Genomic DNA, 55,524 nt, shown 5'->3' on the forward strand with positions numbered 1-55,524 from the left:
CGGCGCCGCCGCCCTCGTTGTGGCGCTATATACGACCACACCTGCAAAACTGTCAACTGCCGAATTGAAGTTTTTGAGATTTTTTTCCGACCGCCGGAAGGGCGGCTTTTCGAGAGCCGGATAATGAAAAACGGACGGATGATTATACCCGTCCGTTCTCCACCGCCCTCCCCCCGAATGAGCCACTTCGAATACTGGTCAGGCCATTACCTTGCCTGCCGCATCGAAGTGATAGGTCTTGGCCGGATCCGGCGTTGCATAAAGCACAGCCCCCGGCTCCACCTTATATTCGCCGAAAAGCCGGATGGTGACGAGCCCGGCTTCCTTGCTGTCGAGATAGAGATTGGTATCTGCCCCCAGATGCTCGGCATGCATGACGGTGCCGGACCAGGTACCGGATTTCGGATCGACCGTGATGTGTTCCGGCCTGACACCGATCGTCTTTACCCCGTCATGTCCGAGACGCTCGGCATCGACGAAATTCATTTTCGGTGAGCCTATGAAACCGGCAACGAACAGGTTGGCCGGAGAATTATAGAGCTCCATCGGCGCGCCGATCTGCTCGATCCGGCCATTGTTGAGCACCACGATCTTGTCGGCGAGCGTCATCGCCTCCACCTGATCGTGGGTCACATAGATCATCGTCGCATTCAGGTCCCGGTGAAGCTTCGCAATTTCAAGCCGCGTATTGACGCGCAGCGCCGCATCGAGATTCGAGAGCGGCTCGTCGAACAGGAACAGCTTCGGCTCGCGTACCAGCGCACGGCCGATGGCGACGCGCTGGCGCTGCCCGCCCGACAGTTCCGCCGGCCTGCGCGCCAGATAATCGTCAAGCGACAGCATGGCCGAGGCTTTGGCGACACGGCTGACGATTTCAGCCGCCGGCGTTCCCGCCTGCTTCAGTCCCAGCCCCATATTGTCGCGCACCGTCAGATGCGGATAGAGGGCATAGGTTTGGAATACCATGGCGATGCCCCGCTTGGCGGGCGGGATATGACCGGCGGCTTCATCATCGATCAGCACCTCACCCGAGGTTGCATCTTCGAGGCCTGCAATGACCCGCAGCAGGGTGGATTTTCCGCAGCCGGACGGCCCGACGAAAACCACCAGCTCCCCGTCTTTCACATCGAGATCAATGCCCTTCAGCACATCGACCGATCCGAAGGACTTGCGGATATTTTCCAGTTTCAGCGTACCCAAATCGTGGTTCCTGTCCTTGAAGATCAAACATGATCCCGAAAGTTGCAGACTTTCGGATAAGATCATGCGGCTAAAACAAAAATCTAAAGCGCGATGGCTTTTCCCGTGCGCACGCTCTCATCCGCCGCAAGGCAAATGCGCAGCGACTGCACCGCATCCTCCATATGGCGGGTGAGATCGACATTCTCGCGAATCGCCCTGAGCACGAAAGCTTGCTCCAGATCGCAGAGCGCCTGATGGTCCGGCTCGCCCTCCATCGAAAGATGCCGGTCAGCCTCGGCGAGTTTTCCCTCTGCATCCAGTTTCGCCGAATGGACGCGGATGACGGAAGTCTTCGTATGCGTGTCGATATCGGCCGATTTGGCACTCTCGTCCATCACAATGGAAACGCAGCCATTGGGTGAGATGACGTCTTTCACGAAGAACGCCGTCTCCGACATCATCGGCCCCCAGCCGGCCTCGTACCAACCGACGGAGCCATCGTCGAACAGCACCTGCAGATGACCGTAATTATACATCGCCTCGTCGATTTCAGGCGAAAGCCGCAAACCCATGCCGCGCACCTGAACAGGTTTGGCGTCGGTGATCTGGCACATCACATCGACATAGTGCACGCCGCAATCAACGATCGGCGACGTCGTCTTCATCAGTTGCTTGTGCGTTTCCCAATGGGCGCCGCTCGACTGCTGATTGAGATTCATGCGGAAAACATAGGGACCACCGAGCGCCCTTGCCTCGGCGATCAGCCTCATCCATGAGGGATGGTGGCGCAATATGTAGCCGACCACCAGCTTACGGCCTTTCGCCTTCGCCGTGGCGACCACACGCTCGGCATCGGCGACATTGGTGGCCAGCGGCTTTTCGACGAAAACATCCGCGCCTGTTTCCATCGCCTTCACCGCGTAATCGGCATGACTGTCGGAATAAGTGGCAATGCAGACGAGATCGGGCGCGAGCGTCTCCAGCGCCTGATCAAAGGAATGGAGGAAGGGATAGCCACGCAGCGATTCGGGTAACTCGATCGTGGAGCGGTTGACGAGGCCGACGATCTCAAAACCCGGATTGGCGTGATAGGCGAGCGCATGACTCAAACCCATATTACCAAGTCCGGCAACCATGACCCGTACGGGCCTGAAATTCTCGGCGCTCATTTGACCGCTCCTGCCGTGATCCCGCGAATGAGCTGGCGGGAGAAGAAGAAATAGAGGATCAGCACAGGCAATATCGCCAGCGACAAAGCGGAAAGCACCGCATTCCAGTTGGTGACATATTGGCCGATGAACATCTGCGCCCCGAGCGTCACGGTCTTCGTCGCCTCAGCCGGAGCGAGAATCAACGGGAACCACAGATCGTTCCAGATCGGGATCATGGTAAACACGGCCACCGTCGCCATGGCCGGCCTGACCAGCGGCAGCACGAGTCGGAAGAAGATGCGGTATTCGCTGAGGCCATCAATGCGCCCGGCGTTCTTCAGATCGTCCGAAACCTGCTTCATGAATTCCGACAGGATGAAAACGGCGAGCGGCAGCCCCTGCGCGGTATAGACGAGAATCAGCGATGTCAGCGTGTTGACGAGCCCGCTTGCTACCATCAGCTCGAGAATGGAAACCGTGCCGAGCCGGATGGGGATCATGATGCCCAGCGCCAGATAGAGCCCCATCAGCGTGTTGCCACGGAAGCGGTACTCGGAAAGCGCAAAGGCGGCCATTGCACCGAAGACCAGCACCAGCGCGATCGAAACCACCGTCACAATCAGGCTGTTCTGGAAATAAAGGAAGAAATTGCCCTGGTTTATCACGGTTTGATAGCCGATCAGACTGAATGTCTCCTGGGTCGGCGGCTGCAAGGGCATGCGGAAGATTGCGTTTCGCGCCTTGAACGAATTGATGACAATGATGATGACCGGAAACAGTGCGATGATCGTGTAGGTGATCAGGATCGCATGCGCTGCAATAGTACGGGGGAGTGAAGATGTGGCGCGGCTCACTGTGGCACCCCTCAGAATTGATAGCGGCGCAGACGCCGCTGAATGCCGAAAAGATAGAGGCAGACGCCGGCGAGGATGATGAAGAACATCACCGAGGCGATCGCTGCGCCCATGTTCCGGTCGCCGACCTGAAGCTGGAAACCGAAGAAGGTTCGGAACATGAAGGTGCCCAGGATATCGGTCGAGTAGTTTGGCCCGGCGAGAGCGCCCTGTGTCGTGTAGATCAGGTCAAATGCGTTGAAATTGCCGACGAATGTCAGGATCGAAATGATGCCGATGGAGGGCAGGATCAGCGGCAGCTTGATCTTCCAGAATTGCGCGGCGCCGGTGATGCCGTCGCATTCCGCGGCTTCAATGATCTCGTCGGGTATCGACAGGAGCGCCGCATAGATCAGCATCATCGGGATGCCGATGAACTGCCAGACGGAAATCAGGCTCAATGCGGTAAGCGCATAGCGTTCCTGGCCGAGCCAGGGCGCAAACAGGCTCTTCAACCCGATCATGTTGAGCATATCAGGAGCGATCCCCCAGAGCGGGGAAAGGATCAGCTTCCAGGCGAAGCCGACGATCACGAAGGACAGGATCGTGGGGATGAAGATCGCCGTCCGGTAAAAGGTGCTGAACCGCAATTTCGGATGGCTCAGAAGCGCCGCCAGCAGAATACCGATCGGGTTCTGCACCAGCATGTGGATAATGAAGAACCAGACATTGTTCTTGAGCGCGTTCCAAAAGCTCGCCGCCCAGCGCGGATCGCCGAACAGCGTGTGGAAATTGTCGAGGCCGACGAAAGCGGACGCATTATTCTCAACCCGAAAGAGGGATAATTGCAGCGTTCCGAAGAGCGGCAGGATCATCACCGCAGTATAGATCAGGACCGCTGGCGCAAGGAAAACGGCGATATGCCATCGCACGGGCCTGGTCTTTGCGGTCTTTGTGGTCATTATTTCCGTCAGCCTTCCGATTACCTTCCCTTCTCCCAGAAGGAAAGAAGGGTAAAAACGGCGAGGCGTCGCAAAGACGCCCCGCCGCCTGTTCATCAATTCGCCGGCTTGTACCAGCTGTCGAGACCCTTCTGCAGTTTCTCGGCGGCGGCTTCGGGCGTGTCGGTGCCGTTGATCACATTGGCCGATTCGATCCAGGTCTCATTTTCAAGATTGGGCGTTCCGCGCGACAGAATCTGATAGGTCGAGCGAATGGTCGACTTGCACTTGTCGCGCCAGGAGACGAATTCCTGCGCCAGCGGATCTTCCATCTTCACCGGCGTAGACGACAGGCTGAAGAAGCCAGGCAGCGCGTTGGCGTAGATTTCCGCGAATTCCGGCGATGCCACCCATTCCAGGAACTTCTTCGCTTCCTCGGGATGCGCGGTCTTGGCGTTCATGCCGATGCCGAGATCGGTATGATCGGAGATATAGCAGGTGTCGCCTGCATTCTTCACCGGCGGCGGGAATGCACCCATCTTGAACTGCGCCTGGGTGTTGAAGCCTGAGATTTCCCAGGAACCGGCCGGATAGATGGCCGCGCGGCCGAGCGTGAAGAGGTTCTGGCTGTCCGGATAGGTCTGTGCCTCGAAGCCGTCGCCCAGATAGTCCTTCCAGCGAGCGAGCGTCTTGTACGGGTCCACCCACTGAGGGTCGGTCAGCTTCTCCTTGCCCGCGATCAGCGCGAGGCGGCCTTCCTCGCCCTTCCAGTAGTTCGGGCCGATATTCTGGTAGCCCATCGTCGCGGCTTCCCAGAGATCCTTGGTGCCCATCGCCATCGGGATATAGGTGCCGTTCTCCTTGATCTTGTCGAGTACGGCGAAGAATTCGTCTTCCGTCTGTGGTACCGAAAGGCCGAGTTCGTCGAAGGCATCCTTATTGTAGATGAAGCCGTGGATGACCGAAGCCACCGGCACGCAGAAGATATCCTTGCCGTCATCGGTGATCCAGGCGGACTTTGCGACCGAGCTGAACTTGTCGATGCCAGGCAGATCGTTGAGCGAGGCAAGCTGCCCCTTCTGGAACAGCGCCAGCGACTTGTCGAACGGGCGGCAGGTGATAATGTCGCCCGCGGTGTTGGCGTCGAGCTTGGCGCCAAGTGCGGCATCATACTCCGTTGGCGCGGAAGGATTGAACGTAAGCTTGATGCCCGGATGCTTCGCCTCGAAGGCGGGGATCAGCTTTTCCTGCCAGATTGGCAGGTCGTCATTGCGCCAGCTCTCGATGTTCAGCGTCACGTCTTGCGCATAAGCCGCTCCGGCCGAGCCGAAAACGCTTGACGCAAGCAACACCGCAATCATTGTCCTGCTCATCATGATACTCTCCCCTTTTTGGCGCCCTTCAGGCGCACTGTTCCTGCATAATCCCAAAAAGTTGCAGACTTTTTGGATAAGATTATGCAGCCTACGTTAATGGGAACCGCGGTTCCCTTCCAATTTCGAAAGCGCCGGACGCAATTTCTGTCCGTTGCTGTCGAGAAGCCGTAACGCAGCGGCAAGATCCGCCGCGCCTGCCGCCAGAAGAACCGCCGGCTTGACCGAACCGCCCGCCTGCTCAAGACAGGCCTGCGCCTCCGCCTCGCTGCAATTCGCTATAGCGGCCACGATACGCACCGCTCGCCGCCTGAGCTTTTGGTTATCCGCATGGAGATTGACCATGTAGCCGTCATGGACATGACCAAGTCGGATCGCCGCCAGCGTCGACAACAGGTTCAATGCGATTTTTTGGGCGGTCCCTGCGCCCATGCGGGTTGACCCCGCTATTATTTCCGGCGGCGTTGCCAAAAGGATGCCGATATCGGCTTCTTCCAGAATGGGTGCCCCCGGATTATTGGCCATGGCGATCGTCTTCAGACCGCGGCTCTTGGCAGCCTGCAAGGCGCCAACCGCATAAGGCGTCGAGCCGCTCGCCGAAATCGCAATGAGACAATCGCTTGAATCGAGATTGGCGGATGAAACGTCGCGCGCACCCCGCTCCGCGCTGTCTTCGGGCGCTCCGGTCAGATTGGTCAGGCTTTCGACGCCGCCGGCAAGAAGCACAACGATACGATCGCGCGGAATGCCGAACGTGCCGGGCAGCTCCAAGGCATCGGCAAGCGCCATCAGCCCTGAACTGCCCGCGGCCGCGTAGGCGAGACGCCCGCCCCGTTCCAGGGCGTCAGCAACGAGATTCGCGGCAGCGGCAATGTCGTTAGAGGAAGAAGCAACAACAGCGGCGGCCGCCTCCTGCGCCTTGGCAAGAAGAGCAGCGATATGATGCGGCGGCTGGCAGTCGAGGCCCCGCGCCCCCTCATTCAGCTGTTCGGTCCGATTTAGGGCCATTATGTCCGTTCTCCCACTCAGTTGATAATGCCAAAAAAATACCACTTGTCCAGAGACCTTAATGAATTCTTGCGATCAAATTTCCAGCCCGAAAAAATATGATGATTTTTCATATAGTTATAAAATTGACACACCCGACGAGATTTAGCACTTGGCTATTGGTACTTTATTGGTATTATAATCTGCAGGAGGCACAGCGCGTGGAACTTCTTCTCGGAATCGATGGCGGCGGCACCGGATGTCGCGCGGCGCTTGCCGACAAGGCAGGGCGTATACTTAGCCGCGGCCAGAGCGGTGCGGCCAATATCATGACGGATATAGAAGGCGCGCGGACCAGCATCCTGGCCGCCACACGGCAGGCCTTGCAGGAAGCTGGCCTTCGTGTGGAAGCCGAAACCTCGATTTCGGCAGTTCTCGGTCTCGCCGGCGCCAATGTCGGCGATAACGCAACCCGCCTCGAAAAGCTTCTGCCCTTTGCCCATGCCAAGGTGAAATCCGACGCTACTATCGCGCTTCATGGCGCGATCGGCGACACCGACGGAACCGTCGTCATCCTCGGCACCGGCTCAGTCTTCGTTACGCGCCAGGCTGGCCGCATACGCACAATCGGGGGGTGGGGCTTCAAGGTGAGCGATCTCGCCGGCGGCGCCCGTCTTGGTCGTGATCTGCTCGAGGAGACACTGCTTGCTTACGACGGCGTTCACCTTTCCTCGCCGCTGGCGGAAAAGACCATGGCGATGTTCGGCAACGATCCACACCGGATCGTCTCGTTCGCGCATGACGCCAGGCCGAGCGATTTCGGCACCTATGCGCCGCTGGTCTTCGAATATGCTGACAAGGGCGACAGGCTAGCCCTTCTGCTCGTCGAGCAGTCGCTTAGGACAATCGAGGAAGCGCTTGATGCGATCATGCCGCCCAAGCAGGACACGCTCTGCCTGATCGGCGGGCTCGGCCCACTTTATGCACCAAGGCTTTCGCCCAGATATCGCAGCCGTTTACGGCCGCCGATTGGCGACGCGCTGAGCGGCGCGGTCAGGCTCGCGGTTGGGCTCTTTGCGCATGCGGAGGCGAACCATGGCTGATTCGATGCGGGTCATCTTCGCCGATATCGCGGCGCAATCGCCGGGTGGCGGCCCTCTCTACGTCAAACTCAAGCGGATTATCGAACGTGCCGTTGACCGCGGCCTCATCAAATCAGGCGATGCCCTGCCGCCGGAACGCGAGATCGCCAGCATGGCCGATGTATCGCGCGTCACCGTCCGCAAGGCCGTTCAGGAACTGGTGAAAGAAGGGCTGCTGATCCAGCGTCATGGCTCGGGCACTTTTGTTGCCTCGCGGGTGAAGCCCGTGGAACAATATCTGACCCAACTCACTTCGTTTACCGAGGATATGGCGCGGCGCGGCATGATCGTCCGCTCGGAGTGGCTCGATCGCGGCATCTATGCTCCCTCGCCCGAAGAGATGGTAGCGCTGGGCCTCACATCTGGCGAAAAGGTCGCCCGCATCAGTCGTCTGCGCGTTGCCAACGAAACGCCGATGGCGATCGAGCGAGCGGCGCTGGCAGCAAGTGTCCTGCCCCGTCCGGAAGATGTAACGACATCGCTCTATGCGGTTCTGGCGGCAAGCGGAAATCGTCCCGTGCGAGCGATCCAGCGCATTTCCGCCGCCATTTTAAAGGAAAATGACGCGCGTATCCTTGAGGTTCAGCCTGGATCGGCAAGCCTCAATATCGAGCGCATTTCCTATCTTGAATCCGGCAAGGTGATCGAGTTTACCCGCTCGATCTACCGGGCCGATGCCTATGAATTCATCGCCGAATTGCGTCTCAGCGGGCCATCGGAACAATCGGCGGAAGCAGCGGGAGCGGTTCTTTGACCACACAGTCCAGTCTCATGTACACCGAGATTGCCTCCATTCCCGATGTGGTGGCGCGATTTCTCGACGAATCGAACGATATTTTGCGCAAAGCCGGTACTTTTCTGCGCGAAAAGGATCCGGCTTTTCTCGCCTCGATCGCGCGCGGGTCCTCGGACCATGTCGCAACCTATCTCAAATATGCGACCGAGCTGACCGCCGGCATCCCCGTCGCCTCGCTCGGCCCCTCCATCGCGTCGATCTATGGCGTCCAGCTAAAGCTCGCCAAAGCCGCGGCAATCGCGATCTCGCAATCCGGAAAGAGTCCTGATATCTTGACGATGGCCGAAATGGCGCGTGAAAGCGGCGCCCTGACATTCGCCATCAGCAATTCACCGGATTCGCCCTTGGCGCAGACCAGTGATTTCCCGATCGATATCCTTGCGGGCCCTGAAAGAAGCGTTGCGGCGACAAAGACATTCGTCGCGTCCGCAGTCGCAGGCCTCGGCCTCCTCGCGCACTGGACGAACGATACGGAACTGCTCTCCGCCCTTGATCAATTGCCCAAATGTCTCGCCGATGCGCTGACCTGCGACTGGTCACCCCTGGCGGAGGCGCTGGAAGGCCACGATTCGCTCTTCGTTTTGGGACGTGGCCCCTCCTCCGCCATTGCCAGCGAAGTGGCGCTGAAATTCAAGGAAACGAGCTCCATGCATGCCGAAGCCTATAGCGCGGCGGAAGTTCTGCATGGTCCGGTCGCTATCGTCGGCGAGAACTTCCCCGTGCTTGCGCTGACTGCCCATGACCAGGCGGAAAAATCGATCATCGAAACCTCCGACCGGATTGCCGCACAAGGCGCATCCGTTTTCGTGACCTCCACCGCCAGGACCACGGCGACCGCCCTGCCCTTTATCGCCACACCGCACCGCCTGACCGATCCCCTGACGCTTCTGGTCTCCTTCTATGGCTTTGTCGAAGCCCTGTCGCGCCATCGCGGCTTCAACCCGGACCAGCCGCCTCATCTTCGTAAAGTGACCGAAACCATATGATAAGTGAACCGTTTGCCCTGACCGCGCCACGTATCTTCGACGGCGAGCGATGGCTACACGATAAAGCATTGATTTTGCGCGACGGGCTGATTGAAGCCGTTGTCGCCCGAAATGCCGTCCCCACCGGGATACGGACGATCTCCGTACATGACGGGATGATCGTCCCCGGCTTCATCGACCTGCAAGTCAATGGCGGCGGCGGCGTGCTGCTCAATGAACAACCCGATCTGGACGCCATCCGCACCATCTGCGCCGCCCATGCCAAGTTCGGTACGGTCGGGTTGCTGCCCACCCTGATCACCGATACCCGTGAGATAACGGCAGCGACCATTGCCGCTGGCGAAGAGGCCGCACGCGAAAAGGTGCCGGGCTTTCTAGGCCTTCATCTCGAAGGACCGCATCTGTCGGTCAAGCGTAAGGGCACGCACCATCCCGCCCTTATCCGCCCGATGGAGGACGCCGACCTCGCGCGGCTGATCGAGGCGCGCAAGCACCTACCCGTCCTGCTCACAACGGTCGCGCCGGAAAACACCACCAACGAGCAGATCGAAGCGCTTGCAGCAGCCGGCATCATCGTCAGCCTCGGACACTCCGATTGCGCTTATTCGAGCATTGCGGATGCCACCCGCGCCGGCGCCTCAGTGGTAACACATCTCTTCAACGCCATGAGCCCTCTCGGCCATCGCGAACCGGGCATGGTCGGCGCGGCCCTCGATCTCGGCAGCCTCAATGTCGGTCTGATTGCCGATGGCTTCCATGTCGATCCTGCAGCCATCCGTATCGCGCTGCGGGCGAAGACCGGTCCCGGACACATCTTCCTCGTCACCGACGCCATGTCGACGATCGGCACGGATATGACGAGCTTCACCCTCAATGGGCGGATGATCTATCGTGCCGATGGCCGGCTCACGCTCGAGGACGGAACGCTCGCTGGCGCCGACCTCGATATGATTTCGGCGGTCCGCTTCATGCACCGGGTGATCGGCCTGCCGCTTGAGGAGGCATTGCGCATGGCGTCGCTTTATCCTGCCCAAAGCATCGGCGTAGGCGACGAGCTTGGCACGCTACGCAAGGGAATGCGCGCCAGTTTCCTGCATCTTGATGATGAACTCGATGTCAAAAGAACCGTCATCGACGGACAGATCATCTTTGGCGGCCCATTCGAATAGGAATCCTGCCAGAGCTTTCGGATTACTGCCGAAAATGCTTGCGGGCCGATAAGCGAATTCTTAATTCTGGTAGAGATAATAGCGGCAGGCATGAAAACTGCCGCTCCAGAACGGTCATAGGAAAGATCGCATCTTGTCCCAGGAACAGCCATGCTGACCAGGAAAGGAAAATACGGCCTCAAGGCGATGGTTCACCTGGCCGAGATCGAAAAAGGCGAACTTGCATCCGTCAATGAGATCGCGACTATACGCCAGATTCCAAGGAAATTTCTGGACAATATCCTGACTGAGTTGCGCAACGCCGGCTTTGTGCAGAGCCGCAAAGGAAAAGGCGGAGGCTTCTGCCTCGCCAGACCTGCCGATGAAATCCGCATCGGCAATATCATCCGCATCCTCGACGGACCGTTGGCACCGATTTCCTGCGCCAGCAAGACGCGATACCGTCCATGTGACGATTGCAATGAAGAGAATTGCGAAGTCCGGCTAATGATGTTGGAAGTACGCGAGGCGATCGCGACGGTTCTTGACAACAGAACCCTTGCGGAGACCGGCGCGCCCGTTGTGGACGCGCTCTTGAAGGCGTAGAACGCCGATCTCCTGACCAACCCCCGGCGTGCTATGGCGGACAGTCGGCCCGCCATATCAGCAAGAATCCTCAGCTCGCTTCCGAAAGGCAGGCCCTCAAGGAGTTCGCCAGATTGCGGATAAGCTCCGGATAGAGATCGGGGCCGTCCTTCAGCGATGCGCCGAGCGGATCGAGCACGCCGGATTTCGCCGTCGTGCCTTCAGTGACCGTCTTGACCAGCCGCGGCTCGAATTGCGGCTCCGCAAAAACGCATGTCGCGCCGAGCTGCTTCACCTTTTCGCGAATCTCCGAAACGCGTTGCGCGCCGGGGACGTTTTCGGGACTGACGGTAATCGAACCCACCGTATTCACACCGAAGCGCTTTTCGAAATACTGATAGGCATCGTGGAAGACGATGAATGGCTTGTCCTTGACCGGCTTGAGCTCGGCCGTGATATCCTTGGTCAGCGCGTCGAGCTTCGCCGAATAGGCATCCGCATTCGCCTTGTAGCGTTCGGCATGTTCGGGATCGGACTCCGAAAGCGTTTTGGCGATATCCTGCACGAGGATCTTCGCATTTTCCGGATCGAGCCAGAAATGCAGATCGTATTCGCCATGCGCATGATCGTGGTGCGCGTGGCCTTCCGCCTCTGCTGCCGTCTCCGTGTGATCGTGTGCGTGTTCTGCAGTGTCATGGGCATGCCCCTCCTCCCCCTCGGCATATTCATGCCCGTCATGCGCCTTTTCATGAGCATGGTCATGGCCTTCTTCCGCCTCGTCACCATGCTCATGTGCTTCGAACGGACCGCCTTCGCGGAATTTGAGCTTAGTCAGGCCCGGGGCATCTTCGAGAGCCACGATCTTCGCGCCCATGGCTAAGGTCTCGAAAGGCTTCTGGAGAAAGGTTTCCATTCCAGGGCCGGCCCAGAAGATCACCTTGGCGTGCTCGATCGCCTCTGCATCTGAAGGCCTGAGGCTATAGACATGCTCCGAACCGGTGCCCCGCACGATGAGTGTGGGTTCGCCGACACCTTCCATCACCGCAGCGACCAGCGAGTGAACAGGCTTGATCGAGGCGACAACACCCTCCCTGTCGTCAGCAAAAGCAGACCCGGCACAGACAAACGCAGCCGAAGCAAGCAGAAGCGATCGGAGAATTTTCATGATACCTCACATTGAATTCGGGCATGCGGCAACTGGTATGTTATCTTATTACATAAGTTGCGTAACTCTATAACGTCTGCCATAAGGCATGACAAGTGCTCACTGGAAAATATCGACATGCCCACCGGCCAAACGGCCTCACCGCCTCTCATCGATATCAGAAATGCCGGCGTTTTCCGAGACGGCAAATGGCTCGTCCGCGATATCGATCTCGAATTGAAGCGCGGAGAGATCGTCACCCTGATTGGGCCGAACGGATCGGGCAAGAGCACGACCGCCAAGCTGGCAATCAAGGTGCTGAAGCCGGATGAAGGACAGGTGATCCATGCGCCTGACCTGCGCATCGGCTATGTGCCCCAGAAACTGGCGATCGACTGGACGCTGCCGCTTTCCGTCGAGCGGCTCATCACCCTGACATCTCCCCAGAAGAAGCGGGATATCGAACAGGCGCTTGAAGCTGTCGGCATCCCCCATCTCGCTAAGGCCGAGTTGCGCTTTCTCTCGGGCGGAGAATTCCAGCGTGCGCTGCTCGCCAGGGCAATGGTGCGCAAGCCGGATATTCTCGTCCTTGATGAACCTGTGCAAGGAGTGGATTTTGTCGGGGAAGCCGCACTCTATGAATTGATCGAGAAACTGCGCGACACCTCTCATTGTGGCGTGCTCCTGATCTCGCACGACCTGCATCTGGTCATGGCCGCGACCGATCGCGTCATTTGCCTCAATGGGCATATATGCTGCAGCGGCACCCCGAAGGACGTCGCAGCAAGCCCCGAATACGCAAAGCTTTTCGGCCCCCGTGCCAGAGGATCACTCGCCGTTTATGAGCATCATCACGATCACACCCATCTTCCCGACGGGCGCGTCCGCCACGCGGATGGATCAGTCACCGATCACTGCCATGAGCATGACGGCCATCACCATGGTCATGATCACACGCAGACCGTGAAGGCGAAAGGAGAAAGCACCGATGCTCGATGATTTCTTCACCCGTGCGCTCATTGCCGGTGTCGGCCTCGCGCTCACCACTGGGCCACTCGGTTGCTTCATCGTCTGGCGGCGCATGGCCTATTTTGGTGACACCATGGCACATTCCGCTCTTCTCGGCGTTGCGCTGGCCTTCTTCTTCGAGATCAATGCCATGATCGGCGTGTTCGCTGTCGCCGTGCTGATTTCCGGCCTTCTGCTGCTTCTACAGCGCCGCGATTCGCTCTCAACCGATTCGCTGCTTGGCATTCTCTCCCATTCGACCCTCGCGTTGGGGCTGGTCATGGTCGCCTTCATGACATGGATACGCGTCGATCTCCTGGCGTTCCTGTTCGGCGATATCCTCGCCGTTTCGAAAGCCGACATCGCATTCATTTATGGCGGCGGCTTTGCCGTCTTGCTGGTCATGTTTTGGCTATGGCGTCCACTGCTCGCCGCCACCGTCAATGAAGACGTGGCCAAGGCGGAAGGCCTCCGCCCGGACCTTTCACGCATTGTCTTCATGCTGCTCATGGCCATGGTCATCGCCATAGCGATGAAGATCGTCGGCATTCTTCTGATTACCGCACTGCTGATTATTCCGGCGGCGACGGCCAGACGCCTTTCGAGCACGCCGGAACAGATGGCCGTTTTCGCATCCCTTCTCGGGGCGATCGCGGTCGTGACAGGCCTTTTCGGATCGCTGCGTTTCGACACTCCGTCCGGTCCATCCATTGTCGTTGCAGCTTTGGGGGTTTTCATTTTAAGCCTGTTGCCACTACATATATTCCTGCCATCAACCGCGCGCGGACGCTAAGCCCATGACAGCCAGACACGAGCTCACCCGCAATCAGGCTCTGGTCTTCGATGCTCTTGCGAAGGCCGAGAGCCCTTTGAGCGCTTATACCATTCTCGACCGATTGCGGGATGATGGCTTCCGCGCGCCGCTGCAGGTCTATCGAGCGCTTGAAAAGCTCTTGGACTACGGCATGGTCCATCGGCTCGAAAGTCTCAACGCCTTCGTCGCCTGCGCACACCCCCATTGCGGTGAACACGGGCTGATTGCATTCGCCATTTGCGAAAAATGCGGACAGGTATCGGAATTCTCGGACACGGTAATCGAACAGCAGGTTAGCGACTGGACTGGCCGCAACGGCTTCAAGCCATCCAAAACCACGGTTGAAATCCGCGGCACCTGCGCTAATTGCCTTAACGGATAACCCTCAATAAGTGCATTTATTAAAGTATTGCAACCTGTAAGATAGATATGCTATAAAGCGTTTCTCATTAAAAGATACAACCCAAACTATAAACTTAAATCTCTTTTCACTTTTGCCCTGCAAATATCCGCACATGGCGGAGGGACCGGTGCTTTGCCGGAGTTGCGTTAGGCGGGGCTCGTCAATTTCGCCTCATCCATCTCGTTATGGCGAAAGAGGAGCGATCATGCTGCACTATATTCATCCCCACCAAAGGTCACAATACCGCTCATTACTCGACGACTATTTCTGTCTGCGCAAAACGATTTTTCATGACAAGCTCGGCTGGAGCGTGAATGTCACTGGAGATATGGAAAAAGATATCTACGACACGATGGATTGCATGTACATTCTATCCACGTCGGCAGATGGTCAGTTGCTCGGCGGCCTTCGCCAGATGGTCACAACAGGCCCGACCCTGACATGGGAAGTTTTCTCCGACCTTGTCCCCGATCGCACCAGCATCATGTCGCCGCGCGTTTGGGAAACCACCCGTTTCTGCGTTTCCCCATCTGCCTCGCACCTGAAGTTCAACAGCGGCATCAACCGCGTGGCCATCGAGCTCTCTCTTGGCGCTCTTGAATACGGCATCCAGCAAGGCGTCACCCGCCACATCGCCGTCTGCGAACGCACCGTATTCGAATTGTCCCGCTCCCTGCGTGTTCCCTCTGAAATTCTCGGCTCCCGGATCGAACCTAACGGTTCCGAAATCCTTTGCGTGGCATGGGAGGTCAACGAGGAATCCGCGGCGAGGCTGAAATGGGCAGGATCGATGGCGCAAGTGGCGTAACGCACCATTCTGTTAAAGACGGAAGATCCCGCCGGCATTGGCTTTGCGGGATTTTCCAATGAGTGATCCTCGTTCAATGGCCGAGAAACGCCGCTCGGAGCGCCGCCGCACCAGGCTGCGCTCAGGAAAGCTGGTGAACATCGACGGCAGCTTTCTGATCGAATGTCAGTTGCATGATATCGCGGGTGGCGGGGCCAAGATCCGCGTCGCCGACCCGCGTGCCGTGCCCGATCGCTTTTGGCTTTTCGACGATCATTATGCCCAAGCGCTCTTCGCGGAAGTGGTTTGGCGTGACGGTCTCGAACTGGGCGTCAGATTTTGCGACGATCCCGCCATTCAACCGCTGGGCGAAGCACGGCTTTCGAAACTGGCCAGCAAATATTATTCGCTGTAGCCAATGCCCTGATCCGCAGGGTCACGTCCGTCCAGCCGCTTTCAAATTCATCTCGCGGATTTCGCGGGCCGAAATATAGCTGAACTGCTCCACCAGGAGATCGTGGACCACCGGTTCGGGGAAATGCCGGTTAATGCCGTCGATCACGGATTTCCGGACCGTTTCGAAATTCACCTTTTCGACTTGTCGCGTATCGGAATAGCTCCCATAGAACTGCCGGAATATCTCGTCATTGATGAAATATTCCAGCGGAACCGTGAGCCGCGCCTTCGTTTTCGAATCGATCGTGTAGACCAGTTGCGCGACGATATAGCCGGCCACCGAGCCGTCGGTCATGATCGGCACGCTGAACACGTCGGTTTTGACGTAATCCATCCCGCCGAGATAGCTCGCTTGCTGGCCCCTGTCTCCAGAAGACGGCACATGGCCGCGCACCGCGAAAAACAGCGAGCCAAGAGCTACGGCGCAAATCCACAATCCGATCAGGACAGTACGGATCATAGGGCGTGACCGGCCCGTGCATGCTGCATGCTGTAAGTGCCGTCCGCTTCCTGCGTCTCGATGGCCGAGCGGATGATTTCCGAAAGTTCGCCGACGGCCCGCAGATGCAATTGCAGCGCTTCACAATTGCGCTCAAGCTTCTGCTTCAGCTGGTCAAGCAGCGGCTGAAGCGTCTTGAGCGTCGGCGCATCGGCAAGTGTCGATGCCTTGTTCATGGCACGCGTGAAATCATAGAGCCCCCGGCTCTTGCGGGCGTTGATCTCGCTGAGGTCGGGATTTGCCCCCCCGAGAAGAAGCTCCGTCTCGGTCTCGACCACATTCTCCAAACGATGTATCGCAAGCACGACCGGCTTTAACACGGCATCCGTTCCGCCTTTGGTCTTGGCGGGAGCAGCGGAATCCAGCGTGGAAGGCATTTTTTCAGAAGAATTGGATGTCATAAATGGGTCCTCAGGATGTCCGCGGGTCCGAATCCGCATTCGCATCGGTATTGTTCAATTGTCGCTGTATGAGCTGTCGTTCCGCCTGATGAAGAATATCCGTGGAAACTGAACGCGTTTCGCCCGATTCGACCTCCAGCGATTTCACATTCATCAGGCTGGCCGTAACCGGCATACCGGCCTCGGCCAGCCGCGCGCCCTGCACCTCCAGCATACGGGCGATGCCGATCCCGCCCACATCCGCCATTTTCTGGGCGATCGCCTCCGCCATCATCGATTTCCAGTACTCGCCGGAGATACCCTGTCCAAAGACCGCGCTCGCATCCTGCGGGAACATCGACTGGACGAAGGACTGCAGCATGAACGCTTCGAACTTCGTATAGACGGGATTATGCCCGGTGTTTTTTGATACCGTTGCGTCCGAAGCAGTGGCCTCAACTGAAAATGCCTCCTGTGCGGATGACGGATCGGTGGTTATCCGAGACGACGCGAGCGCGCGCAGCCGTTCGACTGACGCCTTGAATTTTTCGGGATCAGCCGCATTTGCAACGTCGAGCACCAGATCTGACGGCGGATTTATCGCCATGTCGATAAATATCCTCTCTCCATATTTCCAGCTACTTTACCCGCCCAAACTTACGGCAAGCTTGAGCCGAAGCGCAGTTTCCCGGCTATCAATTCATCAATGAGACTGGTTTCGGCGATCTTCTCCTGCTCACGCCTGCAATCCGATATCCGACCCTCAAGCACATCCAGCCGGCGTGATGCCTGAAGCAGCGCCTGCCGCTCGGCGGCGAGTTCACTTTCCAATTGAGCCTTGCGACGCGCATTGGCGTTGAGCCGGGTGAGGATCGCCACAGGGTCGACGAAAGACGCACCTCCCTCGTAACGGCGATCCTGCATCGCCAGCAGTTCGCCGTTGTCCGCCGCGATTTCCGCCAAGCCGGCGACGAGGCCGGAGATCACCATCTCCAGCCTCGCCTTCATCAGCGACTGAACCGCGACCATTCTCTTCAGGCTTTTGAGATCGGGGGCTATCTTCTGAACTCCTAAAAGCTGCGTAGGTGAATATCCAATTCCGAAACGAAGAAGCTCAGGAGCTCCGGCAGGAGGAAGTAAATCAGCACCAGACCACCGGCGAGCACGAATGGCAGCGAGATGAAGTAGACCGGGATCGTCGGCGTCAGCTTGTTGACGAGGCCGATGGCGATGTTGACGAGAATTGCGAAGGCGAGAAACGGCGCCGCGATCCGCAATGTACCGATGAAGGCGCGGGAGAAGGCGTCCGTGATGTCCACAAGCGCTGCATCAGGCCGCAAACCGCTGTCGATCGGAATGACGGAATAAGAGGACAGGAGTGCCCGGAACACTTCTTGATGAAGGTCAGTGACAAAAAACAGAAAGAGTGCTGAAAGCGTGATGATGCTGGCGATGATCGCCTGCGGTTCCGATTCTTCGATTGAACCGCCCGGCGGGCCGGAATAGCCGATCGCCATGGCCACGGTGCTTGCCATGAACTGCAGCGCCCAGAAATAGACGCGCGCCAATATGCCGATCAGCCCGCCGACCATGCTTTCCGTTACGATAAGCCGCAAGATCGTCCAGGGCTGCACGTTTTCGAGCGTGATTCCCAACCGTGACTGAAGCAGCGGAACGACCATCAGCGAGCAGGCAAGCGCAAGGAAAAGCCGAACCGGCATCGGAATGCGCGGGCTTGATATTCCCGGCATGACCATCAGACAGGCCCCCACCCTGGCGAAAACCAGAAATGCGGTTAGCACCATTTCGTTGAGCGGCAGCGAAAATATCACGGGCAACAGCACGCGGCCCCGCTCTCAGGAAATCGTCCCGAGCGATTTCACTTCGACGCCGCGCGCGATCTCCACATGGGAGAGTACGGAAAGCGTGGCGAAAAGCCGCTCGATGATCATGCGGATATAAGGACGTGCCTCGGGCGAAGCGACCAGCACGAAGCGCTCACCGTTATCCAGATGTTTGCGAATCGCCGTACTGGCTTCGGTGCCGAACTGCTCGAGCAGGCGCGGTTCGATGTCGAATTCAATGATCTCACCCTTTGCATCCCGCTTGAGGCTCTGGTGGAAAACGAGATCCCAGCGATTGCCGAGCCTCAGCACGTTAAGCACCCCGTTTTCCGAAAGATCGCCGCATATCTGCTGCGCCATGCGCATCCGCACATGCTCGACGATCAGCTCGGAGCGACGCACATGCGGCGCGATCTCGGCGATCGCCTCCAGGATGAGATGCAAATTGCGGATCGAAACCCGCTCGGCAAGCAGGAGCTTAAGCACGGCCTGCAGCCCGGAATAGGAAAGATGGCCGGGACAGATATCGTCGAGCAACTTGCGGTATTCAGGCCCGAGCCGGTCGAGCAGAATGCGCATGTCCTTATAGGAGAGAAGCTGCGCCAGATTGTTGCGGATGATCTCGCTCAAATGGGTCAGCAGCACGGAGAGATTATCCACCGTCATATAGCCATCGCGCTTGAGTTCAGCTGCGAAGGTCTCGGGCACCGAATAGGCCTTCATGCCGAAGGCCGGCTCACGCATCTCCTCACCCGGCACATCGGGCGGGTTGCGCTCACCGAGCACAACCAGTGTTTCGCCCACGCGCAATTCGTGTGAGGCGACGGCGGTGCCGTGAATCTTGATCCGGTAGACTTTGGGCGCCAGCGAGAGATCGTCCGTGACCTTGATCTCCGGAATGACGAAACCGTATTCCAGCGCGAATTTCTTGCGCATCTTGTTGACGCGGTGGGCGAGTTCTTCCTGCGAGGCTAGAAGCTTCGTCGAGAGCTGCTTGCCCAGGCAGAGTTCTATCTGTGCCGTCTCCAGCGAAGCCTTGACCGAATTGCGCTCTTCTTCCTCCGCCTGCCGCTGCTTTTTGGCGACTTCCGCCAGATCCGCCTCGCGTCTGCGCGCCAGGCGGCGCGGAATCGCGAACCCGATAGTCGCCATCCCGGCCGCCAGCATGAAAAACGGAAAGGCCGGAAGGCCGGGCAGGACACCAAGCACGAAAAGCAGAAGTGCCGCGATGAAGAGGGCCTTGGGATAGGCGCCGAGCTGACCGAACACCGCCTGATCGGTGGAGCCGCGCGTGCCGCCCTTGGAGACGAGCAGGCCAGCGGCGAGCGAGACGATGAGGGCGGGAATCTGCGTCACCAGGCCGTCACCGACCGAAAGCTTGGTGAAGACGTCAGCCGCCTGCCCGATATCCATCCCGTGACGGGTGACGCCGATGACGATGCCGCCGAAAATATTGACGGTCGTTATGATGAGACCGGCGATGGCGTCGCCGCGGACGAATTTCGATGCACCGTCCATCGAGCCGAAGAACGAGCTCTCCTCCTCCAGTTCCCGCCGGCGGTGCTGCGCCTGCTTCTCGTCGATCAGTCCCGAGGAAAGGTCCGCGTCGATTGCCATCTGCTTGCCGGGGATGGCATCGAGCGTGAAACGCGCGCCTACCTCGGCAATACGGGTAGCGCCCTTGGTGATGACCAGAAAATTGACGATGATGAGAATGCAGAAGACGACCAGCCCAATGACGAAATCGCCGCCCATGACGAATTGCGAGAAACCATGGATGACGTTGCCCGCCGCCGTATAGCCCTCATTACCGTGGGTGAGGATCACGCGGGTCGTGGCGATATTGAGCGACAGCCGCATCATGGTCGCGATCAGGAGCACTGTCGGGAAAGCCGAAAAATCCAGCGGCCGCTGGATCCAAAGGGAAACCATCAGGATCAGCACCGAAAAAGCGATCGAGAAGGCAAGGCCGATATCGAGAAGCAGCGCCGGGACGGGAAGGAACAGAACCGTGAGGATGATGACAATGCCGGCCGCGAAACCGATGTCGCTGCCCGTCAGAAATCCCTTGTCACCGAACGATTTGATTGCACTCTGCTGCACATTGTTCTCCCATGCTGTTCGGGGAGAATAGTCTGCGAAGCTTGCGCGAGGATTTGCTCAGAAACCTTTTTCGATGCGCGAATAAGTGAGAAGCGTAAGCGCATTGATCTGCGCCCCGACGAAGGGCGCGGTAAAGGCCAGGACCACGAATATCACGATGATCTTGGGAATGAAGGTGAGCGTGATTTCCTGCACCTGCGTCAGTGCCTGGAAAAGTGCGATGCCGATGCCGGCGACCATGGCGGCAAGAACGGCGGGACCGCTGGCAGCGAGGACCGTCCAGATCGCCGAATTGATGATGTCGAGCGCATCCGCCTCGTTCATCGCCCGCCTCCACCACGCCGTCTCAGCTGATGGTGACGCCCGCCGTGATCGGCAGCTCGGTGCCGTCGGCGAGTTTCGCAACCATTCCGTCCTGCAGGATGCGCACGGATTTCACTTCACCGCTGATCGTCCCGTCGGCGTTGGTAACCGTACGCCCGATCAGGCCATCGGCTTGAGAGAGCGCGGAATTGCCGAGAAGCTTCTCAAGCTTGCTGTTCATCTGCACGGCCTGTTCGACATTGGAGAATGTCGCCAGCTGCGAGACATATTGCGTAGAATCCATCGGCTGCGTCGGATCCTGGTTCTTCATCTGCGCGACGAGGAGTTTCAGGAAGGAATTATAATCCGCCGTGGCCGCGCTCGCCGCCGAACTGGTGGCTGTCGTCGACGTGTTGTTGTTCGTCGTCTGGTTGGAAACGCTGGGTGTGGTCGTCATGCCACGGCCTCCGAAACCTGGGTCAGAATTCTGGGTTCGCGCTTTGCTTCATCGCTGCCCATGATCGCTGCCTCGATGGGATAAAGGCCGCGAAGGGTCTTCAGCGCCTCGAACACGCGGCCCTGGTGGACGAGTTCGTCGGTGAGCTTCAGTCCTTTCAGGATCTCCGCATCCTCGAACGTCTTCAGCATCGCCTTCAGCATGGCCTTGAAGGTTTCGCCTGCCTGCTCTGCGACGGCCGGATTGATGAGCATGATTTGCGCCGCGAAATAGAGCTGACGCAGAGGTGTCGTCGTCTGTTCGGGCTGGAGAACATGGTTCTCCAGAAGAAAGGTCGCATCGTTCAGGAGTTCGAGCGAAACCTTGCGGTCGGCACGGAGCACCGCCCCGTTTATATAGATTTTCTCGCCCGCCCGCAGCGAAAGGCGCATGGTATTTTTGGACGCCGATGCCTTCTCTTGTGCCATCTAGAGACTATCCCTGATCGTTCGGGTGATATCGATGATGGAATCGTAATCGTCGGACTCGCCCTGCCTGATCCGTTCCAGTTCCTTGAGGATAAAAATGCCGATGGAAATGATGGCCGCCTTGAGCTCCTTCGGCAGCGCATTTTCTTCACTGCCGAGATCCTCGATCAGCGTCGTCCACAGCCGCAGGGTGAAATAGCCGGCGTCAATGCCTTCCCGCGAGGATGCGCCATGCTCGCGGGCAGCTTCAAGCTTTTCGATGGAACGATCGAAGAGCATGCGCTCGCGTTCCTTTGCGCTCGCCGTATCTTCGCTCATTACATCTTCATAGCGCAGTTGATACATATCGTCTCCGGGCGTATTTCAGGAAAGTAATACTTAAAGAATCAAATTAACCCCCTTAAGCATTACTTCAAAAAATTACTTCAAGTAGTTGAGCAGACTCATACCCATGAGCCTGACCGTCATCGCATAGGACGTCTCGATCTGCGAAGTCAGCGCGCTAACGCGCGTCGCCGCCTCATAGGGATCGACGGCTTCGAGATCACGGACAGAGTTGTTCAGAATGTTGAGCTGGGCCGCAATGCGCGTATTGGCATTGGTCGTTCGGGCCTGCGCAATGCCAAGCGTGGACTGCGACTGGGACACCGACGTGATCGCCCCGGTCGTCGTCGAGAGAGCCTTGTCGATCAACGCGGAGAAGGCGTCGTCGTTGAGGCCGATATTGCCGAGTTCGGCAACCATGGTGAAGCTCATCGCGGCCTTCCGGAAGCCCTCCCCATTGGCGCTGACCGATGTCTCCAAGAGCTCGGTCGGTGCGATGCGGCTCTTGATCACCGTGCTTGAGGCCGAGGACCAGTTGCTGCTCCAGTTCGCTTCGCTGAATTCGTCGGCGAATGCCGTATCGAGGAATGCTTCCATATCGGCCGCAGAAATGTCGGCGACCTGCGGGGCATCCATCGCAAATCCGAAGTGGCTTTCGAAAGCGGTTTGAACCGCTGTCCGAGCCGCGCTGTCGTCGGCATAATAGTCGCCGACCGGCCTCACATCGGTATTGACGCCGGCAAAGATATATTCGCCGGCATAGGTGCTGTTGAGGAGACCGATCGTCGTCTGAAGCGCCGACTTGGCGCTCTGGACGATGGTGTTCTTTCCTCCCGCGGTCGAGGTCGCCCCCGTCAGATTGGCCAGGAAATCCTGCGCCTCGTCGATCACACTCTCGATCGCTGTCTGCGACGTCTTCATCCGCTCGGAGACCAGCTTGTTCATGTCGGTCAGCGACGTCAGCCTGTCATATTCCTTGCGCAGCGAAATCGTCTGGCCGGAACGTGCCCCTAGCGCCAGGCCGACATCGAAAACGGTGCCGGTGGTCGCTTCCTGCTGCGCTTTCAACAACTCCGTCTGCGCTTTGGAAACGACCGAACGCAAGGCATTTGAAAGAGCGTAGGATGAAACTGACTGGGCTTTCATGATTACCTCACCGCATTGAGGAGATCGTCGAGCATCGAGCCGATGGTCGTCAGGACCCGGCTTGATGCCTGAAACGATTGTTCGAGTTCGAGAAGGAGAGCCATCTCTTCATTGATGTCGACACCGGTGGCATTGGAAAGCGCCTGCTCCGCGCGCGACGAGACAGTTGAATTATAGGCACGGCTGTCAGCTGCCGCTTGCCGCTTGCCTTCGAGCCAACCTGCCGAAGCGGTGCTGTAGTCGATGATGCTAAGGTTCGCTCCAGCACCCGCAGCGGGATCGAAGCTGTGCGGCGCGCTAATCAATCCGATCAGCTGCTGCAAGCGATCGGAGAAACCGGCGGCATTTTCTGTATTGTAATCATAAGCGCCGCCGCTACCATCGCGCAGCAGCTCCGAGCTGCCGCCTTCGGAGCGGATATAGGCGGATGGCACACGGATCGTTCCGGCAATGCCGGGCACGAGCGCCCCATCCGCCGGCACATCGGGTGAACCGGAATAGCTGAACAAGCCGGTGATGGGCGGCAGGCCGGAGGCCGTCTGGTCCGTTTCCGAGAACAGGGTGACGAGGCTTCTGGCGATTTCGTCGAGCTGGCTCTGATAGTCCGGCGCGACCTGGTCGCGCAGTTGCAAAAGACCGCTCAGGCGTCCGGTCCCATAGGGTTGCTCGAAAGTGCTGTGGGAGAGCGGTACACCGTCGATATAGACATTGTTACCGCTGCTGCCGGGAGCGAAAGCCGTCGTCGGTTCGAAGTTCACCTTGCGTGCGGTCTTCTCGAACAGTGTCACGCCGGTTTCGGCGAAGATCACCATGTCATTGTCGGCCCGCGTCATGGTGGTGATGCCGATCTCGCCCGACAGCTGTTTCAGGATCGAATCACGCTGGTCAAGAAAGTCCGAGATGTCGGCACCCGACCGGGTGCCGTTGACGATGCTGCTATTGACCTCTTCGAATTTCGCCAGCAACCCATTGATGCTGTCGACCGAGGCGGCGATGTCGGCGTCCGCGTCGGCCCGCAGCTTTTGGATCTGGGACGTGCCCTCGTTGAGTGCGCTGGCAAGCGACACGGCCTTGTTGACGACAGTATCACCGGCCGTCGTGCTCTGGCTGGACTGGGTGGCATAGGCCTGCAGCGCATCGCGCAAATCGCCGATGAGAGCCGCGGGCGAGCCGGAATAGTCATCCGCCGAATAGAGCGAGGACAGACGATCGAGCCCCGTAGCGAGCGTGCTCGATGCCGCGTTCTGGCTGTTGGCTTGGATATAGCGGCTCAGCAGCGCCTCGTCCGCCGAACGGCTGACGTTCACATAGACCGAGCCATAGGCGCCCGAGACCAGGGATCCAGTGCGCTTGACATAGTTCGGATCGCTTGAGCCGGCGATGTTCCGCGATACCAGCGCCGTTTGCTTTGACGTGGCAGTGAGAGCACTCTGCGCCGTAAGCAATGCAGAACTTAGTGACATCCTTTATCCAATCCCGCCCGCATCAAAAGGGCTATCTCTTCAGGTTGACCAGCACATCCATCAAATCCGCGCCGGTCTGGAAGGCTTTGGAATTGGCGGTGTAGCTGCGTTGTGCTTCGATCATTTCGGTGAGTTCTTCGGCGATATCGGCATTGGATTCCTCGAGCGCACCGGAGGAAATGCTGCCCAAACCGCCATCCTGCGGGAATCCGAGCTGGATACCGCCCGAATCCTCGCTGGGCGCGTATACGTTCCCGCTCAGCACCTTCATGTTATCCGGGCTCGCCACGTTGCCGAGCGGAATGCGATAGATTTCGCGCTGGCTTCCGTTCTCATAAAGGGCAACAACGGAACCATCCGCACCGATATCCACGCTCTTGATTGCGCTCGGGCCTTGGCCGTCGATATTAGCCTCGTAGACGGTATATTTACCGGCAAGCTGCTTCGTGTCGGAAAGATCGAGATTAAGCGTTTGCCCGCCTGGAATATCGATCGCGAGCTTGCCGCCCGTCAGATTGCTGCCCCCGGTGAGTTTTCCAGTGGCTGCGTCGAACGTCATGGTCGAGGTTTCGAGCGGACCGGACGCGTAGGGAAAGCCGCCATTGGCCTGTGCATCCTTGGCGTTATAAACCGCGACTTCCCACTGATTATCAGCGGTTTTGCTGAAATAGACGTCGAGAACCACTGCCTTACCAAGATTGTCATAGGCAACGAGCGAGGTTTTGTTAGTGAAGCTTGAATCCGGATCATTAGCCCCGGCCTCTGGAGCGGTAACGGCGTCGGCATCCGCCGGCAGATTGACCGTGAATTTACCGGTTCGGCTCGGATCCGCGACTAGGTCCATCTGCGCGACGTTGATCTTTTCCAGCCCCTGGAAGCCGTTGGCGACGCTGTTCACTTGCCCGTTCACCACCGGATAGCCCATCAGGTAATAGCCGGCGGTGTTATAGAGATTGCCCTCCGGGTCCGCCACGAACGAGCCCGAGCGGGTCAGGTAGGGCGTGCCGTTCGCATTGCTGACGACGAAGAAGCCATTTCCGTCAATGGCAAGATCGGTCGACGATGCCGTGGAGCGGATGCCGCCCTGATCGGAAATCCCGTAACGCACCTCGGTCTTGACGCTTCCGGAGTTGTACTGGCCATCCGTGCTCGGCAGCACGAGCGAGGCGAATTGCGTGCTGGCGCGCTTGTAACCGGCAGTGCTGGCGTTAGCGATGTTTTCCGCAACGGCCGACAAACGGTTGACTTGGGCATTCATGCCCGAAACGCCGGTGCGCATCATCCCATAAAGGCTCATTTCCATCTCCTGATGTGAGGATTTCCGGAATCGAGGCTAGCTCACGACCCTTGCGTGAACCTGTCGCTCCGAGAGCACTCACTTTTCTGGGAAAACAGTATGGACCGGCCCATGCAGCCGGCCGAAGGACGACTACTCGATATTGATGCAGTAGCCGAGGAAGCGCTTTGAATCGATGGGATCGTGACCCAGGGCTTCCCTCAGTTTCTTGCGCAGCTTGCTGATGTGACTTTCAACCACATTCTCCTCGACCTCACTGTCGAAGATGCCGTAGATCGCATTGAAGATCTGCGTCTTGTTCAGCCTGCGCCCGCGATTGGCGATGAGATATTCGAGGATCCGCCGTTCGCGACGCGGGAGCAGAAATTCCACCCCGTTGATCTGCGGGTCGCGTCCATCCGAGAACACCCGGATCGGGCCGACCTGCGTTCCCGCCTGAGCGCCCGCCGCATCCGCACCGGCACGGCGGCGGATGGCATTGATGCGCGCGAGAATCTCGCGAACGTGAACCGGCTTGCGGACCACGTCGTCGACACCCGACTGGAACAACTCCAGCGTATGCTCCAGTGACTGCGTCTCGTTGACGGCAATGACCGGCGCCGAGCAACGCTCACGTATTTTAATAGGAAGATGATTACGATTGGCGCATTCGCCAATCAAAAAAGCTTCGACGGCCAGTATATCGCTCTGCGGAACTGAATCGACCCAATCGCCGAAATCAGCCGGAGAGAAGCCAGTCGTCGAAATTCCTTCCCGCCCAAACCAAGCAGAATACCCACTTGTCACTAGATTGCGTTCGTCCACAACCACAATCATCGGCCCGCCTTCCGAATCAGTATGTTACCCCGTGGGAACAACAACTAGCTGGCGCCGCGACTCAGCAGCAATCCCAATTTATTGGGATCAATAGATTGGGATACATATTAGAAGATGCGCAATGACAAAAAGCGATTTGCGAGACGACCGTGAGCGTCATATCGATAGCGGCGAAAAGCTTTATAAAGCTTTAACAAACCCCTATTTTCACGATTCATAACAATGCGTTACAGATCAAGCGTGGCAGAAGCTGCGCGCTTGCGCAGTCCAGTTTCCGAAGCCTGTCGCCACCATATTTTCCATTACCCGGCAAACATATTTCTTCTGTGCAGGGTCGTTATTGGGTCCGGCGTGATACCGGGCCACGGCGAGGGTCCAGTTGCCTTCGCGGGCCCGAAGCTGCTTCAGGAAGCGTGCGGCATAGTCGACATTGGTGCTCGGCGCCAGCATTTGCGCAACCGAGGGAAACGCCTTTCCATGAAAGTAATGGTTGATCTGCATACAGCCGAGATCAATCAGGCGTGCACCCTGCCGCCTTGCCTGCTCGAAACGTGATAGCGCCGCAGCAGCCGTCGGATAGAACTCCGCCTTACCCTCGATATTCATCGCATAGGGCTGCAACGAGTTCTTTCGCCCGGTCTCCGTCAGGCCGACGGCATAGAGGATGCCGATCGGAACACCATATCTGGCAGCCGCCTTGTGCATCTCCCGTTCGCAGGCATTCTCCGCCCGTGCGGATGCCGAGCCAAGCGCAACGATGCTAGACCACAAGACCGCGAGACAGAGGACGGCCGTTACGCGCATCGGCAGGCGAAGACGAGGCGTTTCCCTGCGCCTGCTCGTCCGCGCCCCAGTCCCCGCGCCGATCCCGATTGCCATTCCCCTCTCCCATATTGGTCTGCGGATGCCCACCGTTGCGCCCTGCGGATTGATCTTGTGCGCTAAAATTCTGCTGTCCTGCCTGATTGTTCATCATATTCGCCGTGGAAGAGTGCCCGCGTTCCGTCACCGTGATGGCGAGGACGACACTGTCGTCGAGCCCTGCTGTCCGCAGCGCCTTGCCAAGCATGTCGCTATCGGCGGCAAGACGCTCCGCCGTTTCGCGCCTGTCGGCCACCAGTTCCACCTGCATACCATCGGGAACGAGCCGCAGCCGAGCGGTAACCGTTCCCAGTTCAACCGGCTGCAACCGGATATTGAGCGTCCTCGTCGCGCCGTAGCTGCGCTCCGAGACAATTTCTATGTCGGCGATATGCATGGCCGGTTTTGCCGAAGCCGGCGCATTCGCCAGGTTGGGTTGATTGCTCACGCCGCCCATCCGGCTTTGCGTATTTGGTTGCAACGCGCCGCTATCGGAAACCTCGCCACGCCCTTTGATCGCCGTGCCGCCTGTATCCGCCTGCACGGCGGACTTTGCATCTTTTTCAGCACCGCTTTGGCGACGAATTCCTTCGCCACCTACCGATGAAGATGATCCCGGCTCATCATCATTTGCAACAGGCGCTTTGCCTTCGCCATTCGGTTTGGGCAGCCCATCCAAAGCCCGGCTATCGACCGCCTGCCGAGCCTCGGTAGGATGTCCCGCCATATCGGCATGTTTCGGCGCTTTCCCTTCTATCTTCGCATTCTGGGGCTGCATGCCAGCGCTCTCGTCCAACTGGATTTCTCCATCGATGTTTGAACCTTGCCCGCTTCGCTCTGCGCTTTCTCCGGCATCGCCAGCCAAAGCCTCCACCGTATCTTCGGATGCAACCGTCTCCGCCTGCCTCACGCGAAAAGGATCGAACGCAAGCATGGCCTGAGTGGCAATGGTGGAAACCGAGCCCGGTTCCTTGGCGTTGGGAGCCGTATCGTCATTCCAATGCTCGGCCTCAGCCTCGTCAGGGTCCGATGTCCGACTGCTCCGCTTCTCCGCCTTGTCCGTGACCTCCTTGACAAGCGCTTCGAAACTTGCCGCTGTTTTCACATCAGCAGCATTCTCATCCCTCGATGAGACCGCAGATTTGGATTTCGGTGCCTCCGCATGCGTCTGGCGCGCGGAAGGACGTGCCATCTGCGGAAGGATGTCGTCAATCGTCATTGGGTCGCCCTTCCCAGGAGCCGGTCGATTTCCGCCAGCTTCTTTTTTGTTTCGTCCACCGTGTCCTGGATGGCCGTGTCCGGCTCGGAGCCCTCTTGTGCCCATGATGGACCCGCTTCGCTGCCGGTCGAGACTGGAATCGACTCCACCTTGGGTGGCGCTGCCGGTCTGGCCGTTGCCTGCGCCGGCTCTTGGATAACCCGTCCAGCCATTGCCTCGGCCGCTTCAAGAAGCCGTCTGTCGCGTTCGTGCAGGCGTTCCTTCGGGATCTCCGATAATGTGTGCATGGCGTCCTGCGCACGCATCGACGCGGCTTTGCTCGCCGCCGAGTAGAGCTTGGCCTGGGTGTCGTCCAGATGCAGTTCGGCCGCCAGTTCGGCCGCCCTGGCGGCCGCGAACCTAGCACGCTCCATCTGCCCGTCCAGCAGTGCGCCGCGCGCCAAGCGCAGATAGAGGGCATGCTGCGCCGCAGGACTCGCAAACCGCACCAGCTCCGCTATTTCGTCGTTTCCGAGCCGATCCTTCAGTTGCAGAAGCGCATCGACAAACTGCGGAAAGAAATCCTGCGCATAGGGCGAATGGGGAAAGCGCTGGAGATAGTTCCGCGACAGCACGTTCACCTTCCCCGCATCATGAAGTCGCGCCGCAATCCTGAGGCTGCGCCGGATCGCCGCCTCCTCGAACAGCGAACCGGGCATGGTAAGACGGATCATGTCGAGCCGTTTCAACGCCATGGCGGGGTCGCTCGTCGCCAGTTGGGGCGAAGTGACGAGGTAGATCGATGCGACCAGCTCCTTCGGCAGTTCGGGCGGCAGCGGGTCGGAGAACTGCTGCAGGACCTCACCAGAATTGGCATCGGCATAGGCCAGGGCGCCTGCGATGAGGCGGGGCGGCAGAGCTTCAGACGGAGCAGCCGCCAGGACGGGCCTCACCACATCGGGGTTGCCGCCATTCAGGAGATAGATGACCGCCGCATGGAGATTGTCCGTTCTCGACCAGACATCGGGCGGGCTTGTCCGCAATTGTTCCGCGATACGCACCAGAACGCGGTTCAACATGGCAAGCGCCTCCGGCTTGCCGGCAACCACCTGATCCTGCAGCATGCGCAGGGAGCGGACGAGCTGATAAGGCTCTAGCCGCGCTAACTGCGATTGAGCCGCAGTTTGCGCACCGAACGCACCAGCTGGCGCCATGGCGACCGAGCACGCCAGGGCAAATATCGCGGCACGCAGGGAGCGTCTGTATCTGCTCATCACGGCGCCGTCTTCAGGAAGATGTCGATGCGGCGGTTTTCCGCGGCATAGGGATCATCAGACTTTTTTGGCTGCCGGTCGGCATATCCCTCGACGCGCAATATCCGCTTTTCATCGAGACCGCCGCGCACCAGCATATAATAGGCCATCTGCGCGCGCGCCGATGAGAGCCGCCAATTGTCATAAGCATCGCTTTTGAATGGCCGCGCATCCGTATGGCCGCTGATGATGACGTCGCCGTGCCTGCCGGCGATGATCTTGGCGATTTTTTCCAGAACCTCGACCACGCGCTTGTCGGGCTTGGCCGAGCCGATGGCGAACATGCCGTAATCGATCTTGTCGGTCAGCTGGATCATCACACCGCCTTCGGCGGGCACAACAGCGATATCAGGACTGCCCTGCCCCTCCCCGGCAGTCGCCTTGTTGATCTCCTGCGCCAGCTTTTCTGCCTCAGCGGTTTCCTTCGCATCCGGCGGGTTTTCGGCTTTTGCCGGCGTACTCTGCGCTTTTTCCGCCTGCTCCTTCTTATCCTCTGCTGCTATTTTTTTGGCAGTGGAACCCTGCGCTTCCGGCGCACCCTGCTTTGCATCATCCGTCGGCGAGCGGGGTGGCGGCGCCGTTTCCGCCATGGTGGGAAACAGCTCGTCGTCGGCACGGTTCGACCAATAATCTGGGTTGAAGGGATCACGATAGGCCTTGCCGCCCTCCGAACCGGTCATCGGACCCGCTGTCGCGGCACCACCCTCCCCTGCTTTCGACTGGTTCTGCATGACGCCGGTCTCATTGGCGATTTCGGCCAGAACGGCATAGGGTTCCTTGAACATCAGCCGTTCTTCAGTTTCGGACGGGGTCTGGGCCTTCGAATCGTTGATGACCTTGGTGCCCTCCTCCGCAGCCTTGTCGCTCTCGAAACGGACCTTGCCCTCGTTGAGGTCGATCTCCTCCACACCTTTGTGGCTCGAGTGCCGGTCGATCAGCTTGACCGGGTTGAAATAGCTCGCCACCGCCGCCTTGGTTTCCTCATTGGTGGCATTGATGAGCCACATGACCAGGAAGAACGCCATCATCGCGGTCATGAAGTCGGCATAAGCGATCTTCCAGACGCCGCCGTGATGCTCGTCATGATCCGCTCCGCCGCCGCGGCGCACGATGATGATCTCGCGTTGGGTCTCCGGATCGATATTCATCGGACGAGTGCCTTCAATTCGTCAAGCAGAGGCGCCAGCCGGGTTTCGATGATAGTCTCGCCGAGCTTCAAGCTGAGTTCCGTCTGCTCCGCCTCGACGAGTGTGAATTGCTCATGTGCAAACCCATCCACGCTTCGCAGCGCATCGATGAGCTCTCGCGGCCCCCTTATTTCCATGGCTGTTGCAGGCTTCACGGTGTCGGCAACCGCCCGCGCGAAGTCGGCGACCGCGCTCTTGCGCATGTGTTCGGCGATAAGCGGCTCGACAAGCATGGCGAGCTGCTGCGAGAAGGACGCTTCGAGCGCTGCGAATCCCTTATTCAACTGCATTATCAGACGATCGGCGGTCTCATTCATGACGGCAGCCTTGACTGCGCCGATCTCCTCCTCATGCACCCGCTGCATGCGCTGCTTTTCCGCTTCATAAAGCGCATCGGATTCCGCCCGGCCCGCATCACGGCCAGCCTCGAAAGCCTGTTTCAGCTGAAGTTCGGCATCGATCATTTCTTCGAATGGCTGTTCTGCAACCGCCTCTTCGTCAGGCTCGTCTTCCCCTGACGAAGCGGAAAGAATGATCACCCTCTCGTCGGGAATGCGTCGCGGTGAGAAATCGGAAAGAAGGCTGGCGATGGAAGGAGAGCCCATGATCATGCCGCCTTGCGTTCCGCTTCCCGGCCGGCGAAGGCGCGTGCTTCGATCGGAGCCTGCATTCCCTCATGTACCCACTGCTTGAGGACCGCTGCGACGCGCTCTTCGTCCATCTCGATCATCTGCTCCAGCCGATAGCGCGCCGGCGCGCGCATCCGCTGGCGGAGGTCTTCGAGGCTGTCCTGCGCCTGAGCCGCATAGGCATTTGCCCCCGAGAGTGCCGTTTCGCCGGCCGCGCCGATAGTCGCCAGTTGCCCCGAGCTCGTTAGATCCGGAACGGCGACTTCGCCCGCCTCGCGCTCACCCGCGGCCGCGACTGCCGGATTTCCGGCGATTTCGCGCATCAGAGGCCTTGCGCCGAACCAGATGATCAGCACGACCGCGCCGAGCAGCGCGGCAGCATTGATGAGGCTGCCGGCCTGCCCCAGGATCAACTCCGATATCGGCTTGGACGTAGGCTGCATGTCGTCACCGACCGGATCCATGAAATTCAGCGCCGTGACGTTGATCACATCGCCTCTGTCGGCATTGAGCCCCGCCGCGGTCGAAACCAGATCGCGGATCTTGGCCACCTGTTCATCGACAAAGTTCGCCGGCGGTGGTGTCGTGCCCGCCGAGGCGAGGAGCCGTGCCTGGTCGATGACCACGGCGATCGAGAGATGCCTGACCGAATAGCCGTCGCTGACCGTCGAGACGGTCTTGCTGTTGATCTCATAATTGGTCAGTTCCTCGCGCCGTTCGTTTCTTTCCGACGAGCTTTCCCCGTTGTTGCTCTGGATTTCCTCCTGCGGGATATTCTGTTCGACGCCCGTCGCATTATCGCTCTTCGAATTCTGCGAAGCGCCGTTTTCGCGCACCACGCGCACCGAGCGCTCGACCCGTGATTCGGGATCGAAGAGCGTTTCGCTGATCTGCCGGCGGTCCGTGTCGAGCGCCACCTGCACACTGGTCTGGAAATGGCCGACGCCCAGATAGGGCGCCAGCGCCTTGCGGATATTCTCGTCGATCGAGGCCGAAACCTGCTGTTCCAGTGTCGCGGTCATCACCGCCGCGCCATTGGCGTGATCGCCGCTCGATGCCAACAGGCGGCCATTGGTGTCAAGGACGGTCACTGAAGCCGCGTCGAGCGACGGAACCGCGGCGGCCACAAGCTGACGGATGGACTGGGCCGATTCCACGGCAAAGCCGCCCTCGGTCCGGATGACGACGGATGCCGAAGGCTTCTGGTCGGCGCGCCGGAAACTTCCCTTTTCCGGAAGAACGATATGGACGCGTGCCGCCTTGATCCCCCGGATAGCCTGGATCGTCCGGGCGATCTCGCCCTCCAGCGCCCGCACACGGGTGATCTCCTGCATAAAGGAAGTGAGCCCCAGCGAGCCCATATTGTCGAAAAGCTCGTAACCGGCATTGTTGCTTGTCGGCAGTCCCTTTTCCGCCAGAAGCATGCGGGCCTGCTCAGCCTTGCCGAATGGAACCAGGATGGACGTGCCGTCCGATTTCACGTCGAAAGGAATGCCGGCCTCGCCAAGCGCCATGCCCATGCGGTTGATGTCGTCGCGATTGAGCCCGACATAGAGCGTCTCGTAAGGAGGCCGGCTGAAATAGAAGCTCGAGAACAGGATTGTTCCAAAGAGCGCTGCGCCCACGAGTCCCAAGGCGATCAGCCGTCTTGTGCCGAGCTTGGCCAGCGCGCCTGAAAACTGTTCGAGAAATTGCCGGAAATTCTTCTGCATCGCATCCTGCCGCCATCATTTCATAGCGACCATAGCGAGCGAAGCTTGCGCGAAGTTAGAGCGGGAAACGCCCCGCTTGATAAGCCGTGATTAAAACACGGAAAGGGACCGTGCCCCCCGCACGGTCCCCCTGCCCCCCGCTTTATCGCCGTATTAACGGAACAGCGAGAGGATGCTCTGGTTGCTCGAGTTGGCAATCGACAGAGCCTGTACGCCAAGCTGCTGCTGAACCTGAAGAGCCGACAGACGTGCCGATTCCTTGTTCATGTCGGCATCGACGAGAGCGCCAACGCCACGATCGAGTGCATCGATCAGCTTGCTGTTGAAGGACGTCTGCGACTCGATGCGGCTTGCCTTGGAACCGAGCGTGGCGGCAGCTGCACGCATTGCCTTGATCGTGGTTTCCGCATCCGCCGCTGTCGCCGGCGCCGTGCCGAATGCACCTTCAAGGTCGTACTTCGCAACCGTCATGGTGTTGAGGGCAGCTGTACCACCACCTGCAGAAGAGGTGTAACCCGTGGTGATGGTAACGTCAGTGCCGGCCGTCGACAAAAGATTGATGCCTTCGAACGAAGCAGATTTTGCGATGTCAACGATCTGTGCGCTCATTTCTGCGACGTCAGCCTGAACAATCGCGTCATCAACGCCGGGGCTGCCAAGCGTAGCGAGCTTCGCCTGGATTTGCTCGGCGATTTTGATCGACTCTTCAAGGCCGGTAACAGCGGTATCAACGACTGCCTTACCAACGCCGAGAGCTTCCTGAGCGGCAGAAATGGTCTTGCTCTGCGACTCCATGCTGACCGAGATCGACCAATAAGCAGCGTTATCAGCTGCCGTATTGACCTTCCTGCCGGTGGCGATGCGGTCCTGCGTGGTGGCGAGCGCATTGTTGGTGGCGGTAAGCGTCTGCAATGCGGTCATAGCCGCAGCATTGGTCAGAAGACTGGCCATGGGTATTGCCCCTTTTCAGAGCATGATCCCAAAAAGTTGAATCTTTTTTGGAAAATCACGCGGTTTTGGATTGAGATTTTTTTTAGGGACAGGCCGGGCTGAAACCGGCATGGCGGAGCGGCATCATGCCTATTGCCGACAAGTCGCGGCAAATCCGTCATGCCGCGATCTTTATCCGCCAATTATTACCGTTCTATTAACGCCGCAATTTTTTCCGCCGATCAGGAAAAGGACCGGATCAGACTACCGACCAGAATGTTCCAGCCGTCGATCAAAACAAAGAACAGGATCTTGAACGGCAGCGACAGCACCGTCGGCGGCAGCATCATCATGCCCATCGACATTGTGAGCGTCGCCACGACGAGGTCGATGACCAAGAACGGCAGGACGATGAGAAAGCCGATCTCGAATCCACGCCGCAGCTCCGAAATCATGAAAGCGGGCACCAGAACGCGCAGATCGACCACACCATCCTCGCCCGTCCGGAAGGAGGGGTCGGCCAGATCCTCGAACAGCCGCAGATCCTTGTCGCGCACCTGGCGCTGCATGAATTCGCGGAAAGGCGACGCGATCTCTCGCAGCGCTGCGTCTTGTGCGATCTCATTGCGCATCAGCGGCTGCACGCCGTTCTGCCACGCCCTGTCGAAGGCCGGCGCCATCACATAGAAGGTCATGAACAGCGCCAGGCTGATCATCACCAGATTGGCCGGCGCGGTTTGCAGCCCCAGGCCGGAACGCAGCATCGAGAAGGCGATGGCAAAGCGCGTGAAGCTCGTCACCATGATTAGGAGGCCTGGCGCGATTGAGAGCACCGTCAAAAGCCCCAGGAGTTGGACGATCTGTCCGCTCGCTGTCGCATTGCCGGCTGGAATCAACGCGTCGAGTGAAGGGACCTGAGCAATCGCATCACCTGCGGTGAAGAACAGAAGACCAGCAACGAGAAGGAAACGTCTGCTCATTCCACCACCAGCGAGGAAATGAACACCCGCTCCACCTTGCCCTCGGACCGCATTCTGGCGCGCTCTTCCAAATCGGCGCGCAGATAGGCAAGGCCCGTCGCGCCCTGCAATTGCATCAGATTGACGCCGCGCAGAAAGGCCATGAAATCATCGGAAATGTTCATCGCCATTTCAGGTGCGATCTCTTCACCGGGCTTGGCGACGAGCGCCGACTCCAGGCGTATCCACGTTGTTGACGGCACGCCCAGATTGGTCAGGATCGGCTTCAGCGCCACCACCTCGCCGAGAGGTTTGGCTTCCTGTTTCTTCTTTGGAGCGGCATCGCTCATGGCCTGATCCGGCACTTGTTCCGTTCCGCTGATATAGCCTCCGAGAAACCACCCGCCGCCTGCCGCCACGGCAGTCAGTATCGCGACGGCCGCGAGCGTGCCGACGAGCGAACCGCCTGCCGCCTTTCCCGTCTCTCCACTGGATTGTGTCACGTCGCTCATGCCTGCCTCAGAACGGAGAAACCTGGTCGAGGATCTGCTGGCCGTAAGGCGGCTGCTGGATCTCGCTGATGCGCCCTCGCCCGCCATAGGAAATGCGCGCCTCGGCGATCTTCTCATAGGAGATCGTGTTGTAGCCGGAGATATCGCGCGGCCGCACCACACCGGCCACGTTGAGGACGCGCAACTCATTGTTGACGCGAACCTCCTGCGAGCCGCTGATGACAAGATTGCCGTTGGGCAGGATATCGGTGACGATCGCCGCGATGGAAAGCCTGATCTCCTCTTTGCGCTCGACCACACCCTGCCCCGTCGAACGGCTGTCGGAATTCGTCTTGAGCGAACCCGAGAAATCGCCGGCCGAGCCGCCGCTTGTCGAATATTCCCCGCCCAGCCCATAAAGTGCCGATGATACGCGCTGCCGGCCGCTCTTGTTGTCCAGATTGGCCTTGTCGTTGATCGAGATGATGACGGTCAGCACATCACCCGAACTGGAAGCGCGCGGATCACGGAAGAAGCTAGTCGAACGCTTGTCCCACAGCGAGTATTTCCGGTTTTCCGGCCGGCCCGGAAATTGCGACGTATCGCCTGTGCCATAGGACGTGCCGATATCTGTCCGGACCGGCGAAAGGTCCGGCGTGCGGTTGACCTCCTGGATCGGGCTGGCGCAACCGGAAAGGCCGAGCACCGAGATAGCGGCGAAAAAGGCGGCTCTGTTCAAAATCCTGTTCATTGGACCTGGTTCGCCCGTTGTGTCTGAGGCTTGCGGCCCGGCTGGCCGACCGACTGCGCGCCGACGATGACGCGCGCCAGTTGTGCCGATTTCTCGGGCGGCATTTCATTGAGGATCCCGCTCGACATGCGTGGGTTCAGCTTGAGGAGAAGAGCGGCCGCGGCCTCGTCGCCGATCAGCACCAGTTGCGCCGCCGCGGCATCCGGTTTCATCTTGGAGATGATATCGACCAGCGAGTCCTGGGCCTTGTCGATGAACTCGTTGCGCCGTTTCAGCCAGGCTTCGTATTCCTTGCGCTTTTCCTCCAGCGCCTTGACCCGCTGATCGACCTCCGCGCGCAGCTCGGAAAGCTCCTTGGCCTGAATGGCATAACGTGCATCGGCGGCATTATCGCTGATATTGCTGCAATATTTCTGGATTTCCTCGAAATCCGTAGGCATTTGCGGAGCAACTGCGCCTGTCTCCTGCGCCTGCGACATCGTCGTCGACAGCGCCAGACACAGCGCCACCGCCGCAATATCCATCACCAGGGAGGCAGACCTGGACTTTGATTTCCTATACCGTTTCATCATTGCACCACCAGTTCCGCGTGCAGCGCGCCGGATGTCTTGATCGCCTGCAGGATCGCGATGATGCCTGTCGGCTTCACGCCGATCTGGTTGAGCCCCTTGACGAGATTTTCCAGATTGGTGCCGGAAAGCATGCCGATCTTCGATCCTTGTTCGATAACAGCGATATCGGTTGTCGGCTCAACCGCCGTCACCCCGTCGGAAAACGGTTCCGGCTGCGAAATCATCGGCGTCTCGGTAACGCGCACGGTCAGGCTGCCATGACTGATCGCAATTTTCGAGATGCGCACCTTGTCGCCGATGACGACCGTTCCGGTGCGCTCGTCAACGACGACGCGGGCAATCTCGTCGGTCGCAACCGGCAGACCTTCGAGTTCCGCCAGGAAACGGGCAGCCGTCACGTTCTTCGGCTTGCGCAGCCGGATCGATTTGGCGTCTCGCTCCTTTGCTACCGGCTGGCCGTACCGGCGCTTGGCAAAGATGTTGATCGTATCCGTAACGCGAATGGCGGTGGTGAAATCAGGGTCGCGCAATTCGACGACCAGCTCGCCTTCCTTACCAAAATTACCCTTCACCTCGCGCTCCACCAGCGCGCCATTCGGAATGCGCCCGCTGGTCGGCACGCCCTGTGTCAGCGTTTCCGCCTGACCTTCGGCGGTAAAGCCGGAGACGATCATGTTGCCTTGCGCGACGGCATAGATTTCACCATCCGCACCAGCGAGAGGGGTCATCACCAGCGTGCCACCTTGTAGTGATGAGGCGTCACCGAGCGAGGAGACCGTCACGTCGATGCGCGAGCCGGCTCCCGCAAAGGCCGGGAGATTGGCCGTCACGATCACCGCCGCGGTATTTTTGGAGCGCGTCGCGCCGCTCGGCGCGCTGATGCCGAGATTGTCGAGCATGGCGCGCATCGACTGCTCCGTGAAAGGCGAATTGCGTAAGGAGTCCCCGCTTCCCTTCAGGCCGATGACGAGACCATAGCCGACCAGCTGGTTCTCGCGTACACCCTGAATAGTGGCGATATCCTTCAGCCGGGCAACGACCCCGCCTTTACCGAGGTCTGAATAGGCCATTTTTGCCGGGTTGCCGCCCGAACCCAGCCAATCGGCGTCGGCCTTGGCGGCGGAATCGAAATCCCGCGCATTACGCGTGGATTCGTCCGCCATCAGCGGCGACACACCAACCAGAAGCGCGATAAAGGCGGTAGAGAGCCGCTTCACTGCATTCCCACCCGTATTCTGCCATCGGCCATGATCGTCCCCGAAACGACCAGACCGCTGTCGACATTGCGTACTTTGATGAAATCACCTGCCGAACCAGCCTGCAGCGGCGTTCCCATCGCGGTGATCGTCAACTCGCCTGCGGTGTAGACAAGAGGTGCGGGCACGCCCCGCTGGACCAGCGACGGCTCACCGAGCGCACCGATCAGGATCGGCTTCCCCGGCAGGAGCGTGCGCCGCGCGATCTTGCCCACCACCTGGTCCGGCGTCAGCGCATATTGCCCAGCGATCTCCGGCTTGGCGGTGAACTGTTTTTCCAGAAGTGCCGTATCGCTCACGACCTGGCCGGGATAGACAACGGCCGACGGCACCACGAACGCAATCCGGTCGGCATGGGCGGCTGGAATGCAGGCAAGCGCGGCGGCGCCCGTCAGTGCGGCAAGCCTTGCGATCCGGTCCCAAGCCATCTTCAGTCCCCTTGAACGCTGGCGGGACAGCGCGCCCCTCTGGCCTGCCGGCCATCTCCCCCGCAAGGGGGGAGATTGTCTGGCATTGATGACGATGCTTTTCACATAATGTTGGCGATTGGCTGAAACGCTGATGATAGCGTAATCTCCCCTCTTGCGGGGGAGATGGCCGGCAGGCCAGAGGGGGGCGCCTAGAACCAGCATTTCCATTTCCATCGGCCTACCGCAGGTTCTTCGAAACGACGGCAGCCATTTCGTCCGCCGCCTGGATGACCTTGGAATTCATTTCATAGGCGCGCTGCGCCGTGATCAGATCTGTGATTTCCTTGACCGGATCGACGTTGGACGCTTCGAGATAGCGCTGCGTCAAGGTGGCGAAGCCCGGATCGCCGGGGACGCCGACAATCGGCGCGCCGGAGGCTTCCGTTTCGCGATAAAGATTGTTGCCGAGCGGCTCCAACCCGGCCTCATTGGTGAAATTGGCGAGCGTCAGCTGGCCGAGATCGACCTGCTGAATCTGGTCCTGCAGCTTGGCGAAAACCTGGCCGGATTCCGAAATCGTCACCTCCACCGCATCAGCCGGAATGGTGATCGCCGGCTCGACCGGATTACCGTCGATGGTGACGAGCTGTCCGTCGGCATTCTTGTTGAAGGCGCCGGCCCGCGTATAGAGCGTCTCGCCCGTCGGGCTCTGGATCTGAAACCAGCCATTGCCGGTCAGCGCCACATCAAGGGGATTGCCGGTCTGGGTGAGGCTGCCCTGGATGTGCAGATTGCGCACCGCCGCCGTCTGGACGCCCAAGCCTACCAGCGCGCCTTCCGGCACGATGTTCTGGTTTGCGCGGTTGGGCACGCCTGCCGTCCGCTCCGCCTGGTAGATCAGGTCGGAAAATTCGGCGCGCGCCCGTTTGAACCCGGTCGTATTGATATTGGCGATGTTGTTGGCGATGACTTCCAGATTGAGCTGCTGGGCGTTCATGCCGGTCGCGGCGATGGTGAGCGCTTTCATGATGGTTTCCCGAAAATGGTGCTTCTGATCAGGCGACTCGCCCAGTTACGCGCTAGATCTGCATCCGACTGATCTCGAGATAGGCCTGGACGATCTTGTCGCGGATGGCGATGGCGGTCTGCAGCGACTGCTCGGCCTCCATGACGGAACTGACCACTTCGCGCGTCGGCACATCGCCGGTCATGCTCGAAATCGACATCGCCTCAGCATTTTTCAGCTTGTCACCCACCGATCCCGTCAGTTGCGACAGCACGTCGCCGAACGACGCTTCGCCGACCGAAGGCTGATTGGCTGCGGACGGATTGACCGGAGCGATGGCGGCGCCGACTGCGCCCGCTTCGCTGACGCTTTCCGACAATTTCGACAGGGCATTGCGGGTGGAAACACTCAACAAAGAATCGATCATCACGAATTCCTCAAAAGGTCGATGGTCATGGCGATCATCTCGCGGGCCTGCTTGATCACCTGAAGATTGGCTTCATACGAACGGTTCGCCTCCCGCATGTCGGCCATCTCGACCACCATGTTGACGTTGGGATATTTGACGTAACCTCTCGCATCGGCCGCCGGATGGCTCGGATCATATTGTTCCACGAAGGGAGCGGAATCGGTTCCCACCTCCGCGACGCGGACCTCCTGCGTACCAGTCGTGTGCTCCAGTTCGGTCCGGAATGATACGGTCTTGCGCCGGTATGGATCGGCGTCGGGCGTCTTGGCCGTGGATTGCACATTGGCCATGTTCTCGGCGACGATGCGCAGGCGCGTCGATTGCGCAGAAAGCCCTGATGCCGCTACCTTCAGCGCGCTGATGATCGGATCAGCCATAGCCTAGCCCCTCACCGCGGCCAGCATCATGCGATGAAACGCCTTCACGATGCTGGTGTTGAGGGAGAAGTCGCGATTGACCTCGCCGGCCTTCATCATCTCCTGTTCGAGGCTGACGGTGTTACCGGAATGGGTCGTCTCGGCGACATCCTTCTGGCGCATCTGGATTGCGGTAATGCCTGTCGCATCAAGTTCCAGATGATGCGGATTGGTCGCCGCCATGCTGAGCTGCGTCTTTTCCAGCACATCGCTGAATGGATCCACGTCCCGCGCCTTGAAGCCGGGCGTGTTGGCATTCGCCACATTGCTCGAAATCGCTGCCTCCTTCACGGAAAGCCACTGCGCCTGCCGCGAAGCGAGGTCGAAAAGATGAATCGGCCCCATGATTCTTCCGCCTGTTACCCCGTTTATATTTTGTTAACCTACGCGCCGAATCTTGCGCGAGACTTGTGGGAACTATTCCGTCTGCTCAATCACGTCGCCCGACGATGTCTTGAGCTGCCACGTCCCCGCCCCTTCGCTGCGGCTGACCGCGACGAGCGTACTGCCATCCGGAAGCAGCGAGCCCTTCTCCACGAACCAGTAGCCCGCACCATCCTCGATCATCGCCATGCCGCCCACTACCTCGCGCAGGAGAAACACCGGTTTTTCCGGGAATGGCTGATCTTCGGGCGATGCATCCTCAGTGCCCGCCGCACGAGGCTGCCCCTTACCGTTCGACATGGTGGCGCCTGTCGGATTGGGATCGAGCTCAGGTCTTGCCGCTGCGGTCTCCGAAGGCGCAAACGGATTCATGCGGCGAAAGATCGTCTGCTTCGACCTGTCCAGCGGATCTTGGATGTTGTTTTGCGTAGAATTCTGCGGCGGCGTGGGCTCAGCACGATCCCAATAAACGATAAAGGGCAGCATGGCGCAGCCGGCGGCGAGCGCTACGCCTGCCGCCTTAAGATAGCCGTCAATCCTCTTTGCCCGGGCCAATGGCCAGCTCCCCGATTGCAAAATGGGAGAGATGTTCTTTTCTTCTTCGCGGCTCATGCGTTCTCCTTGCCGCGCAGCGCGGCAGCAAGATCATTGTAGGGGTCGGTCGAAACGGGCATGTCGGGCGTCTGCTGCATCGCCTCATAAATTTTTGGGACGAGAGCCACAGCCTGATCGAGAAAACCGTCATTGCCGGACTGATATGCCCCGATGGCGCGCAGGTCACGCGTCTCTTCGAAACGGGCGATCAGCCCGCGCAACTGCGTGACGAGCTTCTTCTGCTCGGGCGTCCACCCAAATTGAGCAAGGCGCGAGACCGAGCCTGGAATATCGACCGCCGGAAAGCGGCCCTGCGCCGCAATCCGCCGGTCGAGCACGATATGCCCGTCGAGTGTGCCGCGTATGGCGTCCGACACCGGATCATTGTGATCGTCGCCATCAACGAGTACCGAATAGATGCCGGTGATGGTGCCGCCGCCTTCGAGCCCCGGTCCGGCCCGTTCGAGGAGTCGAGGTAATTGGCTGAAAACGCTTGGCGGATAGCCGCGCGAAACCGGCGGCTCCTCCGCCGCAATGGCGACTTCACGCGCCGCATGGGCAAAACGCGTCACCGAATCGACGATCAGAAGGACATTTTCGCCCCTGTCGCGGAAATATTCGGCGATCGCCGTGGCGGTGTTGGGCGCTAGTCGGCGCATCATCGGACTCTCGTCGCCGGTCGCAACCACCGTGACGGTCTTCTCAAGTTTGCCGGCCATAGTGTCTTCCAGCATGTCGCGGACCTCGCGCCCGCGCTCTCCCGTCAGCGCCAGCACCACCGTGTCGAAATCCGCCGCCTTCGTCATCATGGCAAGTAGCGTCGATTTGCCAACACCCGATCCGGCGAAAACGCCGAGACGCTGGCCGAAGCACATCGGCACGAAGATATCGATGACGTTGACGCCGGTGCGCAAACCCTTGTCGACCCGCGCTCGCCGCATCGCGGCAGGCGGCGCACGGTCCGCCGGCATCGGCGCATCGCCGGGCATGAGCGGCCCCCTGCCGTCGAGCGGCGTTCCCAAGGCATCAATCACCCTGCCTTTCCATTCCAGCGAAGGGGCAATGCGCAGCGTACCGTCGGGGAAGACCGGCGCGCCGAGCCCGGGTATCGCGCGATCATCGAACGGCTTCACCAGCACATGGTTTTCCGCAACCCGGATCACTTCACCGCGGTAAAGCCCGTCGCCGCAGCGCATCAGCACGCCGTCCCCAAGCCTCGCCGTCACGGACATGCCACGCACCGCGATCACGGAACGCGATACGTCGCTGACTATGCCGCCTCTACCCACGAGCGGCGACGGGGCCGCACTTTCGCGGCGGACAAATGCCGCAAGCCGTTCCAGTGGAAGGCGGACATCGGAAGAAGAGCCCGCCCGAACAAGAATATCGGCAACTGTCACCATCACGCCTTCGAGCCGAGCGTCTTGACCGCTTCAGTGAGCGTGTTTTCCTGCTGCCGCAGCAGCGCATCCACCTGCTCGAAGGCGCGGCTGACGCTGATGAGCCGCGTCATCTCCATCACGCCGTCGACATTGGAGCCTTCGATCGCTCCCTGCACCACGCCGACGCTCATGTCATCGACCACCGGCTGGGCCGGAACATCGGGGATGACGGCGGAATTTCCGGCATAGATGAGCTTCGCGTCAGACGCGATCGAGAACAATCCGACGCCGCCCACCTGCGCGCCATTCTGATAGATCGCACCGTCCGAGGAGATTTTCGGTGCTCCCCCATTGGGATTGATGACGATGGGCTGGCCGCCCGCATCGAGCACCGGATGGCCCATGACCGAGACGAGCTCTCCCTCCGGCGTCATCCGCATCCGTCCGTCGCGCGTATAGACCTGCCCCTGCGGTGTGGCGAGCGACAGCCAGGCATCGCCCTTGACGGCGACATCGAGCGGATTGTCCGTCTGGATGATCGGGCCCGGCTCGGTGCGGATATAGCTCTTCCCTGCCGAGGCGAAATGAACGTCGTCGCTCGCCTTCATGGAAACGAGCGTATCGAATTTCGTACCCTCGCCGCGAAAGCCGGGGGTCGACATATTGGCGACGTTGTTCGCGATGGCATCGAGGCGGCGTTCCAGCGTTATCTGCGAGGAAAGCCCGACATAGATGGAATTCTGCATGGATCACCTGCCGCCGGGTTTGAAGGACTGGAGAGTGGTCAGGATGTCTGTGGAAATTCCCACGGACGAGGTACCGCCCAGAAGCAAAGAGGCGATCGAGGCGGCGCTGCCCATCGAGGGATTGTTCATCTCATACAGCGCCGTGAAGCGTGTCATGAATTTTGCCAGCTCGTCCGGATCGGAGAGTGATGAAATATCGAGCCGCTGCTCGATCATCGCCGCCTGCTTGTCGATATCGGCGTAGGATACCGCCGAAGGTATGCCAAGCGCCGTCTGCACGACGGTCAGGAGCGCCTTGTCGCCGAGAATCTCATAGGCGCTGGTAAGCCCTGCCACCTTGCGCTCGAAATAGAGCGCGAGCCGCACGCCTTCGTTCTGACTGCCCGCTTCCTCCTCTAGCGTCTGGCGGACATATTTGTCCACCGCACCCTGCTTCGCCCGGTCGAAACTGGTCGTCGTCTCGCCAAGGGCAGCAAAATCGAAGGTCGTGGCGAATTCCTTGTAACGCTTGTCGACCAGCGTATTGGCCATGCTCTCGCTGTCGCTTACCCCTTCGGTCAGAACCTTGCGGATGAACGCCTTGGCATAGGCCATATCCTCCAGGCCGTATGCCTTCATGGCATATCTGTAGAGACGGTCGTCAGCCATGAAATCGTCGATCGATTTCACATTGCCGATATTCTCCATGTAATAGGCTGTTTCCCGCTCGACCAGCGGTTCCTGTGATACGCGCGCCAGGGATCGCGTCAAGTTGGACGCAATCAGGCGATAGCTCGTCAAAGTGTCGACCATGCCGCTGCCCCTTTAATCAATAGCGGCATTTATCGTTTGAGAAGCTTGCCCGAAGCTGGCTTGGGTCAAGCAAGCTTCGCACAAGCCGCCCGCTCTATTGCTCCTCATCGATATATTCGCAGGAGAGAAACGCTTTGGGCATTATCATCGGCCTCGTCGTCACCCTCGGCTGTATGCTTGGCGGCTTCATCGCCATGGGCGGTCACATCGGCGTTCTTGTCCAGCCATGGGAATTCGTCATCATATGCGGCGCCGCGCTCGGCACCTTCCTTGTCGCCAACCCTTTCTCAACGGTCAAGGATACCGGCCGCGCCTGCATGGAGGCCTTCACCAACGCCGTGCCGAAGCAGCGCGATTATCTCGATATCCTGGGCGTGCTCTATAGTCTGATGCGCGAATTGCGCTCGAAATCGCGTAATGAGGTCGAGGTCCATGTCGATAATCCGCAGGAATCACCAATTTTCCAGGCATTTCCCAGCGTTTTGAAGAACCAGGACCTGACCAATTTCATCTGCGACTATTGCCGCCTTATCATCATCGGCAATGCCCGCTCGCACGAGATCGAGGCGCTGATGGACGAGGAAATCCATACAATTTCGCGCGACAAGCTGAAGTCCTACAACGCCCTGGTCTCCGTTTCGGAAGGCCTGCCGGCGCTCGGCATCGTCGCTGCCGTCCTCGGCGTCATCAAGGCGATGGGCGCGCTCGACCAGTCGCCGGAAGTGCTCGGCCATCTGATCGGCGCGGCCCTTGTCGGAACCTTCGCCGGCATCTTCTTCTCCTATGCCGTGGTCGGCCCCATTGCCACCAAAATCAAAACCACCCGCGAGAAGAAGAACCGGCTCTATATCGTCGTCAAGCAGACGCTGCTTGCCTATATGAACGGTGCGCTGCCGCAGATCGCATTGGAATATGGGCGCAAGACGATCTCCGCCTATGATCGCCCGTCGATCGACGTGGTCGAGCAGGAAACCCTGACCAGCGTCCCCGCGCAGCAGGCGGCGTGAGATGACGGCCTTCGCTTCAGACAGGAAGCCCGACGTTCTGGCCGATAGCATCCTGCGCGCCGCCGGGATTTCAGTGGATGATCTGAAATCGCTCGGCCATGTCTTCAAGGACGCGGCAACCACTTTCTCGGCGCGTTTCAAGGAGCTCACCCCCGTTTCCGTCGAGACGGACGTCTCCGGCATGGAAACCGTCGAGAAAGCACAGGTCGGGACGCTCCTTCCCGCTGGCGGCATGATCGTTCCCGTGGAGGTCGACCGATGGGGCAGCACCATCCACATGGTCGCCGACCGGGCCTTCATCTTTTCAGGGCTTGAGGCCCTGTTCGGAGCCGGTGCGAATTTCGGCGCCCATGAAACCATCCGCGGCTTCACCAGCGTGGAGCGCAGGATAGCAGGCGAACTCTTCGCTCATATGGCTGCCGCCCTCGATCATGTCTTCGCAAGCGGAGACGAGCGGATATTCAACGTCGGCAAGCCCCTGGAGACGGGTGAATTCGATCCGGAGAAACTGGATCAATCGCGCCTTTTCGCCTGCGGCCTCACCATTCGTGCAGCAGGCAAGACGGGAAAGATCCGCCTCCTGATGCCACGCACCTGCCATCGCCCGATGCAGGAAGCCATCGCTCGGCTGCTGCGCCAGCCATCCGCCCATTCGGACCCGGCGTGGGCGAAGAAGATCAGGCTCGAGGTAAGCCGCGCCAGGGTGAGCATCGAAGCCTTTATCCATCAGGGCACGATGACACTCGGCGAAATTGCCCAGCTTCAGCCTGGTCATGTGCTGAAGCTGCCGGCAGACGCCATCGAGCAGGTGCGTTTGCGCAGCGGCAATCAGGCGCTTTTCAAATGCACGCTCGGCAAGGCGGGCATCAATTTCACCGTACGGATCAGCGATCCCGTCAGCGAAGAAGAGGATCTTATCGATGAACTTGCTGCTGGTTAACGCGATTTCAGCGATATTGTCGCTCGTTTCGATTGGAATTGTCGTCGTGGCGCTTCGCAAGGCTGCGGAGATGATCCGCCTGGGCAGGTCCATGGCGGAGCAGATCGCCACATCATCCGCCAATCTGGAGCGGGCGCTTGCCGCCCTGCAAGTCGAGCACGACGATCTGCGCGACGAGAACAAAAAGCTCGACGCGCGCCTGGAGGAATCCGCCAAGGCACGGCGCGACATCGCCCGTTCAGTCGATCTGATGGAGCGCATCCGCACCGAGCTGCGAGGCGACATCCGGGGGCTGCGTACCGCCATGTCCTCGCGCGACACCGCTGGGCCGGCAACCGTACCGCAGCCGCCGCTCCCCGCCTCGGCACCGGGCATATCCCCCACTCCGGCAAAGCCACCGAAACTGCCGGTTTTCGTGCGGCGTACGGTGGCGAGCGCCTCCGTGCTCGATAGCGCCAACACCTATTCGTGATCGTGCAGGCAAAGGAATCACCGATGGACAATGAACTCGACGAAGCGATCGAAGCGCTGAAAAGCGACGAACCGCGCCCAAGCCGCCAGGCGGGCACCGGCCAGCCAGGGAGCGGAAAGCCCAATCTCGAGCTGATTATGGGCATCCCGGTCGATGTACAGGTGGTGCTCGGCGGCACCAGCATGCCGGTCGCCAATCTGATGAAACTCGGCCGTGGCGCGGTCGTCACCCTCGACAAGCAGATTGGCGATCCCGTCGATATCGTCGTCAACGGCCGGGTCATCGCGCGTGGCGAAGTGATCGTGCTGGAAGACGATTCCTCTCGCTTCGGCGTCAGCCTGACCGAAGTCATCGGCAAGTGAGCATGTACGAAAAAGAAACGCGAGACGCAGACGAAGAAGACGCGCGGGGCATCGATACGCTGTCCGGCCCGCAAAAGGCCGCTGCCCTTCTGGTCGCCATCGGACGGCCTGCGGCAGCGCGTCTCCTCAAGCATTTCCAACCCGACGATCTGCGCCTGCTTGCGAGCCATGCCCGCAGGCTCGACCCGATATCGCCCGCCGATTTCGAGGAACTGGTCAAGGAGTTCGAAGACGCCTTCGCCGACGGCGCGGCACTTTCCGAGGCCGGCCTGCGTTTCGAGGGGCTCCTGCGCGAAGCGCTGCCGCAGGAAGAGGTGGAAGCACTCTTCGACGACCGGCCGAGACAGGTGCTGGTGCAGGAATCGGTATGGGACCAGCTGACCCGTGTGCCGATCGAGATTTTGCAGGCCTATCTCGCAGAACAGCATCCGCAGGTCATCGCCTACATCATATCCAAGCTGCCGTCCGATATCGCCGCGCGTCTTTTCATCGGTCTGCCCGGCAATCTGCGCAGCATCGTCGTCCAGCGCACGCTCCATATCCGCACCGTCACGCCGGCAGTATCGGAAATGCTCGAAGACGTCCTGCGACGCGAGGTGACCGGCAAGACCGACAAGGGCGCGAGCCAGGCCAACCATGGCCAAATCGCCAATATCCTCAACCAGCTCGAAAAGGTCGAGATCGATGACATGCTCGACAGCCTGTCCGATCTGAACAGCGACGATCTGAGCCGGATCAAGGCGAAACTCTTCACCTTTGAGGATATCGTGCGGCTTTCGCAGCGCGCGCGCCTGCTCCTCTTCGACGATATCCAGACGGAACAGATCACCACGGCTTTGCGTGGTGCAGATTCAAGATTGCAGGAACTGGTCCTTTCCTCGCTTTCCGCTCGCGGGCGGCGCATGGTCGAGACCGAACTTGCGGCTGGACAAGGAAACGTGACGGCGCAGAACATCGCCGATGCTCGCCGCGCCATCGCCCGCACGGCGATCACGCTCTCGGATCGTGGCCTGATCGATCTCGAAGCGGAGGACACGGCCGCCTGACCGGCGGTCGAGTCCGTTCGGCCGCTGTGTCATGTCCGAAGCTCCCGATAAAGAAAGCAAAACCGAAGAAGCCACCGAGCAGAAGATCCGCGATGCCGTAGAGAAAGGCAATCTGCCCTTCTCTAAGGAAGCGCCGGTCCTCGCCTCGGTCGTCGCCTTTCTTCTGATTGCCGTCTTCATCGCCACACCGGGCGCTGCCAGGCTTACCTTCTTCCTGGCCGAACTGATCGACCGTCCGGAAGACTGGCTTCTCAACAGCAGCGAAGATGTCGGGCAGCTCTTCCAGGTCCTGGCGATCGCGGTCGGCAGCGCCCTCTTGCCGATATTGGTGATCATACCGATCGCCGGCATCGCCGCCTCCGCACTCCAGAACGCACCGCGCTTTGTCGGCGAGCGCATCCGCCCGCAATTGTCGCGCATCTCGCTGGCCAAGGGCTGGAAGCGCATCTTCGGACGCGCGGGGCAGGTCGAATTCCTGAAATCCCTCTTCAAGCTGTCCGCCACCAGCCTGGTTGTCTTCTTCGTCTTCTTCAAGAGCAATGCGCTCTTCACCGACGCCGTCGCCAGCGATCCTCGCGCGCTACCGGAATTCATCCGGCAGAACGTCATCCGGCTGCTCGCCGCCAATGCCGTCGCCATTACCTTTCTCGCCGGCTTTGATCTCGCCTGGTCGCGCATCCACTGGCGCAACGAATTGCGCATGACCAGGCAGGAGGTGAAGGACGAACACAAGCAGTCGGAAGGCGATCCGCTGGTGAAGTCACGCCTGCGCTCGCTCGGACGCGACAGGGCGCGCCGGCGCATGATCGCGGCGGTCCCCACCGCAACCCTTGTGGTCGCCAATCCGACACATTTCTCTGTAGCACTGCGTTACCGCCCCGAGCAGGATTCCGCGCCGGTCGTCGTCGCCAAGGGGCAGGATCTCATCGCGCTGAAGATCCGCGAGATTGCCGAAACCAACGGCATTCCTGTTTTTGAGGATGTACTACTTGCAAGATCACTATTTAAGCAGATACAAGTAGACCAGGTGATTGCACCGGAGTTCTACAAAACAGTTGCCGAGCTTATACAGTTCATCAATTCGCGACAGAAACACCGCGCATAATATGAGGAAAGAAAAGCAAGAATAAATCAGGCAAGTTTATCGGGAAAATAACCTGACCAATTGGCTAATCGGTCGTGAAGCGGTGAAAGCATGAGAAGCACGCAATATTCCCTGACACGCGAATCCATCATCGCCGAGCACATGCGTGAGGTCATCCGCGATCTCCGGCTTGTCGATGTCGCCGACTATATCGCATTCATACGTTGCGAACTCTTTGCCAACATCGCCGATATCGTCAATTCGGCGACCGAGTTGCACTTCTTTCCGCAGACCCTGCAGTTCGGCCATGGCGGAGAATATGAACTGGATTGGGGCCGTCCACCCCGCGTCATCCTCGACATGGAGTTCCGCAATAGGGGCGTCTATGCCTATTTCCGCGTGCTGATCGACGCAGAAGGCGCACAGATCGATCTCAACCACATCACCTTCGATCAGGCGAGCGAAAACCCGGCCTGCAACACCGAGCGTCTTGCCGCCGCTTTCGAGGATGCGCGTATCCCGGGATCGCCGAGGCAGGCGGCAGGCTGAAACGGTGTAAACCGCCGCCTGCCGTCTATTCGGATATCAGGACTGCAGATGCGTTGAATCCGGCATATCGATAATGCCGAGCGACAACGCCGTCGCCACCGCCGACGTGCGATTTGAGCAGCCGAGCTTGATCTTTGCGTTCTGCAGATAGGTCACCACCGTCCAGCGGGCGATGTTGAGGATCTCTGCGATCTCACCATCCGTCTTGCCGCTGGCAGCCCATCGCAGACAGTCGATTTCGCGCCGGGTCAACAGGCTTGCAGCGGCGGCACTCACCCCACCTTCCCTGCTGCCATAGAGTGAATTGTGGATCAGGCTCGATGCGCCCAGAAGACGGGGGCGCATCTTTTCGATGAATTTCTCCTTATCGGCATCACCGACCTCGAAGGTAAACAAGGTCGAGCCGGGAAACCCATGCGCATTGGTTGCACCCACGGCAATGAAAAGATTGCCTAGGCCATGCTTTTGTCCATCTCGGATGAATTCCTTTACTTCCGGGCTTTCCTCAGCATCCAATTCCAGATTGCGCACGGTACCTGCAGCATCACTGCGTAATAGCGGCGAGTCATCCTGCACCATGGGATCTACACTGAAATAATTTTTGGCAGAATATCTTAATATCCAACTTGTGGGGAACGTCATGACAACAGACAGGTCCGACGGATTGCTCCGAACTGTCTCGTCAAGCCTTGTACGCGAAACATGGGAAATATGCTGACAGCCTATTTCGTCACGAACACGGCAAAGCAGTTCCAACGTGCCACTCTTGGAAGAAGAGCCGAAAAAGCCCTTCTTGAAGTTGGGAAAATGCACAAGATCGAGGCTCATTGTACGTCCTTAGCCATTGAAAGACCGCTAAAAATATGAGCGGTCATCTTTCACAAGCCGTTTCATAAACGGCATCGCGTCTATAAGCGAGTCGAATATTCGACATAGCTACAAGACGCGCAACTGGCGCAAAAAGGAACTGGCGATACAAGCGGATTCAACAACTTCCGTAGCTTTATGCACAAAATACCACGAAGTTTGTCATGCAATTGAACCCAAACCGCTAGCCCTAGTTGCAGGAGATTGTAAAATCCTCATTTTCCGCAGCTTTTTCATTTTTATCCCGCTGCGTCCCATAGGCAATAAAAAAGAGATCGACCGCTGACGTCACGTTCTTTCGTATCCGATCGGGGCTCGGCTCCTCGGCCATCGCGCCGAACAGGCGCTGCCGGTAAATGCCGGCCAGGAACAATTCCGACAGCTGATGAGCGGCAAGCTCGGTGTCGGAGATTGCGAGCTGCCCCGCCGCAACCTGTTCGTCGAGGAATTTCTTGAACAACGCCTTTCCACGTTTCGGCCCACGTTCGTAGAAACGTGCCCCCACTTCCGGCATCCGCTCCGCGACACCGATCACGATACGCTGGGCGCGGATAACCGGTTCTGATGTGATGAGTGTTACGAGCGATATGCCGAACTTGACCAGTGCTTCGCGGCCCGAAAGCCCACGTTCGATATCCGTCATCAGGCTGGCGAATATCGAAGCGCGATCTTCCTCACACAGAGCCTCGAACAGCTCTTCCTTGCCATTGAAATAGACATAGATCGTGCCCTTGGAGACACCCGCCTCCCGCGTTATGTCATTGACACTGGCGGCATCGAAACCCATTCGCATGAAAACGCGGCGCGCGCCTTCGAGGATCTGCTTGCGCTTCGCCGGATCCTGACCCGCCCCGAGCCTGTGCTGGCGCAGGCAGACGGGCTCTTCCTCCCCGAGCTTGTCGGTGAGGTTCGGTGCGGCTTTATTTTCGCGAATCATTCTTTCACTCTTTACCATTTTTCGAACCAATCGGTTCGATCCCCCTTGATATGGCGCTTGCGCTGATCTAAGTCAACATCGAACCAATCGGTTCATTGCCGATGAGATCCATAGAAAGTCATCGTTCCCATGTCAGTTTCCAGATCCGCTTCAAAGGCCGATGAGAGCGGCGAGGTCCGCTCATTTCCTGTAGCGAAGCAGGAGCAGCACGCAGATGGTACCGCTCGCCGGGAGCCTGCTCATGCGGAGCAGCCGACGCCGACTGTCAAACCACAGGTTGACGCGGGCGACGACAGATCATCCAAATCGGACGGAAAGAAGAAAGGGATCGGCAGACGGTTTGTGCTGCCCTTGCTGCTTGCCGCCGCGCTCGCAGGCGGCGGTTGGTATGGCTACGACTATTGGACTGAAGGCCGTTTTCTGGTGACCACCGACGATGCCTATGTGCAGGGCGACATTGCCGCCATATCGCCGAAGGTGACCGGCTATATCGAGAAGGTCCCGGTTTCCGCCAATCAGATCGTCAAGGCCGGAGACGTGCTCTTTCAGCTCGACAATGGCGATTACCGCATCGCAAAAGAGGAAGCCGAGGCAAGGATCGCGACCCAGCATGAGACGCTGACCAGCATCGCGGCCCAGATCAAGGCGGCCCAGGCATCGCTCCAGCAGGCCGAAGCGGCGAAGCTCTCTGCCGACGCCGTGGCCACCAATGCCAAGGCGACGATGGAGCGTGCCCAGCAACTGCACAATACGCGCTTCGCCTCCCAGTCCGATCTCGACAACGCCACATCGGCCCTTAACCAGGCGAACGCCAATCTGGCGGGTGCCGAGGCGCAGATCGCGGCCGCTGAGGCCAATATCGGGGTGCTGCAGGCGCAATATAAAGAGGCCGAAAGCAGCTTACGGTCGCTCGAGCTTGCCCGCGACAAAGCGGAACGCGATCTCTCCTTCACCACGATCCGCGCCCCCTTCGATGGCGTTGTGGGCAATCTCTCGGGCAAGCTCGGCGATCTCGTCAGTGCCGGTCAAAGGATAGCGGCGCTCGTGCCCGTTGATCATCTCTATATCGACGCCAACTACAAGGAAACGCAGCTCGCCGGCATCAAGCCCGGCGAGAAGGTGCGCATTTCGGTCGACGCACTGGATGGCGAAACCTTCGAGGGAACCGTCGCGTCGATTTCACCTGCGTCCGGCTCGGTCTTCTCCCTGCTTCCCGCTGAAAACGCCACGGGCAATTTCACCAAGATCGTCCAGCGCGTTCCAGTCCGCATTTCCATTCCCCCCGAGGCGCTTGCCACCGGCAAGTTCCGCGCCGGTTTGAGCGCTATCGTCAGCGTTGACACGCGGACTGCACCGGATGAAACGACGGTGGCCTCGAAATAAGGCAACCACGACCGCGGGCAATTCAATGGAGTGAGCCGTCATGGCCACCACGACCACAGCCGGTATGCCGACGCCCCAGGCTCCCGCCGATGATCGCATAGATCCGAAAAAGGCCATTGCCTTCCTGGCGATGGTCTTCGGCATGTTCATGGCCATTCTGGATATTCAGATCGTCTCGGCGTCGCTGGCGGAAATCCAGGCAGGGCTGAGCGCCAGTACCGACGAGATATCCTGGGTCCAGACCGCCTATCTGATCGCGGAGGTCATCATGATCCCGCTTTCGGGCTTTCTCGGGCGGCTCATGTCGACGCGCGTCCTGTTTACCATATCGGCCGCCGGCTTCACGCTTGCCAGCATCCTTTGTGCGACGGCGACCAGCATCGATCAGATGATCGTGTACCGGGCGATACAGGGTTTCATCGGTGGCGGCATGATCCCGAGCGTGTTCGCCGCCGCCTTCACCATCTTTCCTCCATCGAAACGCTCCATCGTCTCGCCGATGATCGGCCTTGTCGCCACGCTCGCCCCCACCATCGGGCCGACGGTCGGCGGCTATCTCAGCGACGCTTTTTCCTGGCATTGGCTGTTTCTCGTCAATGTCGGCCCCGGCATCCTCGTGGCGATCGCCGCGTGGAACCTCATCGATTTCGACGAAGGCGACCGCTCACTCCTCGATAAATTCGACTGGTGGGGCCTGGCGGGCATGGCGGCCTTCCTCGGCTCGCTCGAATACGTTCTGGAAGAAGGCCCTCGCAACGACTGGCTGCAGGATGATGTGATCCTGTTGTTCAGCATCGTTCTCGCCATCGGCGCCATCATCTTCTTCTACCGCGTCTTTACCCAGGAAGAGCCGATCGTCGATCTGCGCGCCTTCACCAATGTCAACTTCGCCTTCGGCTCGGTATTCTCCTTCGTCATGGGTGTCGGCCTCTATGGCCTGACTTATCTTTATCCGCTCTATCTCAGCCAGATCCGCGGCTATGACGCGCTGATGATCGGCGAAGCGCTGTTTGTCAGCGGCCTTGCCATGTTCATGACTGCGCCGGTGGCGGGCTTCCTCTCCAACCGCATGGATTCGCGCCTGATGATGATGATCGGGTTCCTCGGCTTTGCCGCGGGCACATGGACGATGACCGGACTGACGGCCGATTGGGATTTCCACGAGCTTCTGCTCCCGCAGATCCTGCGCGGCTGCTCGCTCATGCTCTGCATGGTGCCAATCAACAATCTCGCGCTCGGCACATTGCCGCCCTCGCGCCTGAAGAACGCCTCGGGTCTCTTCAACCTGACGCGCAATCTCGGCGGCGCCGTCGGCCTCGCCGTCATCAACACCGTCCTGACCAGACGCGCCGACATGCACTATGCCCGCTTGGCGGAACATATCAGCTGGGGCAACCGGGAGGCAGAGGACATGCTTGCCAGCATGGCCGCAAGGTTCAACGCCGCCGGCATTGACGGCAATACCGCCGCCCTCGCCAGGATTTCCGGACTGGTCCGCCAGCAGGCGACGCTCATGTCCTTCATAGACGTCTTCTTCATCCTGACGCTGCTGTTCGCGTCTTTGGCGGTCTTCGCTATTCTCTTGCGCAAGCCGGGCCAGCAGGCGGGCGGTGGCGGTGGCCATTAAAGGCACGGCCACCGTAATTTCCCAAGAAATTGGGGCAAATCTGCTGGTTTTTGCTCTTCGTCGGGTGTTTTCCACTACGTCACAGAGATGAAATATATTTGTCATAATTCGTAAATTACCAAAACGGATCAATTGCTAAGCCCCGGGAAAAGTGGTTCACTTCCTGCTGCTACGAGGTCCTGCACCGACAGCGGCTGTCATCCAATTGTCATTCGATGAGACTATCGGGAGGGCGCGGATGCTGGAATCGAGCCAATGGCGTTCGCCGTTCCAAACAGGGGAGTTATTTTATGCTTGGGTATTCAGCACGATTGCTGTCTCTATCGACCGCTCTCGCCATCGTCGGCACGAGTGTCG

General features: G+C 59.2%; 64 protein-coding genes (1 of these 64 only partly in view). 20 read left to right on the forward strand and 44 right to left on the reverse strand.

Annotation, left to right across the window (positions count from 1 at the left end; all coding sequences use genetic code 11):
* Positions 1-198 precede the first annotated feature (198 nt).
* From ATN84_RS16230 to ATN84_RS16255, 6 genes are all read right to left on the reverse strand, one after another.
* Positions 199-1,200 (reverse strand): ABC transporter ATP-binding protein, encoded by a 1,002-nt coding sequence (locus tag ATN84_RS16230; protein WP_068883481.1) that lies wholly within the window; start codon positions 1,198-1,200, stop codon positions 199-201.
* An 83-nt stretch (positions 1,201-1,283) separates the two neighbouring features.
* Complete coding sequence (locus tag ATN84_RS16235; RefSeq protein ID WP_068882729.1) at positions 1,284-2,351, reverse strand: Gfo/Idh/MocA family protein; 1,068 nt, start codon at positions 2,349-2,351, stop codon at positions 1,284-1,286.
* A complete protein-coding gene (locus ATN84_RS16240) occupies positions 2,348-3,187 on the reverse strand; it encodes a carbohydrate ABC transporter permease (RefSeq protein ID WP_068882730.1) in 840 nt (279 codons plus the stop codon). The genes ATN84_RS16235 and ATN84_RS16240 overlap by 4 nt, the downstream gene beginning before the upstream one ends.
* Before the next feature lie 11 nt (positions 3,188-3,198).
* On the reverse strand, positions 3,199-4,128 hold the full coding sequence (locus ATN84_RS16245; protein WP_068882731.1) for a carbohydrate ABC transporter permease: 930 nt from the start codon (positions 4,126-4,128) through the stop codon (positions 3,199-3,201).
* Between the two features lie 95 nt (positions 4,129-4,223).
* Positions 4,224-5,480 carry an ABC transporter substrate-binding protein gene (locus tag ATN84_RS16250; RefSeq protein WP_425287421.1) on the reverse strand — a complete coding sequence of 419 codons (1,257 nt, stop codon included), beginning with the start codon at positions 5,478-5,480 and terminating at the stop codon, positions 4,224-4,226.
* 96 nt (positions 5,481-5,576) lie between these two features.
* Positions 5,577-6,488, reverse strand: coding sequence for an N-acetylmuramic acid 6-phosphate etherase (locus tag ATN84_RS16255; protein WP_068882733.1), 912 nt, complete (start codon positions 6,486-6,488; stop codon positions 5,577-5,579).
* 200 nt (positions 6,489-6,688) lie between these two features.
* On the opposite strand from ATN84_RS16255, the gene ATN84_RS16260 reads away from it, so the two are divergent.
* From ATN84_RS16260 to ATN84_RS16280, 5 genes are all read left to right on the forward strand, one after another.
* Positions 6,689-7,570 (forward strand): glucosamine kinase nucleotide-binding domain-containing protein, encoded by an 882-nt coding sequence (locus ATN84_RS16260; protein WP_068883483.1) that lies wholly within the window; start codon positions 6,689-6,691, stop codon positions 7,568-7,570.
* Positions 7,563-8,363 carry a GntR family transcriptional regulator gene (locus ATN84_RS16265; RefSeq protein ID WP_068882734.1) on the forward strand — a complete coding sequence of 267 codons (801 nt, stop codon included), beginning with the start codon at positions 7,563-7,565 and terminating at the stop codon, positions 8,361-8,363. Before ATN84_RS16260 ends, ATN84_RS16265 begins: the two co-directional genes overlap by 8 nt.
* Complete coding sequence (locus ATN84_RS16270; RefSeq protein ID WP_068882735.1) at positions 8,360-9,391, forward strand: SIS domain-containing protein; 1,032 nt, start codon at positions 8,360-8,362, stop codon at positions 9,389-9,391. Before ATN84_RS16265 ends, ATN84_RS16270 begins: the two co-directional genes overlap by 4 nt.
* Positions 9,391-10,560 carry an N-acetylglucosamine-6-phosphate deacetylase gene (gene nagA / locus ATN84_RS16275; protein ID WP_068883485.1) on the forward strand — a complete coding sequence of 390 codons (1,170 nt, stop codon included), beginning with the start codon at positions 9,391-9,393 and terminating at the stop codon, positions 10,558-10,560. Before ATN84_RS16270 ends, nagA begins: the two co-directional genes overlap by 1 nt.
* Positions 10,561-10,710: 150 nt before the next feature.
* Positions 10,711-11,145 (forward strand): RrF2 family transcriptional regulator, encoded by a 435-nt coding sequence (locus tag ATN84_RS16280; RefSeq protein WP_068882736.1) that lies wholly within the window; start codon positions 10,711-10,713, stop codon positions 11,143-11,145.
* Positions 11,146-11,215: 70 nt separating this feature from the next.
* Here ATN84_RS16280 and ATN84_RS16285 read toward each other — a convergent pair whose 3' ends face one another.
* On the reverse strand, positions 11,216-12,289 hold the full coding sequence (locus ATN84_RS16285) for a zinc ABC transporter substrate-binding protein (protein WP_068882737.1): 1,074 nt from the start codon (positions 12,287-12,289) through the stop codon (positions 11,216-11,218).
* A gap of 117 nt (positions 12,290-12,406) precedes the next feature.
* Here ATN84_RS16285 and ATN84_RS16290 point away from each other — a divergent pair, with 117 nt between their 5' ends.
* From ATN84_RS16290 to ATN84_RS16310, 5 genes are all read left to right on the forward strand, one after another.
* On the forward strand, positions 12,407-13,267 hold the full coding sequence (locus tag ATN84_RS16290) for an ATP-binding cassette domain-containing protein (protein ID WP_068882738.1): 861 nt from the start codon (positions 12,407-12,409) through the stop codon (positions 13,265-13,267).
* The gene (locus tag ATN84_RS16295; RefSeq protein ID WP_068882739.1) at positions 13,257-14,069 is read left to right on the forward strand and encodes an iron chelate uptake ABC transporter family permease subunit; all 813 of its coding nucleotides are present in this window, start codon (positions 13,257-13,259) and stop codon (positions 14,067-14,069) included. Before ATN84_RS16290 ends, ATN84_RS16295 begins: the two co-directional genes overlap by 11 nt.
* Positions 14,070-14,073: 4 nt before the next feature.
* Positions 14,074-14,472 carry a Fur family transcriptional regulator gene (locus tag ATN84_RS16300; RefSeq protein WP_068882740.1) on the forward strand — a complete coding sequence of 133 codons (399 nt, stop codon included), beginning with the start codon at positions 14,074-14,076 and terminating at the stop codon, positions 14,470-14,472.
* Positions 14,473-14,698: 226 nt separating this feature from the next.
* Positions 14,699-15,301: an acyl-homoserine-lactone synthase gene (locus ATN84_RS16305; RefSeq protein WP_161939586.1), complete on the forward strand. Its 603-nt coding sequence runs from the start codon at positions 14,699-14,701 to the stop codon at positions 15,299-15,301.
* A gap of 58 nt (positions 15,302-15,359) precedes the next feature.
* A complete protein-coding gene (locus tag ATN84_RS16310; RefSeq protein WP_068882742.1) occupies positions 15,360-15,695 on the forward strand; it encodes a PilZ domain-containing protein in 336 nt (111 codons plus the stop codon).
* Between the two features lie 21 nt (positions 15,696-15,716).
* Here ATN84_RS16310 and ATN84_RS16315 read toward each other — a convergent pair whose 3' ends face one another.
* The 35 genes from ATN84_RS16315 to ATN84_RS16485 form a co-directional block, all read right to left on the reverse strand.
* Positions 15,717-16,196 (reverse strand): hypothetical protein, encoded by a 480-nt coding sequence (locus ATN84_RS16315; protein ID WP_068882743.1) that lies wholly within the window; start codon positions 16,194-16,196, stop codon positions 15,717-15,719.
* Positions 16,193-16,612, reverse strand: coding sequence for a hypothetical protein (locus ATN84_RS16320; protein ID WP_068882744.1), 420 nt, complete (start codon positions 16,610-16,612; stop codon positions 16,193-16,195). The genes ATN84_RS16315 and ATN84_RS16320 overlap by 4 nt, the downstream gene beginning before the upstream one ends.
* A gap of 34 nt (positions 16,613-16,646) precedes the next feature.
* Positions 16,647-17,222, reverse strand: a complete 576-nt coding sequence (locus ATN84_RS16325; protein ID WP_068882745.1) for a rod-binding protein — start codon at positions 17,220-17,222, stop codon at positions 16,647-16,649.
* Between the two features lie 50 nt (positions 17,223-17,272).
* Positions 17,273-17,644 carry a hypothetical protein gene (locus ATN84_RS16330; protein WP_068882746.1) on the reverse strand — a complete coding sequence of 124 codons (372 nt, stop codon included), beginning with the start codon at positions 17,642-17,644 and terminating at the stop codon, positions 17,273-17,275.
* 41 nt (positions 17,645-17,685) lie between these two features.
* Entirely contained in the window at positions 17,686-18,453 is a 768-nt protein-coding gene (fliR, locus tag ATN84_RS16335) for a flagellar biosynthetic protein FliR (RefSeq protein ID WP_068883488.1), read from the reverse strand.
* An 18-nt stretch (positions 18,454-18,471) separates the two neighbouring features.
* On the reverse strand, positions 18,472-20,562 hold the full coding sequence (gene flhA / locus ATN84_RS16340; RefSeq protein ID WP_068882747.1) for a flagellar biosynthesis protein FlhA: 2,091 nt from the start codon (positions 20,560-20,562) through the stop codon (positions 18,472-18,474).
* Between the two features lie 57 nt (positions 20,563-20,619).
* Positions 20,620-20,886, reverse strand: coding sequence for a flagellar biosynthesis protein FliQ (gene fliQ, locus ATN84_RS16345; RefSeq protein WP_068882748.1), 267 nt, complete (start codon positions 20,884-20,886; stop codon positions 20,620-20,622).
* Positions 20,887-20,908: 22 nt separating this feature from the next.
* Positions 20,909-21,322 carry a flagellar hook assembly protein FlgD gene (gene flgD, locus ATN84_RS16350; RefSeq protein ID WP_068882749.1) on the reverse strand — a complete coding sequence of 138 codons (414 nt, stop codon included), beginning with the start codon at positions 21,320-21,322 and terminating at the stop codon, positions 20,909-20,911.
* Positions 21,319-21,789: a flagellar biosynthesis repressor FlbT gene (flbT, locus tag ATN84_RS16355; protein ID WP_068882750.1), complete on the reverse strand. Its 471-nt coding sequence runs from the start codon at positions 21,787-21,789 to the stop codon at positions 21,319-21,321. The genes flgD and flbT overlap by 4 nt, the downstream gene beginning before the upstream one ends.
* Positions 21,790-22,134 (reverse strand): flagellar biosynthesis regulator FlaF, encoded by a 345-nt coding sequence (gene flaF, locus ATN84_RS16360; RefSeq protein ID WP_068882751.1) that lies wholly within the window; start codon positions 22,132-22,134, stop codon positions 21,790-21,792. It abuts the gene before it with no gap.
* A gap of 75 nt (positions 22,135-22,209) precedes the next feature.
* Entirely contained in the window at positions 22,210-23,259 is a 1,050-nt protein-coding gene (locus tag ATN84_RS16365) for a flagellar hook-associated family protein (protein ID WP_068882752.1), read from the reverse strand.
* 2 nt (positions 23,260-23,261) lie between these two features.
* Positions 23,262-24,722 (reverse strand): flagellar hook-associated protein FlgK, encoded by a 1,461-nt coding sequence (gene flgK / locus ATN84_RS16370; protein ID WP_068882753.1) that lies wholly within the window; start codon positions 24,720-24,722, stop codon positions 23,262-23,264.
* Positions 24,723-24,753: 31 nt separating this feature from the next.
* Complete coding sequence (locus ATN84_RS16375; RefSeq protein ID WP_068883490.1) at positions 24,754-26,019, reverse strand: flagellar hook protein FlgE; 1,266 nt, start codon at positions 26,017-26,019, stop codon at positions 24,754-24,756.
* A gap of 132 nt (positions 26,020-26,151) precedes the next feature.
* Positions 26,152-26,835, reverse strand: coding sequence for a flagellar transcriptional regulator FtcR (gene ftcR, locus ATN84_RS16380; RefSeq protein ID WP_068882754.1), 684 nt, complete (start codon positions 26,833-26,835; stop codon positions 26,152-26,154).
* A 234-nt stretch (positions 26,836-27,069) separates the two neighbouring features.
* On the reverse strand, positions 27,070-27,540 hold the full coding sequence (locus ATN84_RS16385; protein ID WP_244491124.1) for a transglycosylase SLT domain-containing protein: 471 nt from the start codon (positions 27,538-27,540) through the stop codon (positions 27,070-27,072).
* A gap of 55 nt (positions 27,541-27,595) precedes the next feature.
* The gene (gene fliK, locus ATN84_RS16390; RefSeq protein ID WP_082766336.1) at positions 27,596-29,020 is read right to left on the reverse strand and encodes a flagellar hook-length control protein FliK; all 1,425 of its coding nucleotides are present in this window, start codon (positions 29,018-29,020) and stop codon (positions 27,596-27,598) included.
* The gene (locus ATN84_RS16395; protein WP_068882757.1) at positions 28,912-30,168 is read right to left on the reverse strand and encodes a hypothetical protein; all 1,257 of its coding nucleotides are present in this window, start codon (positions 30,166-30,168) and stop codon (positions 28,912-28,914) included. Before ATN84_RS16395 ends, fliK begins: the two co-directional genes overlap by 109 nt.
* Positions 30,168-31,355 carry a MotB family protein gene (locus ATN84_RS16400; protein WP_068882758.1) on the reverse strand — a complete coding sequence of 396 codons (1,188 nt, stop codon included), beginning with the start codon at positions 31,353-31,355 and terminating at the stop codon, positions 30,168-30,170. Before ATN84_RS16400 ends, ATN84_RS16395 begins: the two co-directional genes overlap by 1 nt.
* Positions 31,352-31,999, reverse strand: coding sequence for a hypothetical protein (locus tag ATN84_RS16405; protein ID WP_153020272.1), 648 nt, complete (start codon positions 31,997-31,999; stop codon positions 31,352-31,354). The genes ATN84_RS16400 and ATN84_RS16405 overlap by 4 nt, the downstream gene beginning before the upstream one ends.
* 2 nt (positions 32,000-32,001) lie before the next feature.
* A complete protein-coding gene (fliF, locus tag ATN84_RS16410) occupies positions 32,002-33,735 on the reverse strand; it encodes a flagellar basal-body MS-ring/collar protein FliF (protein WP_068882760.1) in 1,734 nt (577 codons plus the stop codon).
* A 153-nt stretch (positions 33,736-33,888) separates the two neighbouring features.
* Positions 33,889-34,686, reverse strand: coding sequence for a flagellin N-terminal helical domain-containing protein (locus ATN84_RS16415; protein ID WP_068882761.1), 798 nt, complete (start codon positions 34,684-34,686; stop codon positions 33,889-33,891).
* A gap of 221 nt (positions 34,687-34,907) precedes the next feature.
* On the reverse strand, positions 34,908-35,645 hold the full coding sequence (gene fliP / locus ATN84_RS16420) for a flagellar type III secretion system pore protein FliP (RefSeq protein WP_068882762.1): 738 nt from the start codon (positions 35,643-35,645) through the stop codon (positions 34,908-34,910).
* Positions 35,642-36,136 (reverse strand): flagellar basal body-associated FliL family protein, encoded by a 495-nt coding sequence (locus ATN84_RS16425; protein ID WP_068882763.1) that lies wholly within the window; start codon positions 36,134-36,136, stop codon positions 35,642-35,644. The genes fliP and ATN84_RS16425 overlap by 4 nt, the downstream gene beginning before the upstream one ends.
* A gap of 7 nt (positions 36,137-36,143) precedes the next feature.
* On the reverse strand, positions 36,144-36,866 hold the full coding sequence (gene flgH, locus ATN84_RS16430; protein ID WP_068882764.1) for a flagellar basal body L-ring protein FlgH: 723 nt from the start codon (positions 36,864-36,866) through the stop codon (positions 36,144-36,146).
* Positions 36,863-37,345 (reverse strand): MotE family protein, encoded by a 483-nt coding sequence (locus tag ATN84_RS16435; protein ID WP_068883492.1) that lies wholly within the window; start codon positions 37,343-37,345, stop codon positions 36,863-36,865. The genes flgH and ATN84_RS16435 overlap by 4 nt, the downstream gene beginning before the upstream one ends.
* An 89-nt stretch (positions 37,346-37,434) precedes the next feature.
* The gene (locus tag ATN84_RS16440) at positions 37,435-38,601 is read right to left on the reverse strand and encodes a flagellar basal body P-ring protein FlgI (protein WP_201026403.1); all 1,167 of its coding nucleotides are present in this window, start codon (positions 38,599-38,601) and stop codon (positions 37,435-37,437) included.
* Between the two features lie 50 nt (positions 38,602-38,651).
* Positions 38,652-39,122 (reverse strand): flagellar basal body P-ring formation chaperone FlgA, encoded by a 471-nt coding sequence (gene flgA, locus ATN84_RS16445; RefSeq protein ID WP_082766337.1) that lies wholly within the window; start codon positions 39,120-39,122, stop codon positions 38,652-38,654.
* A gap of 220 nt (positions 39,123-39,342) precedes the next feature.
* On the reverse strand, positions 39,343-40,131 hold the full coding sequence (gene flgG / locus ATN84_RS16450) for a flagellar basal-body rod protein FlgG (RefSeq protein ID WP_068882766.1): 789 nt from the start codon (positions 40,129-40,131) through the stop codon (positions 39,343-39,345).
* Positions 40,132-40,183: 52 nt separating this feature from the next.
* The gene (gene fliE, locus ATN84_RS16455) at positions 40,184-40,537 is read right to left on the reverse strand and encodes a flagellar hook-basal body complex protein FliE (protein ID WP_068882767.1); all 354 of its coding nucleotides are present in this window, start codon (positions 40,535-40,537) and stop codon (positions 40,184-40,186) included.
* Positions 40,537-40,956, reverse strand: a complete 420-nt coding sequence (gene flgC, locus ATN84_RS16460; protein WP_068882768.1) for a flagellar basal body rod protein FlgC — start codon at positions 40,954-40,956, stop codon at positions 40,537-40,539. The genes fliE and flgC overlap by 1 nt, the downstream gene beginning before the upstream one ends.
* 3 nt (positions 40,957-40,959) lie before the next feature.
* Positions 40,960-41,340: a flagellar basal body rod protein FlgB gene (gene flgB / locus ATN84_RS16465; RefSeq protein WP_068882769.1), complete on the reverse strand. Its 381-nt coding sequence runs from the start codon at positions 41,338-41,340 to the stop codon at positions 40,960-40,962.
* Between the two features lie 72 nt (positions 41,341-41,412).
* Complete coding sequence (locus ATN84_RS16470) at positions 41,413-41,991, reverse strand: hypothetical protein (protein ID WP_068882770.1); 579 nt, start codon at positions 41,989-41,991, stop codon at positions 41,413-41,415.
* Positions 41,988-43,376, reverse strand: coding sequence for a flagellar protein export ATPase FliI (gene fliI / locus ATN84_RS16475; RefSeq protein ID WP_068882771.1), 1,389 nt, complete (start codon positions 43,374-43,376; stop codon positions 41,988-41,990). Before fliI ends, ATN84_RS16470 begins: the two co-directional genes overlap by 4 nt.
* The gene (flgF, locus tag ATN84_RS16480; protein ID WP_068882772.1) at positions 43,376-44,101 is read right to left on the reverse strand and encodes a flagellar basal-body rod protein FlgF; all 726 of its coding nucleotides are present in this window, start codon (positions 44,099-44,101) and stop codon (positions 43,376-43,378) included. The genes fliI and flgF overlap by 1 nt, the downstream gene beginning before the upstream one ends.
* Positions 44,102-44,104: 3 nt before the next feature.
* Positions 44,105-44,893 carry a DUF1217 domain-containing protein gene (locus tag ATN84_RS16485; protein WP_068882773.1) on the reverse strand — a complete coding sequence of 263 codons (789 nt, stop codon included), beginning with the start codon at positions 44,891-44,893 and terminating at the stop codon, positions 44,105-44,107.
* 134 nt (positions 44,894-45,027) lie between these two features.
* Here ATN84_RS16485 and motA point away from each other — a divergent pair, with 134 nt between their 5' ends.
* From motA to ATN84_RS16520, 7 genes are all read left to right on the forward strand, one after another.
* Positions 45,028-45,900, forward strand: coding sequence for a flagellar motor stator protein MotA (motA, locus tag ATN84_RS16490; RefSeq protein WP_068882774.1), 873 nt, complete (start codon positions 45,028-45,030; stop codon positions 45,898-45,900).
* Position 45,901: 1 nt separating this feature from the next.
* Complete coding sequence (locus ATN84_RS16495) at positions 45,902-46,840, forward strand: FliM/FliN family flagellar motor switch protein (RefSeq protein WP_068882775.1); 939 nt, start codon at positions 45,902-45,904, stop codon at positions 46,838-46,840.
* Complete coding sequence (locus tag ATN84_RS16500; RefSeq protein WP_068882776.1) at positions 46,821-47,312, forward strand: BAB2_0123 family type IV secretion system effector; 492 nt, start codon at positions 46,821-46,823, stop codon at positions 47,310-47,312. Before ATN84_RS16495 ends, ATN84_RS16500 begins: the two co-directional genes overlap by 20 nt.
* On the forward strand, positions 47,309-47,674 hold the full coding sequence (gene fliN / locus ATN84_RS16505; protein ID WP_425287414.1) for a flagellar motor switch protein FliN: 366 nt from the start codon (positions 47,309-47,311) through the stop codon (positions 47,672-47,674). The genes ATN84_RS16500 and fliN overlap by 4 nt, the downstream gene beginning before the upstream one ends.
* A gap of 2 nt (positions 47,675-47,676) precedes the next feature.
* Positions 47,677-48,720, forward strand: a complete 1,044-nt coding sequence (locus tag ATN84_RS16510) for a flagellar motor switch protein FliG (RefSeq protein WP_068882778.1) — start codon at positions 47,677-47,679, stop codon at positions 48,718-48,720.
* A 31-nt stretch (positions 48,721-48,751) separates the two neighbouring features.
* The gene (gene flhB / locus ATN84_RS16515) at positions 48,752-49,825 is read left to right on the forward strand and encodes a flagellar biosynthesis protein FlhB (RefSeq protein ID WP_068882779.1); all 1,074 of its coding nucleotides are present in this window, start codon (positions 48,752-48,754) and stop codon (positions 49,823-49,825) included.
* A gap of 90 nt (positions 49,826-49,915) precedes the next feature.
* Positions 49,916-50,353 carry a hypothetical protein gene (locus ATN84_RS16520; protein ID WP_068882780.1) on the forward strand — a complete coding sequence of 146 codons (438 nt, stop codon included), beginning with the start codon at positions 49,916-49,918 and terminating at the stop codon, positions 50,351-50,353.
* 36 nt (positions 50,354-50,389) lie between these two features.
* On the opposite strand, the gene ATN84_RS16525 is transcribed toward ATN84_RS16520, so the two are convergent.
* Positions 50,390-51,181, reverse strand: a complete 792-nt coding sequence (locus ATN84_RS16525; RefSeq protein WP_068882781.1) for a helix-turn-helix transcriptional regulator — start codon at positions 51,179-51,181, stop codon at positions 50,390-50,392.
* A 229-nt stretch (positions 51,182-51,410) separates the two neighbouring features.
* Positions 51,411-52,157, reverse strand: a complete 747-nt coding sequence (locus ATN84_RS16530) for a TetR/AcrR family transcriptional regulator (RefSeq protein WP_244491113.1) — start codon at positions 52,155-52,157, stop codon at positions 51,411-51,413.
* Positions 52,158-52,286: 129 nt separating this feature from the next.
* On the opposite strand from ATN84_RS16530, the gene ATN84_RS16535 reads away from it, so the two are divergent.
* From ATN84_RS16535 to ATN84_RS16545, 3 genes are all read left to right on the forward strand, one after another.
* Positions 52,287-53,540, forward strand: coding sequence for an HlyD family secretion protein (locus tag ATN84_RS16535; RefSeq protein WP_068882783.1), 1,254 nt, complete (start codon positions 52,287-52,289; stop codon positions 53,538-53,540).
* A 40-nt stretch (positions 53,541-53,580) separates the two neighbouring features.
* The gene (locus ATN84_RS16540; RefSeq protein WP_068882784.1) at positions 53,581-55,167 is read left to right on the forward strand and encodes a DHA2 family efflux MFS transporter permease subunit; all 1,587 of its coding nucleotides are present in this window, start codon (positions 53,581-53,583) and stop codon (positions 55,165-55,167) included.
* A gap of 290 nt (positions 55,168-55,457) precedes the next feature.
* Positions 55,458-55,524: the 5' portion of an ABC transporter substrate-binding protein gene (locus ATN84_RS16545; protein ID WP_068882785.1), read on the forward strand. It continues 1,037 nt past the right edge of the window; the window shows 67 of its 1,104 coding nt (coding positions 1-67); it begins with the start codon at positions 55,458-55,460; its stop codon lies off the right edge, out of view.

Origin of the sequence: Paramesorhizobium deserti, from assembly GCF_001558695.1 — a bacterium.
GTDB classification, from domain to species: domain Bacteria; phylum Pseudomonadota; class Alphaproteobacteria; order Rhizobiales; family Rhizobiaceae; genus Paramesorhizobium; species Paramesorhizobium deserti.

Coding starts and splice junctions, on each gene's coding strand:
- ATN84_RS16425 (WP_068882763.1), bottom strand. CDS start 36,136: ATGAGCGACGTGACACAATCCAGTGGAGAGACGGGAAAGGCGGCAGGC.
- ATN84_RS16250 (WP_425287421.1), bottom strand. CDS start 5,480: ATGAGCAGGACAATGATTGCGGTGTTGCTTGCGTCAAGCGTTTTCGGC.
- ATN84_RS16330 (WP_068882746.1), bottom strand. CDS start 17,644: ATGGTCGCGGTTCAGTCGCTGATGAAGGCGAGGCTGGAGATGGTGATC.
- ATN84_RS16525 (WP_068882781.1), bottom strand. CDS start 51,181: ATGAGCCTCGATCTTGTGCATTTTCCCAACTTCAAGAAGGGCTTTTTC.
- ATN84_RS16365 (WP_068882752.1), bottom strand. CDS start 23,259: ATGAAAGCCCAGTCAGTTTCATCCTACGCTCTTTCAAATGCCTTGCGT.
- ATN84_RS16285 (WP_068882737.1), bottom strand. CDS start 12,289: ATGAAAATTCTCCGATCGCTTCTGCTTGCTTCGGCTGCGTTTGTCTGT.
- ATN84_RS16305 (WP_161939586.1), top strand. CDS start 14,699: ATGCTGCACTATATTCATCCCCACCAAAGGTCACAATACCGCTCATTA.
- ATN84_RS16405 (WP_153020272.1), bottom strand. CDS start 31,999: ATGGGCTCTCCTTCCATCGCCAGCCTTCTTTCCGATTTCTCACCGCGA.
- ATN84_RS16235 (WP_068882729.1), bottom strand. CDS start 2,351: ATGAGCGCCGAGAATTTCAGGCCCGTACGGGTCATGGTTGCCGGACTT.
- flbT (WP_068882750.1), bottom strand. CDS start 21,789: ATGGCACAAGAGAAGGCATCGGCGTCCAAAAATACCATGCGCCTTTCG.
- ATN84_RS16415 (WP_068882761.1), bottom strand. CDS start 34,686: ATGGCCAGTCTTCTGACCAATGCTGCGGCTATGACCGCATTGCAGACG.
- fliE (WP_068882767.1), bottom strand. CDS start 40,537: ATGATCGATTCTTTGTTGAGTGTTTCCACCCGCAATGCCCTGTCGAAA.
- ftcR (WP_068882754.1), bottom strand. CDS start 26,835: ATGATTGTGGTTGTGGACGAACGCAATCTAGTGACAAGTGGGTATTCT.
- ATN84_RS16485 (WP_068882773.1), bottom strand. CDS start 44,893: ATGGTCGACACTTTGACGAGCTATCGCCTGATTGCGTCCAACTTGACG.
- ATN84_RS16495 (WP_068882775.1), top strand. CDS start 45,902: ATGACGGCCTTCGCTTCAGACAGGAAGCCCGACGTTCTGGCCGATAGC.
- ATN84_RS16295 (WP_068882739.1), top strand. CDS start 13,257: ATGCTCGATGATTTCTTCACCCGTGCGCTCATTGCCGGTGTCGGCCTC.
- fliI (WP_068882771.1), bottom strand. CDS start 43,376: ATGGTGACAGTTGCCGATATTCTTGTTCGGGCGGGCTCTTCTTCCGAT.
- flaF (WP_068882751.1), bottom strand. CDS start 22,134: ATGTATCAACTGCGCTATGAAGATGTAATGAGCGAAGATACGGCGAGC.
- ATN84_RS16520 (WP_068882780.1), top strand. CDS start 49,916: ATGAGAAGCACGCAATATTCCCTGACACGCGAATCCATCATCGCCGAG.
- flgF (WP_068882772.1), bottom strand. CDS start 44,101: ATGCAGAATTCCATCTATGTCGGGCTTTCCTCGCAGATAACGCTGGAA.
- ATN84_RS16255 (WP_068882733.1), bottom strand. CDS start 6,488: ATGGCCCTAAATCGGACCGAACAGCTGAATGAGGGGGCGCGGGGCCTC.
- ATN84_RS16435 (WP_068883492.1), bottom strand. CDS start 37,345: ATGTCGCAGGCGCAGGAGACAGGCGCAGTTGCTCCGCAAATGCCTACG.
- ATN84_RS16500 (WP_068882776.1), top strand. CDS start 46,821: ATGAACTTGCTGCTGGTTAACGCGATTTCAGCGATATTGTCGCTCGTT.
- flgH (WP_068882764.1), bottom strand. CDS start 36,866: ATGAACAGGATTTTGAACAGAGCCGCCTTTTTCGCCGCTATCTCGGTG.
- ATN84_RS16280 (WP_068882736.1), top strand. CDS start 10,711: ATGCTGACCAGGAAAGGAAAATACGGCCTCAAGGCGATGGTTCACCTG.
- fliP (WP_068882762.1), bottom strand. CDS start 35,645: ATGAGCAGACGTTTCCTTCTCGTTGCTGGTCTTCTGTTCTTCACCGCA.
- ATN84_RS16535 (WP_068882783.1), top strand. CDS start 52,287: ATGTCAGTTTCCAGATCCGCTTCAAAGGCCGATGAGAGCGGCGAGGTC.
- flgD (WP_068882749.1), bottom strand. CDS start 21,322: ATGACGACCACACCCAGCGTTTCCAACCAGACGACGAACAACAACACG.
- ATN84_RS16400 (WP_068882758.1), bottom strand. CDS start 31,355: ATGAATATCGATCCGGAGACCCAACGCGAGATCATCATCGTGCGCCGC.
- fliQ (WP_068882748.1), bottom strand. CDS start 20,886: ATGAACGAGGCGGATGCGCTCGACATCATCAATTCGGCGATCTGGACG.
- ATN84_RS16300 (WP_068882740.1), top strand. CDS start 14,074: ATGACAGCCAGACACGAGCTCACCCGCAATCAGGCTCTGGTCTTCGAT.
- ATN84_RS16375 (WP_068883490.1), bottom strand. CDS start 26,019: ATGAGCCTTTATGGGATGATGCGCACCGGCGTTTCGGGCATGAATGCC.
- ATN84_RS16290 (WP_068882738.1), top strand. CDS start 12,407: ATGCCCACCGGCCAAACGGCCTCACCGCCTCTCATCGATATCAGAAAT.
- ATN84_RS16265 (WP_068882734.1), top strand. CDS start 7,563: ATGGCTGATTCGATGCGGGTCATCTTCGCCGATATCGCGGCGCAATCG.
- ATN84_RS16320 (WP_068882744.1), bottom strand. CDS start 16,612: ATGCCTTCCACGCTGGATTCCGCTGCTCCCGCCAAGACCAAAGGCGGA.
- ATN84_RS16440 (WP_201026403.1), bottom strand. CDS start 38,601: ATGGCGGACGAATCCACGCGTAATGCGCGGGATTTCGATTCCGCCGCC.
- ATN84_RS16385 (WP_244491124.1), bottom strand. CDS start 27,540: ATGCACAAGGCGGCTGCCAGATATGGTGTTCCGATCGGCATCCTCTAT.
- flgK (WP_068882753.1), bottom strand. CDS start 24,722: ATGTCACTAAGTTCTGCATTGCTTACGGCGCAGAGTGCTCTCACTGCC.
- fliK (WP_082766336.1), bottom strand. CDS start 29,020: ATGGGCACAAGAGGGCTCCGAGCCGGACACGGCCATCCAGGACACGGT.
- flgB (WP_068882769.1), bottom strand. CDS start 41,340: ATGGGGCCGATTCATCTTTTCGACCTCGCTTCGCGGCAGGCGCAGTGG.
- ATN84_RS16470 (WP_068882770.1), bottom strand. CDS start 41,991: ATGAGCCGCGAAGAAGAAAAGAACATCTCTCCCATTTTGCAATCGGGG.
- ATN84_RS16325 (WP_068882745.1), bottom strand. CDS start 17,222: ATGGCGATAAATCCGCCGTCAGATCTGGTGCTCGACGTTGCAAATGCG.
- ATN84_RS16530 (WP_244491113.1), bottom strand. CDS start 52,157: ATGATTCGCGAAAATAAAGCCGCACCGAACCTCACCGACAAGCTCGGG.
- ATN84_RS16245 (WP_068882731.1), bottom strand. CDS start 4,128: ATGACCACAAAGACCGCAAAGACCAGGCCCGTGCGATGGCATATCGCC.
- ATN84_RS16510 (WP_068882778.1), top strand. CDS start 47,677: ATGTACGAAAAAGAAACGCGAGACGCAGACGAAGAAGACGCGCGGGGC.
- ATN84_RS16315 (WP_068882743.1), bottom strand. CDS start 16,196: ATGATCCGTACTGTCCTGATCGGATTGTGGATTTGCGCCGTAGCTCTT.
- ATN84_RS16310 (WP_068882742.1), top strand. CDS start 15,360: ATGAGTGATCCTCGTTCAATGGCCGAGAAACGCCGCTCGGAGCGCCGC.
- flgG (WP_068882766.1), bottom strand. CDS start 40,131: ATGAAAGCGCTCACCATCGCCGCGACCGGCATGAACGCCCAGCAGCTC.
- ATN84_RS16540 (WP_068882784.1), top strand. CDS start 53,581: ATGGCCACCACGACCACAGCCGGTATGCCGACGCCCCAGGCTCCCGCC.
- fliF (WP_068882760.1), bottom strand. CDS start 33,735: ATGCAGAAGAATTTCCGGCAATTTCTCGAACAGTTTTCAGGCGCGCTG.
- flgC (WP_068882768.1), bottom strand. CDS start 40,956: ATGGCTGATCCGATCATCAGCGCGCTGAAGGTAGCGGCATCAGGGCTT.
- flgA (WP_082766337.1), bottom strand. CDS start 39,122: ATGGCTTGGGACCGGATCGCAAGGCTTGCCGCACTGACGGGCGCCGCC.
- flhB (WP_068882779.1), top strand. CDS start 48,752: ATGTCCGAAGCTCCCGATAAAGAAAGCAAAACCGAAGAAGCCACCGAG.
- ATN84_RS16395 (WP_068882757.1), bottom strand. CDS start 30,168: ATGAGCAGATACAGACGCTCCCTGCGTGCCGCGATATTTGCCCTGGCG.